The organism is Streptomyces rimosus subsp. rimosus (genome assembly GCF_000720725.1).
GTDB classification, from domain to species: domain Bacteria; phylum Actinomycetota; class Actinomycetes; order Streptomycetales; family Streptomycetaceae; genus Streptomyces; species Streptomyces rimosus_A.
Genome location: NZ_JOCQ01000039.1, coordinates 1 through 56656 on the forward strand (window position 1 = coordinate 1; position 56656 = coordinate 56656).

Sequence of the window (56656 nt, forward strand, 5' to 3'; positions counted from 1 at the left end):
GCGGAGGGCCGGCCACCCCGTACGGCACCGCGAGCCCCACCCCGTCCCGCGCCGCCTCGACCACGAGCCGTACGCCGATCGAGGCGAGCACCGCCCGCGCGTGCGCCCGCAGCCGGGCCGGTTCGGCCATCCGCTCGCCGTCCCGCAGGGCGCGGCCCGCGGCGTGCGCGAAGGCGGCGCAGCGGCGGGCGGTCTCCGTGAACGGGACCCGCGGCGCGGCGTGCGCGGCGCAGCGCGGGGTGCACTCGGACCGTACCTCCCAGGTGCTCACGACCGGCTCCCGGCCACCGGGCCGCGCCGGTCCCCCGCGTCCGGCCCGGCCACCGGCCCCCGCCCCTCCGCCTGCTCCCCCAGGAAGAACCGCCGGTACCGGTCGTTGAGCCGCTCCATGTCCAGCAGCACGAAGAAGTCCGCCACATCGAACTCCGGGTCGTGAGCGGGCGGTCCGCACACCCATGCGCCGATCCGCAGGTAGCCGCGGAGCAGGGGCGGCAGCAGCGACGGGTTCGGGCGGGCTTCCGGTCCCGGCCCGGCGGGCTGCCACGGGTGGTGCGGTGTGACGCCCAGGCCGGGCGGTGCGGCGTGCCGGGTGCGGCCCAGCTCCCACGCGGCGGCCGCCGCCACGCCCCCGTCCCCCAGCGGTACGGAGGCGCAGCCCGCCAGGTAGCGGTGCCCGGAGAGCAGGGTGTAGCGGGCCAGCGCGGCCCACATGAGGTTGATGACGGCGCCGCTGCGGTGCTCGGCGTGCACGCAGGAGCGCCCCGCCTCGATGAGCGAGGGGCGCAGCGCGGCGAGCGCCGAGAGGTCGAACTCGCCGTCCGAGTAGAGCCGCTCGGCGCGGCCGGGCGGCAGCAGCCGGTAGGTGCCGACCACGTCGCCGGTAGCGGTCTCGGTGACGATCAGGTGGTCCGCGAGGGCGTCGACGGGGTCGATGTCGTGGCCCGCCACGGGCGAGTGCAGGGTGGCGCCCATCTCCTCGGCGAAGACCCGGTGGCGCAGGCGCTGGGCGGCGCGTATCCGGTCCGGCGCGTCGGCGATCGAGGTCTCGTACGGGGCGGCGGTGGCGGGCGGGGTGGCGGCGGACACGGTCGCTGGCACGGTCGCGGGGACGCTCATGGGGCTCTCCGTCCGGAGGTCGAGACGTGGTGAGGCCGGCAGGAAACGCGTACGGGAGAAGATGGCGGCCACCGGGCACGGGCGCCCCGGGGCGCTCCGGGGGTGGTGCTGGCTACACCCCCCGTTCCGGGGGTGCGGCCCAGTGGCCTGGGCTTCTCTTCCAGGCAGACTGTTCCCGCGCCCGACGTCCGGGCACGTGAAGGAGAGGGAGCGTACGGATGAGAGTCCGCCGAACACTGGTCGCCGGGGCACGAGGTCTCTGGCTCACCGGCCTGTCACTCGTGGGCTCGGCCGCCCTCTTCTCCCTCACCCTCGTCTCGCTCGCCCTGCTGCCGATCGGGCTGGGCTGGCTGACCACCCCGCCCCTCATAGCCCTGACCCGCCGCTACGCCGACCAGCGGCGGCGGTGGGCGCACGACTGGACCGGTCTCCGCATACCGGACGACCACCGCCCGCTCCCCCGCCCGCAGCCCGGTCTGTCCGGCCTCGTCCAGCACTGCGGCCGGCTGCTGCGCGACCCGGCCACCTGGCGGGAGCTGGTGTGGCTGTGGGTCGACATGGTGGCCGGAAGCCTCACGGCGCTGCTGCCGGGCGTGCTGATCGTGCTCGGCATCGAGGGGTTCGTCCTTCCGGTGCTGATCTGGAAGGGCGTGATCCACGACTACCAGTACGTGTTCCTGTACGCCTCGGACCCGACGCAGGTGGCCCTGATGCCGGTGCTGGGCGCGGCGGTGCTCGCCGCCGCCCTCGTCTTCAATCCGAAGCTGCTCAGGGCGCACTTCCGGATCGCGGCGGCGTTCCTCACCCCGCCCAAGGCCGAGCTGGCCGCCCGGGTGGCGCGGCTCACCGAGACCCGGCACGACGCGGTGGACGCCTCGGCCGCCGAACTGCGCCGGATCGAGCGGGACCTGCACGACGGCGCGCAGGCCCGGCTCGTCGCGATGGGCATGGACCTGGGCACGATCGAGGCGCTGATCGAACGCGACCCGGCCAAGGCCAAGGAGCTGGTCGGCCGCGCCCGTACGTCCTCGGCGGAGGCCCTGACCGAACTGCGCGACCTGGTGCGCGGCATCCACCCCCCGGTACTCGCCGAACGCGGCCTGGACGACGCCGTACGGGCGCTGGCCCTGCGGATGCCGCTGCCGGTGGAGGTGACCGGACGGCTGCCGGGCCGCCCGGAGGCGCCGGTGGAGTCGGCCGCGTACTTCTCCGTGAGCGAGCTGCTCACCAACGCCGTGAAGCACGCGGACGCGGCGCGCATGTGGGTGGACATGGAGCACGCCGAGGGGCGGCTGCGGATCAGCGTCGGCGACGACGGCCGCGGCGGCGTGATCCTGCCCGCGGACGGCACCGGCGCGTCCGGCGAGGGGGGTGTGCACTCCGGCCTGCGCGGACTCGAACGACGGCTCGGTACATTTGACGGCATTCTGGCCGTCAGCAGCCCTGTGGGCGGCCCCACCCTGGTCACGCTGGAGATCCCGTGCGCGTTGTGCTCGCCGAAGACCTCTTCCTCTTGAGGGACGGGCTGATACGGATGCTGGAGGCGTTCGACTTCGAGATCGCCGCCGCCGTCGACAACGGACCCGACCTGGCGCGGGCGCTGGAGGAGGAGCGGCCGGACGTGGCGGTGGTCGACGTACGGCTGCCGCCCACCCTCACGGACGAGGGCCTGCAGTGCGCGCTCGCCGCCCGCCGCGCCCGGCCCGGCCTGCCAGTCCTGGTCCTCTCCCAGCACGTGGAGCAGCTGTACGCGCGCGAACTCCTCGCCGACGGCACCGGCGGCGTCGGCTACCTGCTCAAGGACCGGGTCTTCGACGCCGACCAGTTCATCGACGCGGTACGGCGGGTGGCGGCGGGCGGGACGGCCATGGACCCGCAGGTCATCGCCCAGCTGCTGTCCCGCCGCTCCCGGGACCGTCCGCTGGCCCGGCTGACACCGCGCGAGACCGAGGTGCTGGAGCTGATGGCCGAGGGCCGCTCGAACACCGCCATCGCGAGCAAGCTGGTCGTCACCGAACGCGCCGTCGCGAAGCACACCTCCAACATCTTCGGAAAGCTCCAGCTGCCGCCGTCCGACGACGACAACCGCCGGGTGCTGGCGGTGCTGGCGTACCTGGACCGGGGCTAGCAGCGCTTCGTTACGTCGAGTGTTCCTGCCTGGTGCGATCCCGTCGACACGGTTCAGGCGGCGGTCCGCCAGATCTGTACCAGGCAGAACTGATCCTTCCCGTCCAGAGCGGCGTCATGGCCGGCGGGCGTGGGAAGCACGTCGGAACACCCTCGCAGAGGAGAGGTGAAAGGACCCGCGTCCGGGTTGAACACCCACTGCCACCGCATCCGGTACGTGCCCGGCGACGGCAGCACCAGCGGTATGTCCCACAGCCCGCCGTCGACGGTCTGCAGGCCGAGCTCGCCCTCGGGAAGGTCCACCTCGACCTCCTCACGCCCCGCCCATCTACCGGGCGGCAGCGCTGGTGCGGTGGTCCACGACTCCAGCCGTATCACCGCCGTGCCCACCTCCGAGGGCACCTGCAGATACACCAGGCCCGGCCCCGGCAGCAGCCACTTCGTCCTGTCCGCGTCATCATCAAACGTTTCCGACCCCATGGTCGTATCGACCAGCCCCAACAGCCGGTAGCTCACCGACACGGTCGCATCGCAGGAATCCAGCAACCTACCCATCAAGCACCTCGCGCATCAGGAGAAAAGTCGCTCGACGGCGACGCTCCCGCCGACCGTAAACGGAGGGAAGCAACGCGCGCGCCTGCATATCGCCGTCCGGCAGACGCGCGGCCATCGGCTGCGTCTCAGGCAATCCGGCTTGACCCTCACGCCGCGTGAGGCTGAAAGGTGGGCTGCATGAGCGACTACTACAACGCGTTCGAGATGAGCCCTGTACCCACCCCCGGCCCGGATGCGGTTCCGCCGGAGCCGTTCCGCGGCATCTACGGAATGCCCGCGTTCGTGACGATCCCGACGAGCGATCTGGCGGCGTCGGTGGACTTCTGGACCCGTGGTCTCGGATTCTTCGAGCTGTTCGGCATCCCCGGCACGCTGGTGCACCTGCGCCGGTGGGCGTTCCAGGACGTACTCCTCGTCACCACGGACAGCGTTCCGGAGCGGGCATCGGCGGTGAGCTTCAGTTTCGCGTGCGTGCTGAACCAGGTGGATCCCCTTGTCGAGGCCTGCCGTGCGCTGCGCCCTGACTCGGTCGACGGTCCGCGGGACACCCCCTGGAACACCCGCGACGTGGAGGTGATCACCCCCGAGAACGCCCGGATCGTCTTCACCGCGGCGAAGCCCTTCGATCCGGACAGCCAGGAAGCCCGGAACCTCGCGGCCATCGGGATCACCCCGCCGGACGCCGGACCCGGCGACAATGGGCAGCATGCCTGATACCACTGACGCCGATGGCCTGACCGTCGGTCAGGTCTCGGCGCGGGTGGGCGTGACGGTCCGCGCGCTGCACCACTGGGACGAGACCGGCCTGGCGCGGCCGTCACTGCGCACGGTCGCCGGATACCGCCTGTACACCGCCGTCGATCTGGAACGCCTGCACCGCATCGTCGTCTACCGTGAACTCGGTCTCGGCCTGGACAAGATCCGGGCCCTCCTGGACGACTCGACCGCGGACGTGCCCGGCGCGCTGCGCGCGCAGCGCGCCCAGGTCGCCGAACGGATCGAGCGCCTCCGGCAGCTCAGCACCGGGCTGGACCGGATGATCGACGCCCACGAGCGCGGCCTGCTGCTGACCGTCGAGCAGCAGTCCGCGATCTTCGGTCCCCGGTGGGACCCGGACTGGCCCGCCCAGGCCCGTCAGCGCTACGGCGACACGGCGCAATGGCGGCAGTACGCCGAACGCTCGGCCTCCCGGAGCCCGGAGGAATGGCAGGCCGTCGCCGACGCCATGGCCGGCTTCGAGCGTGCCCTCGGGAACGCGATGGACGCCGGCGTCACACCCGGCAGCCCGGAAGCGCGTCACCTCGTCGAGCGGCACCGCGAAGTCTTCGCTTCGTACTTCCCCCTCACCAGGCAGATGCAGGTCTGCCTCGGCCGCATGTATGAGACCGATCCGGGATTCGCCGCCCATTACGACGGCATCCGCACCGGCCTCGCCGCCTGGTTCCGTCAGATCATCGACGCCGACGCGCGTGCCCACGGCATCGACCCCGACTCCGCGGCCTGGCAATAGGAAGCGGGCCCGCGAGATCGCAGCACGCCAGGAGGGGTGCGTAGCACACCGCGAAGCACCGCTGGAAGCCGCTCCGGCCACCGCGTACGCTGACGATCCGTACGCAGAACCGTACGGACCGCGAGCGAGGAGTTCACCGTATGAGTGCCGCAGCTGAGAAGGAGTGGCTCTACGCCCTCGACATCTCCGACGCCACCTGGCAGCGCGCCCCCGGCGAGGCCGAGGAGGCGGTGGAGATCGCCTTCCTGGAGAAGGGCGCGGTGGCCATGCGGAATTCGAAGGAGCCGGACGTGGTGCTGCGGTACACCGAAGCGGAGTGGCGCGCGTTCGTCCTGGGCGCCCGGGACGGCGAGTTCGACCTCGACCGCCACCTGCCCGCGGAGTAGCCCGCGTTCCCGTACGGCGGCGGGCGGCGCCCGCCGTCGTACGGAGTACCTCGTTCGGGGACGGCGGACGAGGTGACCATCCCAGGATTCACTCGTTTCACCGAACGTGGAGCAGCAGCAGGCAACAGCCCCCCGCCCGGACCACCCCGGCGCCGGTGACGGCTCGGCCGTCTTCGTCGGCGTCGAGCAGGCCGAGGCCGCCCTCGTCGAGCACTACCCGCGGTTGACGCGCCTCGCCTATCTGGTGCTGCCGCCGGAGCTGGGGCGCAACCGCCGCGTCCTGACGGCGCATTCGATCGTCCAGCGCGCGCTGCCGCGCCAGGATTCCCGCACCCCGCTCCCCGTCCTGCCGTCCCAGCGCCGCTCCGGCCGCCCGGCCGCCGACCCGGGCTACGCGTTCGTACGGCTGCGGATGCTGCGCGCCGCCCTGGCCGCCGAACGGCCACGGAGGCGCCTGCCGTTGGCGCGCCGCGAGGTGTCCGTCCCGTCCCTTCCCCCGCTGCTGCCGCGGGTCTGGGGGCTGCGGCTGTTCCCGCGGGCCGGCGGCGCGGACGAACTCGCCCTCGACCGGGCCCTGTCGGCGCTCTCCGGTCCGGCCCGCGCGGCGTATGTGCTGCGCGCTCTGGAGGGGCTGGGCGACGCGGACGTGTGCGCGATCCTGGAGGAGGCCGGGGCGGAGGACGCGCCCGGCGCGCTCGCCGCGGCGGCGGGCACCCCGCCGCCCGCCGGCAGCCGGGACCGCTCGCTGCTGGAATCCGCCGAATTCGACCCCTGCTCGCTCCAGGCCCGGCCCACCGACCTCATGCGGCGCCGCCAGCACATCCGCGCGGTGCTGGCGGCCGGGGCGGCGGTGCTGGTGTGCGGTGCGCTGCTGGGTCTGCCGGGCGGCGGTTGGGGCCCCGATGGCGCCGCGGCTCCCCCGTACGCCCGGAACGCGGCGGCCCAGGCCGCCCTCGACCCCGCCAAGGTGACGCGGGCCCCCGCCGGGGCCTGGCAGAACGCCACACGGCGGGGTTTCGCGGCCTGGCCGGCGCGCGGAGACCGCACACGCGACCGGGCGCTGCTCAGGCGCGCCCTGGCCGTGTGGGCCAGGCCCGGCCCGGACGTGCAGGTCTCCGCCACCCCGGGCACCGCGAAGGGCCCCGCGGCCGGTCCGCCACAGCTGCTCTACGCGGGCGTGGTGGACCGGTCCGCGGTGGTGCTGCTGTACGACGGGCTGCGCGTGGTGCGCTATGCCGAGCCGGCGGACGGGGCGGGCGAGCGGAGCGAGGGCGGCCCCGGCGCGGCGCTGGACTTCGCCCGTACGGACGGCGCCGACGACGCCTCCGCCCCGGCCCTGGTCCTCAACCGCGCGGACAGCAACGTCCGCTATCTGACCGCGCCCTGGATCGACCACGCGGACCTGACCGACCTCCTGAAGCCCACCGGCGCTCCCCAGCCCCTGCACCTCGACGACGGCACGACCGGCCCCGTACCGTCCCCCGCCCAGGCCACCGCCTGCGGCGCCTGGCAGGCCCTGCACCTGGACGGCCGCCTCTTCACCGACCTGGGCGAACTGCTTCCGGCCCGGCTGACGTACGGCGCACCGGACCGGCCCGGTGACCCGTCCGGACCTCAGGCGCGCGCCGCCTGGGCGCGTACGGCATGCCATCTCGGCGGGCTGCGCGGCCAGGGCGTACGCGCCGTCAACTCCTGGGAGTTCGCCCGCGGCGCCCTGCCCGCCGGTGGCGGCACCGCCGCATGGCTGTGCACCCGCGCCGAGACCTGGCGCGGCCCCGGCACCCGTACCTTCGCCCAGATCCAGACACCCGCCAAGGCCGGCCGGCACTACGCGCCCGGCACGGTCGTGGCCCGTTCCGAAGGCGGCCCCGGCTGCGGCCCCCGCGAGCCGTGGGTTCTGGCCGGGGTGCTGTGGAAGGCGCAGGGCGGCCGGTGGTGGCTGGTGGCCGCGGGCAGCGGACAGCTCACGGAGATCACCGCGCGGGGCGGGGTGACGGGCCGCGCGGCCGGTTCGATGCTCGCCGTACCGGCCGCGGCGGGCGGCCAGGCCGAGCTGTCGGCCCGGCTGCCCAGCGGGGCACGGGTGTCCGGGCTGAAGTAGAGAGGTGGCGGCCTCAAGTGGTGAGGCGGCGGCTGCGGTAATTCCCCGCCCCAGCCCTGTTGCCCATCCCATACTCGCCAGTACATTGACGCCATGTCTAATACGGCCTCGCTGCGGCCCGGGTCGGTCGCGTCCGAGCACACCCCGTTGAAGGCCCGCAACGTCGCCTTCGACTGGGCGGACACCCCGTTGCACTGGATTCCCGGCGATCCGGACAGCACCCACACGATCAATGTCCTGCATCTGCTGCTGCCCGCCGGTGAACGGTGGTTCGTGCACGTCTACAAGCAGGTGCTGCCGCAGATCCGCGACGCGCGGCTGCGGGAGGACGTGCTCGGGTTCATCGGACAGGAGGCGATGCACTCGCAGGCGCACGACGACGTACTGCCGCACCTCAAGCGGCTCGGGCTGGACCCCACCCCGTACACCGCGCAGGTCGACTGGCTCTTCGAGAAGCTGCTCGGAGATCGCACCCTTCCGCCGGGTCGGGCACGTCAGTGGTGGCTGATGGAGCGGGTCGCGATCATCGCCGCGATCGAGCACTACACCGCCTTCCTCGGGGACTGGGTGCTCAACGCCGGGGCGCTGGACGCGCGGGGCGCCGACCCGACGATGCTGGACCTGCTGCGCTGGCACGGCGCGGAGGAGGTCGAGCACCGTTCGGTGGCCTTCGACCTGTTCATGCACGTGGACGGCGGTTACCGGCGGCGGGTGCGGACCTGGGCCACCGCCTTCGCCGCGCTCGTCTTCCTCTGGCAGCGCGGCACCCGCTTCTTCATGGCGAACGACCCGACACTGCCGGACGGGCGGGCCAGCTTCAGGGAGTTCGCGCGGGGCGGGCGGCAGGGCGTGCTGCCCACCCCGGGGGCGATGGCCCGTTCCATCCCGCAGTACCTGAGCCGCGCCTACCACCCGTCGCGGTACGGCAGCACCGCGCAGGCCGCCGCCTACCTCGCGCAATCCCCCGCCGCGACCGCCGCCGAGGCGCACCCGCCGCACCCCGCCCGCCCGACAGGAGCCGCCTGAGATGCCGTCCCTCCCCCGCATACCCACGGTCCTGATCGCCGCCGGGGCCGCGCTGGTCGTCCGGCGGGCGCTGCGGCGGCGCATCGGCCGGGCGCCGCTGTGGCCGATGCCCGCCCTGGAGAACCCGGTCTCCGGCCGGGGCCGTTCCGGTCCCCGGCAGCTGCTGGTCGTGGAGCGTGCCGAGGAGGCCGAGGGCGTCGTACGGCTGCGCCTGGAGGGCGCCGGCCTGCCGGGCTGGGAGCCGGGCGCGCACGTGGACCTGGTGCTGCCGTCCGGCGCCGTACGCCAGTACTCGCTGTGCGGCGACCCCGCCGACACCGGCTCGTACACGATCGCGACGCGGCTGATCGAGGACGGCCGGGGCGGCTCGCGGGAGGTGCACGAGCAGCTGCACGAGGGCACGGCCGTCGAGGTGCGCGGGCCGCGCAACCGCTTCCGGCTGGAGGAGTGCCACGCCTACCTGTTCATCGCGGGCGGCATCGGCATCACCCCGATCCTGCCGATGGTGCGGCAGGCCGAGTCCGAGGGCGTGCCGTGGCGGCTGGTGTACGGCGGGCGGACGCGCGCGTCGATGCCGTTCCTGGAGGAGATCGAGAAGCTGGCGGGCGCCGCGTCGGACCGGGTGACGGTGGTCGCCGAGGACGAGGACGGCCTGCCCGACCTGGCCGCCGCGCTCGCCGACGCGCCGCCGCACGCCGCCGTGTACTGCTGCGGCCCCGACCCGCTGATGGACGCCGTCGCCGCGCTGCTGCCGCAGGGGGCGCGCGGACTGACCCTGTACACGGAGCGGTTCGCGCCCGCGGCGGCCGTGCCGGGCGGGGAGGGTGCGCCGTCCAGGGAGGGTGCAGAGTTCGAGGTGGAGCTGCGGCGTACCGGCCGTACGGTCACGGTCCCCGCGGACCGCAGTGTCCTGCGCGCCATCCGCGACCAGGCGCTGCCCGACCTGCCGTACTCCTGCGAACAGGGCTTCTGCGGCACCTGCCAGCAGCGGGTGCTCGCCGGGGAGGTGGACCACCGCGACGAACTGCTCACCGACGCCGAACGCGACGACTCGCTGCTGATCTGCGTGTCGCGGGCGCGTGGGGAGCGGCTGGTGCTGGACCTGTGAAGGCCGGGGGAAGTGGCTGATGCTCGCCCTCCGACCGCTTTGCGGAGACCGCCGTCCGCACTCCGGTCGCTCGATTCCGCGGTGCCGCCCCGGTCGTTAGGGTGTTCGTATGACCAACGGGGCGCGCCGCAGGATGGGTGTCGAGGAACGACGCGAGCAGCTGATCGCGGTGGCGCTCGGCCTGTTCAGCCACCGGGCCCCCGAAGAGGTCTCGATCGACGAGATCGCGGAGGCGGCCGGTATCTCCCGGCCGCTGGTCTACCACTATTTCCCGGGCAAGCAGAGCCTGTACGAGGCGGCGCTGCGCCGGGCGGCCGACGAGCTGGCCGCCCGGTTCGTCGAGCCGCACGAGGGGCCGCTCGGCGCCCGGCTGCTGCGCGTCATGGAGCGCTTCTTCGACTTCGTCGAGGAGCACGGGCCCGGTTTCTCCGCGCTGATGCGGGGCGGGCCGTCGATCGGCGCGATGGAGGCGGCGGGTTCGGGGCGGGCGCGCGCGATGATCGACGGGGTGCGCCAGGCCGCGTACGAGCAGATCCTCGCCCACCTCGGGGTGACGGGCCCGGCGCCGCGCATGGAGCTGGTGGTCCGCTCCTGGATATCCCTCGCCGAGACCACCGCGCTGATCTGGCTCGACAGCCGCGCCATCCCGCGCGGCGAGCTGGAGCGGCAGCTGGTGCACGACTTCGCGGCGCTGGCGGCGGTGAGCGCCGCGTACGACGAGGAGATGGCCGGGATCCTGGGCCGCGTCCTCGCCGAGGAGCCGTCCGACGGCCCGTTCGGGGACCTGCTGACGCGGCTGGTGGCGCTGGCGCCGCAGCCGACGTAGGGCGGGCACCGACGCGGACGGCGCCGCCACCGGCGCGGGACGGGCACTCCGCAAGACGGCGAGCGCGCCAGAATTCGTTGGCCATGGGTGATGGCCGATGGCCGGGCCGGGCCCCGCTCCCCGACGTAACAACCGGAACAGCGCCCCCTCCCACGCGGGCAGCCCCTGCCGCAACGTCCCGCAGACCGCGAACGGCCGCACCTTCGTCTTCCGCACCGGCAGGAACAGAGCGATTCAGTCGGCGTCTTTGCCCCTGAGGTTCCACGGCCCGCAGCACTACCTTGGCTGACGGCCCGGGGAACGGCCCCGGGCCGTAGCGAGGGGGCAGACATGGCGAACGCGGACTTCCAGCCCAGGACGTTCATCCGCCGCAATCAGGCGTGGACGTCCGGTAACGGCGAAACCCTGCTGCGCCTCCAGGAGGACGGCAACTTCGTCGCGTACCGCGACGGCAAGGCGTCCTGGCAGGCGGACGGCGTCTACCCGAACGGCGAGACGGCCGCCTTCGAGATGGACGGCGACCTCGTCGTCTACGACTCCTCCGGCCGGCAGATCTGGCACTCCGACACCGGCGGCAACCACGGCGCGAAGCTCTCCGTGCAGGACGACGGCAACATCGTCATCTACAACGCCAGTGACAAGCCGATCTGGGCGACCAACACGGCCTGAGCCACGGGGCGGGCGCCGGTCGGCGAAGCGACTGCTTTCCGGCCCTGCCCCATCCGCGAGCTCCCGGCCGTGACTCGCGCGAGTCCCGCCTGCGGCACAATTCGCGCATGGACATGATCAGTTATCGCCTCGCCGAGGACACCGACGCCGACGTGACCGCCCTCGTCGCCCTTTATGACGGCGCCGCCCGCTGGATGCAGGGCCGCGGCGTCGACCAGTGGACGCCGGGCGAGCGGGACGCCGCCCACTTCCGGCTGCACATCAAGCAGGACGAGGTGTGGTTCGCCGAGTTGCACGGGGAGATCGTCGGCGCGTGGGAGCTGTGGTGGGAGGACCTGCCCGCCTGGGGCCCGCAGCCGCCCGTGGCAGGCTATCTGCACCGTCTGATGGTCGACCGCGACCGGGCCCCGGCGGGCACCGGCCGCGCGATGCTGGCCCGCGCGGAGCAGCGGATCGCCGCGGCGGGCCGTCCGCTGAGCCGCCTCGACTGCAAGTCGAGCAACCCGCGTCTGCGCCCGTACTACGAGAGCGCGGGCTACCGCGTCGTCGGCGAGCAGCCGTCGAAGGTCGGCTCGGACGGCAGCAGGTACACCGTCACGCTGCTGGAGAAGCGGCTGCTCGGGCCGGACGCGGAGCAGACCACGGAGCAGGCCACGGAGCCGGGCGCATAGGGGTCTCGTAGGGGGCGCACGCAGGGCGCACAGCACCGGCGCGCGATGACCCGCCGCACCACCGGATCGGGTTGTCCAGGCCTTTGTCCGGTGCGGACAGCCCTTTCGGACAATCCCCTGAGCCGACAGAGTGGATGTCACCGGGGCCTGCGGGTCAGGGGATCACGGGGGCCCATGGAGTCCGCTCCGGCGGATGTATGGGGGAACCATGGGATGGATCCCACGGGGGAAACCAGGCCCCGGAGCCGCCTACGCGGCGGATGGGCCGTTCATGGGCAGGGCGGCCCATGAACGGCCCCACCAAGAGCCCCGCCAAGAGCCGCGCCAGGAGCCCCGCCAAGAGCCACGGACACGGCCACGGATACAGCCACGGTTCGCCACTACCGCGCCGCGAACACCGCCACCGTCCGCCCCGGCACCGCGAACGTCCCCGTCCGCTTCTCGTACGACGCCGCCTTCACCACCGGGTCGGCGCCGCGCGCCTGCACGCGGTGCAGCCCGTACCGCTGTCCCGCCAGCGCCGAGACACGCTGGACCTGCCGCTGCGCCGTCGCGTTGAACACCACGACCAGCTTGCCGAGCCGCATGGTCACCACGCCCGGCGTCTCGGCCGTCCCCGACAGCGGGAAGGACAGCGCGTCCTGTACGGCAGCGGCACTGTCCAGGCCGAATTCCGACTCGGCGGCATGGATACGGAGAAGATCCCGATAGGCGGCGGACGCTGCGGTGATTTCCGCGCAGCCGGGGCGCAGGGCCGGGTCGGCCAGCAGCGGCCGGGCGTAGGGCCACTTGTCCTTGTTGTCGGTGGCGGGCGGCAGGCCGCGTCCGAAGCCGTTGCCGTCCCGGCAGTTCCAGTGCAGCGCGTTGAACCAGTCGCCGCTGTCGTGGGAGTTGCGGTCCAGGGATTTGGACCGCAGCAGATCGCTGCCCGCCTGCGAGAGGGCGGGCCCCTGCGAGAGCGCCGCGACGCCCATGGCCACGACCTGCATCCGGGCCCGGTCGGCGGCGGAGGTGCCCTGCGGGAGCTTGTAGGCGAGGGCGTCGTACAGCGTCTCGTTGTCGTGGGCGTCGGCATACGCGAGGGCGTCGCCGGGGGCCGCGGCGTACCCGGCGGGCGCGCCGTTGTAGTCGACCTGCGAGCCCTTGACCGTACGGCCGGAGGTGTCCGTGAAGGTGTAGCCGGCGAGGTTGCCGGTCAGCCCGACCTTGATCAGGTCCTGGTAGTGCAGCAGGCGGGCGCGCTGGTCGGACGGGGTGCCGTTGGCGGGCGAGGAGTTGGGGGCCGTGTAGAGGCCGGAGGCGAAGCCCTGGACGCGCGGGTCCTCGTCGAAGGGCCCGCCGCCGCGCACGGCGTCGCGCGAGCGGTCGTTGAAGGTGGCGATGCCGGTGCCCGCCATGTTGCGCTGGGTGGCCTGGACGAAGCGCGCGTCGTTCGCGACCTCGCCGAAGTTCCAGCCCTCCCCGTAGAGGACGATCGCTTTGCCGTCCACGCCGTCCTTGGCGACGGTCAGCGCGTCCAGGGCCTTGCGCACGGCCAGGATGTTGGCCTTCGGGTGGTGCCCCATGAGGTCGAACCGGAACCCGTCGACCTTGTACTGCCGAGCCCAGGTGACCATCGAGTCCACCACGAGCCGGCCCATCATCAGGTGCTCGGGCGCGGTGTTCGCGCAGCAGGTGGAGGTGGCCACGGAGCCGTCGTCGAGCAGCCGGTGGTAGTAACCGGGCACGATCCGGTCGAGTACGGACAGCGCGTCCTGTCCGCTGGCGGCAGTGTGGTTGTAGACCACGTCCATGACCGTACGCAGCCCGGCCCCGTTCAGCCCCTGCACCATGCGCCGGAATTCCACGGTCCGCGCGCGCGGTGAATCCGGGTCGGAGGCGTACGAGCCCTCCGGCACGGTGTAGTGGAACGGGTCGTACCCCCAGTTGTACGCGTCGCGCGCGGCGGTCTTGCCCACGCACTCCTGCTGCCGCTCGGAGTCGGCGGGCAGCGCCGCCAGGTCGCAGTCGGGGCGGGCCTGGTCGGCACGCCGCTCCGGAATGGTCGCGATGTCGAAGGCGGGCAGCAGATGGACGTACGAGGTCCCCGCGTCCGCAAGTGCCTTGAGATGACGCATTCCGTCCGAGCGGCGATCGGTGAAGGCAAGGTACTGACCGGGGTGGTGCGAGGTGCGGTCCGCGATCGAGAAGTCCCGGATATGCAGCTCCTGTATACGGGCCCGGTTCAGCGGCACCGCGGCGGGTTTCCGCAGCCTCGCCCACCCCTTCGGCGCGAGGCGCGGGTCGGCGAGGTCCAGGACGACGCTGCGCTGCGAATCGGCGGTCAGGGCGGTCGCGTACGGATCGGTGACCTTGTTCGTCACGAAACGGCCGACGCTCGGCGCCCAGACGGTCACGACGTACCGGTACGGCTTCCCCGCCCAGCCCCGCCCGCCCCGCACCTGCCACACCCCACTGGCGTCGTCCCGCCGCATCGGCACCACCCGCCCGTCGAGCTCCAGCGCGACGGTGCGGGCGGTCGGTGCCCAGACGGCGAGCGTGGGACGGCCGCGCCGGAAGACCGGCCCGAGCGGCACCTCGGCGGCGGCCGTCCCGTACAGATCGTCCAGTACGCCGGGGATCTGCACGCCGGTGCTGACGCGCCGCCCGTCCGCGTCCCGCTGCACGGCGACGAGCCGTTCCCGCAGCGCGGCGGGCGCGAGCCGCTGATCACGCGGATCGACGGTGAAGGCCGGGAAGTCCTTCAAGTGCGGGTACGCGGCCCGCTCGGCGGGGGTGAGGGCGGCAGGCGTCAGACGTATCCGTCCCTGCCGCTGTCCCTGTCTCTCCCCCTCCCCCTCCCCCACCGCCCCGAACTCCAGCTCGGCCGCCGCGTGCCGGGCGCCCTTCCACACCACGGTGTCGCGGCCGATCCACTGTGCTGCCGCCTGGGCGGGAGCCGGTGGCGGTGCGGCGTTCGCGGGGAGCGGGGCGGGCAGGACCGCCGCGCACAGGGCCATGGCCACGGCTGCGACGGTACGGCGGAGGGTGCGCCTCACGTAAGGACTCCTTCAGGACGTTCGGGGAAGCCGGCCGTTCCGGGCGGTCAGCCGCAGCTGCGCGCGCCGACGTGCAGCGCCAGCGCGGTGTTCGGGGCGAGCGTGGCGGTGAAGCGCCCGTCGGCGCCCACGGTCACCGGCTTGCGGCTCTGCACGTCGCAGTACGTCCCGGCGGGCAGGGACGTCTGGAACGCACGGGTCAGCGAGCTGCCCTCGTGGTTGACGACGGCGTACCCCTTGTCGCCCCGCCCGAAGGCGATCGCGTCATTGCCGTTGTCCCACCAGTCGGTGACGGCCGTACCACGCGTCGCATTGCGGAACCCGACCATCGCGCGGATCTCGGGCCAGTTGTGCTGGCATTTCCAGCCTCCCTGCCAACAGGCGCGCACCGCACCCCCATTGGGCGGTCCGGCCTCGTGATCGGAGAACTCGTACCCGGAGTGAACGTCCGGCGCCCCGTACGGCCACGCCAGCATGAAGACATTGGCGAGAGTGTAGTCCGCGCCGTTCTTGTAGCTGAGCGTGGAGCCGTTGCGCTCGGTGTCCCAGTTGTCGACGAAAACGCCGGACTGCCCGGAGGGCATATAGGCCCAGCCCTCCCCGAAGTTCTTCAGATACGCCAGCTTCTCGTTCTGGAACACGCGCTTGAGGTCCCGCCCGTAACGGAATTCCTGTGCGTCCCCGTTCCCCAGGTATTCCGTGGGCGATACGGCCTCGCCTTCCCCATAAATCGTTTCCTGCTTCCAGTACACGGACGGGTTCTTCAACTGCCGCTTGATCGCGGCCAGGTCCTCCGCCGGCATGTGCTTGGCCGCGTCGATCCGGAAGCCGTCCACGCCGAGCGACAGCAGGTCGTCGAGGTGCGCGGCGATCCGCGACCGGACGTACGGCTCGCCGGTGTCCAGGTCCGCCAGATCGACCAGTTCGCAGTGCTGGATGTTCCACCGGTCGCGGTAATTGCTGACCCGCTCGGTGCAGTCGTCCATGTCCTGGCGCTGGTAGATGCCCGGGTAGTCGTACTTCGTATACGAGGATCCGCCCGTCCCCGTACCCGACCCGGCCGACATGTGGTTGATCACCGCGTCCGCGACGACCTTGACCCCCGCCGCGTGGCAGGCGTCCACCATGTGCTTGAAGGCGGCCCGGTCGCCGAGCCGTCCGGCGATCCGGTAGCTGACCGGCTGGTACGAGGTCCACCACTGGCCGCCCTGGATGTGCTCGGTGGCCGGGGAGACCTCCACGTAGCCGTAACCGGCGGGCCCGAGCGTGTTCTTGCACTCCTTGGCGACCGAGTCGTAGCTCCACTGGAAGAGTTCGGCGGTCACGTCCTTCGCGCCGGGCGGCGCGGCCTGCGCCGGCTGCGGCGGCGGGGCGAGGACGGCAGCCGCCGCGCCGGAGAGGAGGGCGAGGGCGGCGGCCGTGGATCTGCGGGCGGACGGGCGTCGGCGAGTGGGGGCCATGGTTCCTCCTGAGGGGGTGGGAGGTGTTCAGCCGCTGTTGTATCCGCCGTGGTTGATTGTTGCAAGAGTTTGCGCAAGAGATTGCAGCAGCGTTACGGCGGTCCCCACCACCAAAGCGCCGCGCCCGGCGGGGTGTACAGCCCCGAAGGCCGTACACCCCGCCGGGCGCGGGACGTTCACGCGCTTACGCACGGGCTCACTTCGACCAGCCGGTCCAGCTACCGGTGTCCAGGCGGTGGCGGTACCAGCGCACGCCGTCGCTGCCGACCACGGAAATGGTCGGGTTCCAGGTGCCGTTCCCGTCGATGCGCACACCGCTGCGGGCCACACCGCCCATCGACTCCCAGTTGCTCCAGTCGCCGCCTTCGAAGCCGTAGCGGGTCCAGACGGAGAAGTCGGTGCCGACGACGAACACCTGCTTGCCGCCGTTCGGGAAGGTCTGCCAGGCGATGCCGTACTCACAGATGTAGCTGCCGCCGTGACCGGGCACCTGGCAGGCGGCCGCCGTGGCCTGCGACGGAGTCGCGGCCTGGGCCGGGGCCGCGGTCGCCAGGCCGGCCAGCGTCGCGCCGGCCAGTGCGAGGGTGCTGACCGCGAGGGCGGGCTTGCGGAAGAAGGAAGCGGACATGGGAACTCCTCGACGATTCGATGCGGGTTGCCGTGTCGTACCGTTCGTGCCGGGTCGAATCGCTCGCCCGGCGCTTCCGTGTGTGGAACGGAGGCGCCGGGCGAGCGGTCACCGACACGGCATGAGACTGCCGGGCGTCGAGAACGTTCATCTAATGCTGATCTAACGGGATTTCGTTAGCCCGCAGGACACGCCCCCACGATCACGCGTCCCAAGCCACCGGAAGGCTCTTCACCCCGTAGATGTCCGCGGACTCCGGGCGCAGTTCGACCTCTTCGGCCGGTACGGCCAGGCGCAGCGTGGGGAAGCGGCGGAACAGCGCGGCGAACGCCACCCTCAGCTCGACGCGGGCCAGTTGTTGCCCCAGGCACTGGTGGACGCCGTGGCCGAAGGACAGGTGCCCGCCGGCCTGCCGCCGCAGATCGAGCACATCGGGGTCGGCGAAGCGCTCGGGGTCGCGGTTGGCCGTACTGAGCGACAGGGCGACCGTCGTGCCGGCCTTGACGGTCTGACCGCCCAGCTCGACATCCTCCAGCGCCGTCCTCCAGAACTGCTTGCCGACGCTGAGATACCGCAGCAGTTCCTCCACGGCCCCGTCGACAAGCCCGGAATCGGTGCGCAGCGCGGCCAGTTGCTCCGGGTGCTGCAACAGCGCGAAAGTGCCCAGTGCCAGCACGTTCGTGGTGGTGTCGAGCCCGGCCGTCAGCAGGACCAGGCTGATGCCCTTCAGCTCCTCGTCGGTCAGATCGGTGTCGGTGAGGTCGCTGAGCACGTCGTCGGTGGGGTTCGCGCGCTTGGCGGACACCAGGTCCGCGAGATAGTTCTGAACCTCGGTGTAGGCGGCTATCAGGTCCTCGTCGCTCGTCTCGCCGTTCATGAACGAGTCGACCCGCCCCTGGAAGAAGTCCCGGTCCTCGTACGGAACGCCCAGCAGCTCGCAGATGACGACGGCGGGAATGGGCCGGGCGAACGCGGCCACCAGGTCCACCGGCGGGCCCGCCTTCTCCATGGCGTCCAGGCACTCGGCGGCGACCTGCTCGACGCGCTCGGTGAGCAGCCGCATCCGCCGTACGGTGAACTTCCCCATCAGCGGCTTGCGGTAGCGCCGGTGCTGCGGGTCGTCCATGAGGACGAACTCACCGGGTGGCGGCGGCGGTATCTCGAAGTCGACCACGTTCATCAGCTCCTTGCGCGAGCTGAACCGCGGGTCGGCGAGAACGGACCGCACCATGTCGTACCCGGTGATCATCCAGCCGGGCTTGCCGCCGGGGTGGGTGTAATGGCCGATCGGACCCTGCCCGCGGGCGTCGAGCAGCTCCTTGGGCGGGGAGAAGGGACAGCCGACGCGAGGCCCGGTGGGCAGCGGCGGGACCGTGTGGACGGTGTGCACGGGCTCAGTCATGGCCATTCCTCATCTCGCGATAGTACGCGTTTTGCGTATCGCGAAAGCTACGTTGCATTCACGCGGTCGTCAATCGCCGAAGCGCTGTTCCCGCAGCTCAGCAGCGCATAATTGATGCAATGACGCTGAGATTGAACGCAACGAGGCGTTGCAATGGCTGGCGTCGAAGGCAATACTGACGGCATGCCAGGAGGACGGTTGACCCAGCAGGAGCGTCAGCGCATCGCGGACGGCCTCGCCGACGGACTCTCCTACGCGGAGATCGCCAGGCGGCTCGACCGGCCCACCTCGACCATCAGCCGGGAGGTCGGACGCAACGGCGGCCCCGGCGCCTACCGGCCCCAGCAGGCGCACCGGGCGACGGTCCAGCGCGCGCGGCGCAGCACACCGGCACCGCCACGCGCGGCCGAACCGTCGGGCGGCGCGCTGGAGGAGGAGATCATCGAGATGGCGGTCAGGTCGGGGATGCCGAGGATGACGGCGCGCGTGCACGTCGACCTGGCGATGTCCGAGGACGGCAGGCGCACCGCGGCCGAGCTGACCCGCCGGCTGAAGGTCAGCCCGGCCTCCGTCTCCGTGGCCGTGAACTTCCTCGTCCAGCACGGGTACGTCCGGCGCGAGCGCGACCCGCGGCGGCGTCGCGACATCTATGTGATCGACGACGACGCCTGGTACAACTCGGTCGCGATCAGCGCGCAGCAGACGCTCGCGACGGTGCGCGCCACGATGGCGATGGCGGAGAGGGCCGGGCTCGACACACCCGTCGGGCAACGGACGGTCAAGGCGGCGACGTTCCTGGAGCGGGTCATCCAGGACATGCAGGACTCGGCGGACCGCTGGCGGCACCTCCTGGAGTGAGGTCCAGCTCCGCGCGTACGGTCTTGCCGACCGGCAGCCGGTCGAGGACCGTCCACCGGGTGGCGAGCGCGGCCACGACGAGCAGGCCGCGCCCGGCGTCCGCGTCGGCCGGCGCGGAGGCGAGGCCGTCGGGGGGCGGTGGGCGCCGCTCGGTCCGCGTGTCGGTCACGTCGATCCGCAGCGTTCCCGTACGGGCGAGCCCGCCGACGATCGCGAGCCGCAACTCGAAGTCCCGCCCGGGGACGCGGCCGTGGGTGACGGCGTTGGCGGTCAGCTCCCCCACGACGGCCCCGACATCGTCGGAGAACGGCGTGCCGTACGGAAACCCCCACGCGTCGAGCCGATGCACGGCGAGATGACGCGCGAGGCGCGCCCCCAGCCGCGTACTGCTGAAGCGTTGGGTGAACACACGTACGGTGACGGGGGGCTTGGGTGGACGGGTGATGAGTCGAGCTGGCATACGGCCACGGTTGCCTGTTCGCGGCCGTCGTGGCCAGGCCCCCGACCCGTACGCAGTCGCAGCGTACGAGTCGGCGCCGTAGACGTACGGGTAACGGGCCGTGACCATTTGCGTGCTGAGCGGATTAGCCAACCGAGCACTGGAGGTGGCCTAAATGGCAAGCAGCGTGTACGGCAACGAGCCGGAGTCGATCAACAGCCTCAAGACGTTCGGGGCCGTGGCGAAGGTATTTCGGGAACGAGCGGGTCTGACCCAGGAAGAGCTGGCTCCGCTGGTGCAGTTCTCCGCACAGACCGTCGCCTCGATCGAGCAAGGACGGCGCCTTCCGGACCCGGATTTCATCCTGCGCGCAGAGGAGGTACTCGATGCGTTCGGTGCGCTCAAGGCAGCGGCAGAGCACCTGTCACGCCGCGCGGGGCTGGCGGTCTGGTTCCGGCAGTGGGCTGCGCTGGAGGCGCGTGCCGTTTCCCTTTGCGCCTACGAGTGTCGGGTCATTCCGGGCCTGTTGCAGACGGAGGCGTACGCACGCGCCGTGACCTTGAGCGTTCCTCCACCACCGGACGAACAGGAGGCCGAGGAGCGGGTCGCCACGCGTCTCGCACGGCAGAAACTACTCCACCGGAAGCCGCCGATCGCGTTCAGTTTCATCCTTGAGCAAGCGCTGTTCGAGCGCGGTACGGGTGGCACGGGAGTCACCCGGAACCTCATCGACCATGTGCTCGGCTGCGCAGAATTGTGGAACGTGGAGCTTCAGCTCATGCCGCGTTGGCAACCGCATCATGCCGGGCTGGACGGCCCCATGAGGTTGCTGGAGACTCCGCAGAACAAGTGGCTCGGATACAGCGAGGGCCAGCAGTGCGGGAACTTGATCGCGGGGCCCAAGGACGTCAGCGTGCTGTGCCAGCGCTATGCCAAGATGCGCTCGCAGGCTCTTTCGCCGGAGGAATCCGCAAGCCTGCTCAAACAGATCCGAGGAGCGCTATGAGCACCACAGAGCCGGCCTGGTTCAAGAGCAGCTACAGCGGCTCGCAGGGCGACGACTGCGTAGAGATCGCCACCACCTCCACCACCACCCACATCCGCGACTCCAAGAACATACTCGGCCCCCACCTCACCGTCCCGGCGCACGCCTGGACCGCCTTCCTCACCTACGCGACCGACCTCCCAACCTGACGCGCATCGTCGTTGGCAGTGGACCCTGCTCAAACAGATCCGAGGAGCACTGTGAGCGCCACTGAACTCTCCTGGTACAAGTCCACCTACAGCACTGGTCAAGGCGACGACTGCGTAGAAATCGCCCCCACCCCCACCACCATCCACATCCGCGACTCCAAGAACATATTCGGCCCCCACCTCAGCATCACCCCAGCCGCCTGGACCGCCTTCCTCGCCGTCGTTGACCGCGGCTCCCAACCGCAGTTCCATGGAACGCGGCCCTGACCGACGCGCTCCAGAAGGACGGTGGGTTCCATGGCGGCGGCGTACGACACCCTCGACCAGAAGTTCAGCATCCTCTTCGACTGGTTCGACTGGACCGAGGACGGCTGGCTGACCCGCGAGGACTTCGAGCAGATGGCCGGGAAGTTCACGGCGCTGGCCCGGCCGGGGGACGTCGAGAACCGGACCGCGTTGCGGGACGCCTTCCTGCGGTGGTGGGACGTGCTGCGGGACGCGGACGGCGTGGACAGCGAAGGGCGGGTCGCGCGGCGGACGTTCATCGATCTGATGCGCTCGCACGTCACCAACCCGAAGACCTTCGAGCACGTCGTGCTGGCCATCGTGGACGCGCTGATGAGCGCTCTCGACACGGACGGCAGCGGGCAGCTCACCGCCGATGAGTACGTACGCATGTACGACGCGCTGGGCGTCGACCCGGCGACCTCGCAGCCCGCCTTCCGGCGGCTGGACCGGGACGGCAGCGGGGCGATCAGCCACGCGGAGTTCCGTACCGCCATCGAGGAGTTCTACCTGAGCCCGGACCCGGAGGCCCCGGGCAACTGGCTGCTCGGATCGCCGCTCGCGGCGGGTTAGCGGCGCGCGGTGCGCAGCCAGTTCGACGCGCTGGCCCGGCTGTACGAGGACATGGCCGAGCTGCCGTGGCGGCGGGACCTGGAGTCGTACACGGTGCGGGAGCTGCTGGGCGATCTCGGCGGCCGGTCCGTGCTGGACATCGGCTGCGGCACCGGGCAGTACTGCCGGATGCTCAGGCGGGCCGGCGCCGGGCGGGTGGTCGGGTACGACGTATCCGCGGGCATGATCGCCCACGCGGCGGACCGCGAGGCCTGGGAACCGCTCGGCATCCGGTACACGACCGAGCCGCCGTCGGACGGTACGTTCGACATCGCGCTCGGCGTGTACGTGCTGCCGTACGCGACGACGTACGAGGAACTGGTCGAGCTGTGCGCGGTGGCGGCCCGGGCACTGGCCCCGGGCGGCCTGTTCGTGGCCCTGCCCGTCAATCCCGACTACGACGGCGACCCCGCCTACTACGAGCGGTACGGCATCCGGCTGCACGAGGACGAGCCCCGCGCGGACGCCTCACGGATCACCCTGGAGCTGTGCTTCGACGCGTACCAGGTCGATGTCGCGGCACGCCACTGGACCCGGGCCTCCCTGCAACGGGCCCTGCTCGACGCCGGGTTCACGGGAATCGACTGGCACCCCTTCCGGGTATCCCCCGCCGCCCTCCGCTCGTACGGCGCCGACTTCTGGTCCCCGTACCTGCGCTGCCCGCACGCCGCGCTCATCACCTGCCGCCGGGAACAGCACCCGGCCGGCGGGAGTCAGACGGCGGAGCCGGCGTCCAGGAACCGGTGAAGAGAGGCCGTCATGGCGGTGACGTCGATGCGCGGCTGGACCAGGATGCCGTCGTGAGCGAGGTCGTCCAGCTCCTCCCGGGACACGAAGGTCAGGCCGATGGAGTCCCTTCCGGCGACTGGGCAGCGGCGAGCAGTTCGACCGCGCGCCGCCGCCCGTCCTCGGCCCGCGTCAGGACTTCTCCCGCTCATGCACCGTGACGAACACTCCCCGCACCTTCTCTCCCGCCGCATCCGTCCACGTAGCGCTGAGGTGGCCGAGCGCCGCACCGGCCGTCTCCCCCGCCGTCGGCGCCCGGTGTACGCGCAGGACCAGCGGGCGGGACGACCGGATGTGGATGTCGGTCGCGGACTTGGTCTGCGTTACCGCGTCCGGGCCCGTGGCCCCCTCGTGGCCGGGTTCCGTGAAGTGCGGGAGGACGGTGGGGTCGAGGGCGTCGGTCTCGCTCTGGGCCTGGGGGGCCGCCTTCCCGATGAGGCAGGCGAAGAGCTGGGCCGCCAGGACCGGGTCGTGGGTGCCGTCGTAGACCCAGCGCTTGCCCAGGACGCCGTGTTCCAGCGTGCCGACCAGCGCGTGGTCGGCGCCTTCCAGAGGTGCGCCCCGGTACGTGAACGGGACGTGGTACGCGACCGGTTCGGGCCCGGCGGTGTCGGTGGCCACCATGAATTCCATGCCGACCTCCCCCTCGGGGTCGTCGAGCCGGAAGCCGCCCGTCCTGGTCAGCTCCGGCGCGCGGCCGTCACCCGCGTACCAGGGCTGGGTGAGGAGCCAGGGGGCGAGCAGTTCCAGCTTGGTGGGCGAGAGGGTGGTGTGGTGGATGATGGCCATGGTTCGTCCGGCACCTTTCCCGTGGTGGCTGCGGCGGCACAGCTGAAAGCCGTCGCGGACGGTCATCCTGTCACCTGCGCTGATCGCTGCGAAGCCTTACCGCACGTACGCCGAGGCGGGCGTGGACGTATACGGACGCGAAAACCGAACGCCCCCGGTTTCGGAGCCCGGAGAACGGGTAACCACCAGAACGCACCGTGAGGCTGTCCGGGCTGCGTGGAACCGGCCGCCGCGGCAGCTTCGGACGGGCCGGCCAGGAATGAGAGGCGAACAGCGAAGTCCTCGTCAGCGGGCACGGCAAGGCCTGAGAGAAGGGCCGACATTCCCCGCCGCCGGACGCAGCCTTGACCCCGCCGCCGTCATGGGACGGGTGCCAGCCGATGGGCGGGCGCCGCATGACCACCACCAACCGCGAATTACTGATCGCCCAAGGTGTTCTCGACCTCGCAGACCGCCCCGCGGGCTTCGACCCGCTGGAGCTGCTGCACGACCTGACCGCCCAGGCGGTCGCCCTGCTGCCGGTGCGGAGCGCCGGTATCACCGTCCTGGAGCCGGACGGCAACACCGTCGTGTACGTCACCGCCTCCGACGAACTGTGCCTGGCCCTGGAGGAGGACCAGAGCGAGCTGAACGAAGGCCCGTGCCTCGACAGTGCCCGCGCCCACCGCGCGCTGCCGGTGCTCTCGCTGTCCGAGCCGCCGGGCAGCATCCGGTGGCCGCGCTTCGCGCCCCGGGCCCGCCGGGCCGGGATCACGGCGGTGGCCGCGGTGAACCTGCATCTGCCGCAACTGTCCCTGGGCGCCCTGAACCTGCTCATGGCCGAACAGCCCTACCTCGGCGGCCAGGACCTCCGGCTGGCGCAGACGCTCGCCGACGCCGCCGGTACCGCCCTGGCCTTCCGGCAGCAGCTGGCCGACAAGGACCAGGTGCTCGAACAGTTGCAGACCGCGTTGGACAGCCGTCTGGTCATCGAACAGGCCAAGGGCGTGCTCTCCGCCCGCCTGAGCGTCGACATGGACGACGCGTTCCAGCGGCTGCGCGCCTACGCCCGTTCCCGACAGCAGAAACTCACCGATCTGTCGGCTCGGGTCACCCGGGGTGACGTGCCGGCCGACCTGCTCACCCCCGTCCGGTGACCGGGAACCCGTCACCGCCGGTCGTCCACTTGCCCCCCAGCCCGGTCCGGGGGGGGATGAGTGATGGTCCGCGGTGAGTTCACCGATCTGCTGGACAGCCTGCACCGGGCCGCCGGCACCGGCAGCGACCTGTCCGCCGCCCCGGCGGACGAGGCTGCCCGTCTCCTGCGCCTCGACGCCCTGACCCTCGCCCTGCGCTCCCGGCGCGGCGCGCTGGAACTGCTGTGGGCCGATCCCGCCGACCCGTTCGGCCCGGAACTGGAGGACATGCAGTACACCCTCGGCGAAGGCCCCACCCTGGACGCCGCGAGGACCCGGCGTACCGTCATCGAAACCGACCTGGGCGCGGCCCCCGGCAGCCGCTGGCCGCTGTTCGCCCCCGCCGCGTGCCGCACACCGGCCCGCGCCGTCATCGCCGTGCCCCTCCTGCTGGGTGCCGCCACCGCCGGTGTCCTGACCGGCTACCGCACCGCTCCCGGTCCCTTCCCCGAGCGCCAGTACCAGGATTTCGCCCGGTTCGCCCGGGTGGCCCTGGAACTGCTGCTGCACACCCCGACACACGCCCTGGCCGACGGAACCCAGGGCCCGGACCTGCACCGCGCGGCGGTCCATCAGGCCGCCGGCATGCTCACCGCCCAGCTCGACGTGAGCATCGACGAAGCCCTGGTACGCCTGCGCGCCCACGCCTGGCGCCACGACCTCCCCCTGCTGCACGTCGCCCGCGCCATCGTGTCCCGGCGCCTCCGCCTCAGCCCGGACCGCTGACCCGCCCCGGTGCGGCCGGTCCCGTGCCCCCGTACCACCAGCTCCGACTGGACGACGAACTCCGTGTGGCGGGCAGGGCCGGTGGTGCTGTCGGAGTGCGGGCCGGCGAGGGAGGTGATGCCGGTGACGCCGCGGCGGCGGTCACCGCCCTGACCGGCGGTCACCGTCCCGACCGAATCCGCAGAAACAGGGAGCAGGGCTTTCGTTCAGTACCCGGTGCGCGTACGAGACGATTCCGGCCTGCAGGCGAGACTCCACGCGAAGTTTTTCGAGAATCTGGGCGACATGTGCCTTGACCGTCCGTTCCGTCACGTTCAACCGCAGAGAAATGGCACGGTTCGAGTGACCGTCCCCGAGCAGCCGGAAGACCTGCTCCTCACGATCGGAGAGCAGACACACCCTCTCCAATTCCACGGCCCAGTCGCCTTGACGTAACCCCCGGACAGTAGCCACTTCGCACCGACGGGCCTCCTCCACGTCATGTTCCCCCTTCTACCGCAGCTCGGGCGGGCGCAAGCTGATCAGACGCGGCAAGGCAACCATAGACGGTGTTTCGATCTTGAGCAGATGCACGACCCCGGTGCACCCGAAACCAGCTGAGAGCGCGTTTCTTTTCGGGCATACTCCCGGAGAAAGGACTGCCCGGCATTCGGGCGTGAAAACCGTGAGTGACGCCACTTCGCGCCGGCGGGGGCACCTTCCCCGCCCTCACCTGCAGAGACGGTGAAACCCATGGCCACACCCGGACCCAAACATCCCGAAGGTGCTCGCATCGCTGAGAATGCTGAGCAACAAAGATGAAACGGGCGAGCGAGGGCGCATGGGCGTGACGGGCCGGTCACCCGGTGTCCTGAGCCCCGGCCCGGACGAAGAGCGATTCATCCGCAAGGTCGGCAAGTTCGAAGCTTTTCCGGCGCACCGGCCCGGCGCTTTCCGTGGACCGGGCCGACCCCGTCCCGCGCGATTTTCCCGCGGTGACCGCCGACTGCCCCCTTCCTCCAGCGCTGCTCACCCGATTCTCCTGTCAATTGACCTTTAGGACATGGACGGTTGCAGCGGCCCGCCCTAGAGTCGACCGGCGAAAGATTCGCCTCACCGGGCCCGCCCGGCAGAGGAATACTGCACGCTGCCCCCGGAATTCTCACGAGAAGGTCACAGCACAGTGAGCAGGCCGACCGACATTTTCGATCCAGACCACTACGCGGCGACCCGTCTGCCACGTGAACAGGCCGAAATGCTGCCCCCTTGGGTGTATTCGGACGAGGCGTGGTTCCAGCGGGAGATGGAAACCTTGTTCCGTCCCGCGTGGCACTTCGCCGGACTGGCGTCCTCGGTCGCCAAGCCCGGCGACTTCTTCACCCTGCGGCTGCTGGACGAGCCGTTACTGATCGTCCGCGGTGACGACGGGGAGATCAGGGCATTCCGCAACTCGTGCCGGCACCGCGGCGCTCCGGTGGCCGAGGAGGGTTCCGGGTCGTGCCGGGGCCTGCGCTGTCCTTATCACTCGTGGACGTACAGCCTCGAAGGGGTGCTCAAGCACGCACCCGGCCTGACGGGGTACAGCCGGGAAGAGCTGGCGGGCATGGGGCGAAACCTCCTGCAGGTTCCCTGCGGCGTCCGCGAGGGCCTGGTCTTCGTCCACCTGGGCGACCCGGCGTCCTCCCCCACTCTGGACACCTATCTCGGCAACTACCTTTCCACCGTTGCCGCGCCGCACCGGACCGGGCAGATGGTCGCCGTACAGGAGCGGGAGTACGTGCTGGACTCCAACTGGAAGCTCTATGTCGAGGTCGACATGGAGACGCTGCACACCAAGCACATCCACCGCGGGTCGATCGGTGAGCAGCCCGTCACGATGGCGGATTCCGTGGGCAACTGGATCGGCGTCCACCACGAATCGCCGCACACCCCCGCGCTGCATCCTGGTGAGCGGGACAGCGGATTCCCCCACACACCCGGCCTGACGGGCAAAGCGGCCAACGGCGCGCACTTCTCGATCCTGCTGCCGGGCTTCTTCCTCGTCACCGCGCAGGACGTCATGTGGTGGATTCACAAGATCCCCGACTCGGCCGTCCGCACCCGTGTCCGCGTCGGATACTCCTTCCCCGCGTCGACCCTGGAGCGCGACGACTTCGACGAGGTCTCCAAGCGTTACTTCAAGCGCCTGGACCAGGTGATCGACGAGGACGACTGGATCACCGAGTACCAGCAGAAGGGCCTGACCGCCGCTGCCCCCGGCTGCTACGTCCCCGAAGAGCACGTCGTCCACCACCTGGACAACTGGATCCTCGACCAGGTGCTCCGTGCCGGCTGACCGCCGCTTCCGGTTCCTGCGCTGGAGCGGGTACACGGTCCTCGTCGCGTGCTTCCTGTCCGGCTTCTTCTACCGGTTCGCCCCGGCCACGTTCGCCCAGTCGGTGAGCGCCGCGCTCGGCGCGTCCGCCGCCCAGCTCGGCGTGCTCGCCGCCTGGCACTTCTGGGTGTACACCGCCGCGCAGATCCCCGCCGGCCTGCTGGTGGACCGCTGGGGAACGCGGCTGTGCGTCACAGCGGGATCGCTGGTGACCGCGCTGGGAGCCGGCGCGCAGGCGACGGCCCACAGCCTCTTCCAGGCATCGGCGGGTCCGGTACTGACCGGCCTGGGGCTCTCGGTGGTCTTCGTCGGCGTGATGAAGAACAACGCCGTGTGGTTCTCCGCCCGGCACTACGGCGCCGTCACCGGCCTCACCATGCTGCTCGCCAACGCGGGCAGCGTCCTCGCCGGCAGCCCTTCGGCACTGCTGCTCCACCACATGTCGTGGCGGACCGTCTACGGTTCTGCCGCCGCCATCTCGTTCCTGCTGGCGATGTCGGTCCTGCTGTTCGTCCGCAACGGGCCCGGACCGCAGGCCGAACTGGCGCGGGCCGGGGCCGGCCGTACGGAAAGTGCCTGGCACGGTGTCCGGGACACCCTGCGGAACCGGAAGCTGTGGCCCGTCTTCTGGTGCACCATCGGCACCAACGGGACCTTCTACGCCTTCTCCGGCCTGTGGGGAGTGCCGGTGCTGACCGACGGCTTCCACCTGTCCAACGCGCAGGCCACCGTGTACACCACGCTCGCCCTGGCCTGCTACGGAATCGGCTCCTTCGTGATCGGCTTGGTGTCCGACCGGCTCGGCCGGCGCAAACCCCTGCTGGTGGTCTCGTCGTTCGCGGCCCTGGCCGGCTGGCTCCTGCTCGCGCTCGCGCCCTGGCGGCCCGGCTGGAGCGGCCTCGCGCTCTACCTGCTCGTCGGCCTCGCCGCCTCACAGGTCACCGTGTCCTTCGCCACGCTCAAGGAACTGGTCCCCGGCAAGGTGGCCGCCACCGCACTGGCCGTGGCCAACACCGGTGTGTTCGGCGCGTCGGCGGTCATCCAGCCGCTCTTCGGGTGGATCGTCGACCTCACGCACCATGGGCCGGGGCCGGCCGGCCTGCACAGTTACCGCATAGCCCTGCTCCTGCCCGTGGTCTTCGGCGCGGTGGGGCTCATCGGGGCGCTGCGCGCGACCGAGACCTGGTGCCGCAACACCGAACCGGACCGCGCGCCATCACGGGCGGGCGAACCCGCCGACCCGCTCAAGAGCTGACGCCGGCGGCCGGCCCCGTCGACCCCCGTACCACCAGCTCCGGCTGGAAGACGAACTCCGTGTGGCGGTCCGGCGACCGGTCGCCGTCGGCCCGCGCGCGGATCTCCTCGATCAGCGCGTCCACGGCCGCCGTGGCCATCGCCCGCACCGGCTGGCGGACGGTCGTCAGCGGCGGGTCGGTGAAGGCGATGAGTTCGGAGTCGTCGAAGCCGATGACCGAGACCTCGCCCGGTACGTCCAGGCCGCGCTGCCGTGCCGCGCGGACGACGCCGAGCGCCATCAGGTCGCTGCCGCAGACGATCGCCGTACAGCCCGCGTCCAGCAGGGACGCGGCTGCGGCGTGTCCGCCTTCGACGCCGAACAGGGTGTGGCGGATGAGGCGTTCGGCCGCTCCGCGGTGCAGGCCGAAGGAGTCGCTCAGCGCCGCCGTGAACCCTTCGGCCTTGCGGCGCGACGGTACGTAGCGGGCCGGGCCGACGGCCAGGCCGATGTTCCGGTGGCCGAGTTCGGCGAGGTGGCGTACGGCCATGCGGGCGGCCACCCGGTCGTCCGGGGAGACGAAGGGCGCGGCGATGTCCTCGTGGTAGCCGTTGATGAGGACGTACGGGACGCCGCGGTCGGTGAGGCGGGTGTAGCGGGTGGGGTCGGTGGTGCTGTCGGAGTGCAGGCCGGAGAGGAAGATGATGCCGGTGACGCCGCGGGCTTCCAGCTGCTCGACGAGTTCGTCTTCCGTGGCGCCGCCGGGGAGCTGGGTGCACAGGACCGGGGTGTAGCCGTGGCCGGCCAGGGCCTGTTCGATGAGCTGGGCGAAGGCCGGGAAGATCGGGTTGGTCAGTTCGGGGACGATCAGGCCGACCAGCCCGGCGCTGGTGCGCCGCAGCCGTACGGGGCGCTCGCCGCCGAGCAGGTCGAGGGCCGCCAGCACCCGCTGCCGGGTGCCCCGGGCCACGCCCGCCTTCCCGTTGAGCACCCGGCTGACCGTCGCCTCGCTGACCTGGGCCTGCGCGGCGATGTGCGCCAGCCGGGGGCCGTTGCCCCCGGCCGGCGGCACGTCGGGGTGGTCCGTCACGCTTCCCACCACACGGCGGTGTCCGCCGGGATCATCAGCTCGTCGTCCACGGTGAGGAGGTCGGACGACGCCAGCAGCAGGCGCCAGGACGGCTCGGCGGGGGCGCGGACCGGTCCGGCGCTCGTGTTCACGGCGCAGACGAAGCCGCCGGGGCGGCGGAAGGCCAGCACGCCTTCGGGGGCAGCCAGCCACTCGACCGCGTCGCCCGCGCCCAGGCCGGGGTGATCGCGGCGCAGCTTGAGCGCCGTACGGTACAGCTCCAGCATGGAGGCCGGGTCGCCGGTCTGGGCGGCGACGCTCAGCCGCGCCCACTCGGCAGGCTGCGGCAGCCAGCTGCCGCCCGTACCGAAGCCGTACGGGGCGGTGTCGCCGGACCACGGGATCGGCACGCGGCAGCCGTCGCGCAGGCCGTCCTGACCGTTGGCGCGGAAGAAGGACGGGTCCTGGCGCACCTCGTCGGGCAGGTCGGTGACCTCGGGGAGGCCCAGTTCCTCGCCCTGGTAGACGTACGCGGAGCCGGGGAGCGCGAGCATGAGCAGGGCCGCGGCGCGGGCGCGGCGGGCGTCGCCGCCGAGGCGGGTGGCGTGCCGGACCACGTCGTGGTTGGAGAGAACCCAGGTGGTGGGGGCGCCGACCGGACGCATGGCGTCCAGGGACGCGTCGATGACGGTCCGCAGTGCGGGCGCGTCCCAGCCCGTGTTCAGGTAGTGGAAGTTGAACGCCTGGTGCAGCTCGTCGGGGCGGAGGTAGAGGGCGGTGCGGTCGGTGCTCGGGGTCCAGGCCTCCGCTACGCCGATGCGCTCGCCCGCGTACTCGTCCAGGACCTTGCGCCACGAACGGTAGATCTCGTGCACACCGTCCTGGTCGAAGAACGGCAGCACCTGGTTGCCGAGCAGTTTGAGCTGGTCGGCGCGGCCCATGTCCGGCAGGCCAGGGGCCTTGACCAGGCCGTGGGCCACGTCGATACGGAAGCCGTCCACGCCGAGGTCGAGCCAGAAGCGCAGGATGGAGCGGAACTCGTCCTGGACGGCCGGGCTGTCCCAGTTGAAGTCGGGCTGTTCGGGGGCGAACAGGTGGAGGTACCACTCGCCGTCGGGGACGCGGGTCCAGGCGGGGCCGCCGAAGACGGACTCCCAGTCGTTCGGCGGGAGTTCGCCGTTCTCACCGCGGCCCTTGCGGAAGTGGAAGCGGTCGCGCAGCGTCGAGCCGGGGCCCTCCTCCAGCGCCTGCCGGAACCAGACGTGCTGGTCGGAGCAGTGGTTCGGCACGACGTCCACGATGACGCGCAGGCCCAGGTCGTGCGCGTCGCGGATGACGGCCTCGGCGTCGGCGAGGGTGCCGAAGGCCGGGTCGATGACGCGGTAGTCGGCCACGTCGTAACCCGCGTCGGCCTGCGGCGAGGAGTAGAAGGGGCTGAGCCAGACGGCGTCGACGCCCAGGTCCTTCAGGTACGGCAGGCGCGTGCGGATGCCCGGGAGGTCGCCCATGCCGTCGCCGTTGCCGTCGGCGAAGCTGCGCGGGTAGACCTGGTAGATCACCGCGTCGCGCCACCACTGGGTTTCGGCGGGTGTTCCGGTGGCGTCGGTGTGCTGGGTGGTCATGTCATCCCTTGGTGGTGCCGGCGGTCAGTCCGGCGACGAGGTGGCGCTGGGCGAAGGCGAAGACCAGGGCCGCGGGCACCGCGATGATCACGGCGGCGGCGGTCATCGAGCCCCAGTCGTTGACGTACTGGTTGACGAAGGTCTGCAGGCCACCGGCGAGGGTCAGGTTCTCCTCGCCGGTCATGAAGGCGGAGGCGTACGCGACCTCGGCCCAGGCCGTCACGAAGGTGTAGAAGCCGGTGACGGCCAGGCCGGGGCGGGCCAGCGGCAGGACCAGGCGCCAGAAGGTGCCGAAGGGGTTGAGGCCGTCCACCCGCCCGGCTTCGTCGATCTCCACCGGGATGGTGTCGAAGAAGCCTTTCATCATCCAGGCGCAGAAGGGTACGGCGATGGTCAGATATGTGATGACCAGGCCGGCCGGCTGGTTGAGCAGGCCCAGGCTCGCCATCAGGTTGTACAGCGGCACGATCAGCACCGCGACCGGGAACATCTGCGTGATCAGCAGCAGCCACATCAGCGGGCGCATGCCGGGGAAGCGGAAGCGGCTGACGGCGTAGCCGGTGGTGGCGGCGACGAAGACGCCGACGACGGTGGTGACGCCGACGACGAGCACCGAGTTGCCGAACCAGGTCAGGAACTGGGTGTCGGCGACCACATGCCGGTAGTTGGCGAACGTGAAGTTGCTGACCAGGCTGGTGGTGAAGGCGTCGTTCTTCGGCTTGAAGGAGGTGACCAGCAGCCACAGCGGCGGGAAGACCGCGACGACGGCGGCGATCAGGAGGGTCACGTGCAGGCCGACGGAGGCCAGCGGGCTGCGGCTGTTGCGCGAGAGCTTCGCCATCACCACACCTCTCCCTGCTTGCGGAGCGAGCGGCGGTAGACCACCGCGATCATGGACAGCAGGAGCAGGATCAGCACGCCCCAGGCGGCCGAGCCGGCGAAGTCCCGCGGACTGTCGACAAAGGAGAGCCGGTAGGCGTACGTCACCAGGATCTCCGTGGCGTCGCCGGGGCCGCCCCGGGTGAGCAGGTAGATCACCGGGAACATGTTGAACGTCCAGATGGTGGAGAGCAGGATCACGGTGCTGCTCACCCCGCGCAGGCCGGGCAGGGTGATGTTGCGGAACCGCTGCCAGGCGTTCGCGCCGTCCATCTCCGCGGCCTCGTACAGCTCGCCCGGGATCGACTGGAGGCCGCCGAGCAGCGCGACGAGCATGAACGGTACGCCCAGCCAGACGTTGACGGCGATGACCGACAGCTTGGCCCAGGTCGGGTCGTTCAGCCACGGCACCGCGTCGATGCCGCCGCCCGCGAGGAGCTTGTTGAGCAGGCCGTTCTTCTCGTTGTAGAGCAGCCGCCAGGTGAAGACGGAGACGAAGGCGGGGATGGCCCAGGGCAGGATCAGCGCCAGCCGGTAGAAGGTGCGGCCGCGCAGCTTGCGGTTGAGCAGGTTGGCCAGGGTCAGGCCGATGGCGAAGGTGAGGCCGACGCAGGCCACCGTCCACGCCACGGTCCAGCCGAGCCGGCTCCAGAAGACGCCGTCGCCCAGGATCTGGGTGTACTTGTCCAGGCCGGTGAACGTGTAGGTGGCCGGGATGTGGTTCATCCCGATGTTGCGCTCGACGTTGGCCTCGTTGGCGTCGGTCAGCGACAGGTACACGCCGCGGACCAGCGGGTAGCCGATGATGACGCCGATGACGAGCACCACCGGGGCGACCATGGTCCAGGCGTACCAGTGGGTGCCCAGGGCTCTGCGTACCCGGCCCGGCGCGCCGGCGGAAGCGGCCGCCTTCCGCCGGGACCGGGACATCCGTACCGCGTCCGTCACTTGTAGTCCTTGAGGATCTTGCGGTAGCTGTCGCCGACGGCCTTGGCGGCCTGCTCGGGGGTGGCGGCGCCGGTGAGGACCTTGTTCATCTGGACCTTGACCGGCTCGAAGAGGGAGTTGCCCTGGGCGATCCACGGGCGCTGGACGGCCTTGTCGACGGCGGGCTTGAAGAAGCCGACCATCTCGTTGTTCTTGACGGACGGGAGCTCGTAGACCGACTTCCGGGTGGGCAGCAGGCTCAGCTTCTCGGTGGTCTGCTGCTGCACCTTCGCCGAGCTCATGTACTTCGCGAAGGCGTAGGAGGCCTGGAGGTTCTTCGAGCCGGCGTAGACGGAGAGGTTCCAGCCGCCCTGCGGGGAGCCCTGGGAGGCGCTGCCGCCGGGCACGGGCGCGACGCCCAGGTTCTTCTTGTCCTTGAACTCCTTGCCCGCGCGGACGCCTTCGATGTCCCACGGGCCGCTGATCGCCATCGCGACACTGCCGTCCTTGAGGGCCTTGAGCTGGTTCTCCTGGCCGTCGGTGGCGTCGGTGACGGCGGCCTTGGAGTCGACCAGGTCCTTGATGGCCTTGAACGCCTTCACACCGGCGTCGTCGTCGATCGTGACGATCTTGTCGCGGGCGTCGACCATGTCGCCGCCCTCGCCGTACAGGTACGGCAGGAACCAGTACGGGTCGTCGCCGCGCAGGTAGAGCGCGGTGGCGCCGGTCTTGTCCTTGATCTGCTTGGCGGCGGCGGACAGCTCGGCAAAGGTCTTGGGGACCCCGACGCCGGCCTCCTTGAGGAGCCGCTTGTTGTAGAAGAGGCCGAGGGTGTCGGTGACCTGCGGGACCGCATAGGTCTTGTCCTTGAACTTCGTGCTGCCGAGCGCCTGCGGGAGGTAGTCCCCCGCGTTGTCCAGGGCCGGGGTGTCGTCCAGCGGCGCGAGGTAGCCGAGGTTGGCGAAGTCGGCGACCCAGGCGACCTCGGTGCGCATCACGTCGGGGGCTCCGGCGCCGGCGCCCGCCGCGTTCTTGAACTTGGCGTTGGCCTCGCCGAACGCCACGCTGACGTACTTGACGTCGACCTTGGGGTGCTCCTTCTCGAAGTCCTCGGCCAGCTTCTTGTACGTCGCCTTCTCGGCGTCGTTGGAGGTGTCCCAGAAGGTCACGGTGCCCGACAGCTCGCCCCCGCCCTGCTGACCGCCTCCTCCGCCGCCGCCTCCGCAGGCCGTCGCCGCCATTGCCAGACCCGCGACCAACGCGGTGGTCACCATGCCACGCCGCATGTGAACTCCTTAAGGGAACGCCCGAGATGGCGCCGGAACGCCTCGCTCGGCCGTTCGGAACGCCTGTGATGGCGGACAGGAACGTAACAGCGCGGAAATGAATTCGAAAGACCTTGCGGCAACTTTCTGCAAAGCCGCTGGAACGGTTTGCCGGGGGCGGCGCCCGCGCGCACCGCGCCCCGCGCACCCCGGCAAGCCGCTCACCAGGGGCTTGTGCGCCCACCGGCCCGTCACCCCGTCGCGCCCCGCGCGTTGATCCCGTACACGACCGTCCGCCGATCGACGCCTGGACCCTGCAAGACGATGCATGGACGCTCTGCCCCGAAACGCCCCACTCTCGACAGGGATGCCGGATGACCCAGGACCTGACTTCGACCGACCCCGCCCGCGCGGTCCACACCCCCGGCAGCCGTACGGGCTGGTGGCGCGACGCCGTCATCTACCAGGTGTACGTGCGGTCCTTCGCGGACTGCGACGGCGACGGGATCGGCGACCTGCGCGGTGCCCGGGAGCGCCTGCCCTACCTGCGGGACCTGGGCGTGGACGCCGTCTGGCTCACCCCGTTCTACGCCTCGCCGCAGACCGACGGCGGGTACGACGTCGCCGACCACCGCTCGGTGGACCCGCTGTTCGGCTGCCTCCAGGACGCCGACGACCTCGTACGGGCCGCGCACGCGCTGGGCCTGCGGGTGATCGTCGACATCGTGCCCAACCACACCTCCGACCAGCACCCCTGGTTCCAGGACCCGGAACTGGCCCGGCAGCGCTACATCTTCCGCCCCGGCAAGGGCGCGGACGGCGAGCTGCCGCCCAACGACTGGGAGTCGGTCTTCGGCGGGCCCGCCTGGACCCGTACCGGACGCGGCGACTGGTATCTGCACCTGTTCGCCCCGCAGCAGCCCGATCTGGACTGGGAGAACCCGGACGTGCACACCGAGTTCGAGGCCATCCTGCGCTTCTGGCTCGACCTCGGCGTGGACGGCTTCCGCATCGATGTGGCGCACGGCATGATCAAGGCGGCGGGGCTGCCGGACATCGGCCACAAGGAGCAGGCCAAGCTCATCGGCAGCCAGGTGCTGCCCTTCTTCGACCAGGACGGCGTCCACGAGATCCACCGGACCTGGCGGCGGCTGCTGGACTCCTACCCCGGCGAGCGCATCGGCGTCGCCGAGGCCTGGGCGCCCTCCCCCGAGCGGCTGGCCCTGTACGTACGCCCCGACGAGCTGCACCAGGCGTTCAACTTCCAGTTCCTGACCGCCGGCTGGTCCGCCGCCGCGCTGCGCGCGATCGTCGACGCCTCGCTCGCCGCGACCGCCTCGGTCGGCGCCACCACCTCCTGGGTGCTGTCCAACCACGACGTGGTGCGGCACACCACCCGGCTCGGCGGCCTGCGGCGGGCCCGCGCCGCCACGCTCATGATGCTCGCGCTGCCCGGTTCGGCCTACCTCTACCAGGGCGAGGAACTGGGCCTGCCCGAGGTCACCGACCTGCCCGACGAGGTGCGCCAGGACCCGGCGTTCTTCCGCGGCGACGGGCAGGACGGGCACCGCGACGGTTGCCGGGTGCCGCTGCCGTGGTGCAGCGAGTCGGCCGCGTACGGCTTCGGGCCCGGCGGCAGCTGGCTGCCGCAGCCGCGTGCCTGGAAGGACCTGTCCGTACGGGCCCAGACCGGCGACCCGGCCTCCACCCTGGAGCTGTACCGCGCGGCGCTCGCCCTGCGCCGCGCGCACACCAGCCTCGGCGACGGAAGCCTGGCCTGGACCGAGGCGCCGGACGGGGTACTGGCCTTCACCCGTACCGGCCGATCCGGCCACACCGACCTGCTGTGCACCCTGAACACCCTGGACCGCGCCGTCGAACTCCCCCGCCCCGGACGGGTGCTGCTCTCCTCCACGACGCTCGCGGCCGAAGGGGACACCGCCCTGCTGCCGGGCGACTCCTGCACCTGGTGGGGGCTCTGAGGGACGGCCTCGGCGGGCGGTCCCGCGGCGCCGCCCGCCGCCGGAAGCGCGGGCAACGTGGGCAATCCGGGAGGCGACCGGTACAGTCCCACCCATGACCGCCCGGCTGGCCGATATCGCAGCGCAGGCGGGTGTCAGCGAGGCCACCGTCAGCCGGGTGCTCAACGGAAAACCCGGTGTCTCCGCGACCACCCGCCAGTCCGTGCTGGCCGCGCTCGACGTGCTCGGGTACGAGCGTCCGGTACGGCTGCGGCAGCGCAGCGCCGGGCTGGTCGGCCTGATAACGCCGGAGCTGGAGAACCCGATCTTCCCGGCGTTCGCGCAGGTCATCGGCCAGGCGCTGACCCGCCAGGGCTACACCCCGGTACTGGCCACCCAGACGCCGGGCGGCTCCACCGAGGACGAGCTGACCGAGATGCTGGTGGACCGCGGCGTCGCCGGGATCATCTTCGTCTCCGGGCTGCACGCCGACACCTCCGCCGACATGCAGCGCTATGAGCAGCTGCGCGGCCAGGGGGTGCCCTTCGTCCTGATCAACGGCTTCTCCGACAAGGTGCAGGCGCCGTTCGTCTCGCCCGACGACCGGGCCGCGATCCGCCTCGCCGTCACCCATCTGGCGGCACTGGGCCATGAACGGATCGGGCTGGCGCTCGGCCCGAAGCGCTTCGTGCCGGTCCAGCGCAAGATCGAGGGCTTCCTGGACAGCATGGGCGAGCAGCTGGGCCTGGACCGGGCCGCCGCCCAGGAGCTGGTCCAGCACTCCCTCTACACCCTGGAGGGCGGGCAGGCCGCGGCCGCCGCGCTGATCACCCGCGGCTGCACGGCGGTGGTGTGCGCGAGCGACATGATGGCGCTGGGCGCGATCCGGGCCGCGCGGCAGCAGGGCCTGGACGTGCCCCGGGACGTCTCGGTCGTCGGCTTCGACGACTCCCCGCTGATCGCTTTCACGGACCCGCCGCTGACCACGATCCGGCAGCCGGTCACCGCGATGGGCCAGGCGGCCGTGCGCGCGCTGCTGGAGGAGGTCGGCGGCACCCCGGCGCCGCACAGCGAGTTCGTCTTCCACCCGGAGCTGGTGGTTCGCGGTTCAACCGCTTCCGCTCCGAAGACCGCCCGGGTTCCCGGTCCGGCGGTCTCCTCCGATACGGATGAAAGCCGTACGTAAGGGTTCCCCCTCCCCCTGAAGTGCTACGCGGGGCCTTCCGGGACCCGACCAGAGGGTGATCGGCCGCGGACCCCTTTCTGGCAGACTGTCTGCCTATGGGTGAAGCGCATGTGAAGACTCTTGACGGCCGTGCGGCCGTACCGCCGCCCACCGAGGACGACGCGCCGAGCGTGTCCTCCGGTGGCCGGCTGGCCCGCCTGCGCTCCCCCCGTACCCCGCGGCTGTGGTTCGAGATCCTGCTGATCGCGGTCAGCTACTGGATCTACTCCATGATCCGCAACGCCGTGCCCGAGCAGAAGGCCCAGGCGCTGAAGAACGCGGACTGGATCTGGCGGGCCGAGCACACCCTCGGCATAGCGGTGGAGAAGACCGTCAACCACGCCGTCGACTCGGTGACCTGGCTCATCGTCTCGATGAACTACTACTACGCCACACTGCACTTCATACTGACCATCGGGGTGCTGGTATGGCTCTACCGCTGGCACCCCGGCCGGTACGCCGCCGCCCGCCTCGCGCTCTTCGCGACCACCGGCGTGGCCCTGCTCGGCTACTACCTCTACCCGCTGGCCCCGCCCCGCCTGATGAACGGCGGCGGCTTCATCGACACCGTCATCGTCCACCACACCTGGGGCTCGATGGCCTCCGGCAACCTCGCCTCGATGTCCAACCAGTACGCGGCGATGCCCTCGATGCACATCGGCTGGTCGCTGTGGTGCGGCGTGATGATCGCGCTGATCGCCAAGCCCGTGTGGGCCAAGGTGCTGGGCCTGCTCTACCCGGCCACCACCCTCGTGGTGATCGTCTCCACCGCCAACCACTTCTGGCTGGACGCGGTGGGCGGCATCCTGTGCCTGGCCTTCGGGATCGGCCTGGCCTTCGCCTGGTACGCGGCGCTGCCGCACCGGCTGCCGCGCCGGGTCGCCGCAGTCTGAGACCGCCGCGCCCCCGGCGCATCTCCCCGGGTCAGGACGCCCCGTAGAAGATCGTCTCCACCACCGCACGGGCCCGGCGCGTCGTGCGCCGGTAGTCGTCCAGCATCTCCCCGACGTGCCCCTCCTCGTAGCCGAGGTAGCGGCCGACCGCCGCCAGCTCCCGCGCGTCGGCCGGGAACGTGTCGCCGGAGCGGCCCCGTACGAGCATCACCGCGTTGCGCACCCGCGACGCGAGCACCCACGCCTCGTCCAGGATCTGCGCGTCCTCCGTGGCCAGCAGCCCGGCGTCGCGGGCCGCGGCCAGCGCCGTCCGCGTACGGGTCGTGCGCAGGCCCGGCTCCGCCCAGGCGTGCTGCATCTGGATCAGCTGCACGGTCCACTCCACGTCGCTCAGGCCGCCGCGGCCGAGCTTGGTGTGGGTGGTCGGGTCGGCGCCGCGCGGCAGCCGTTCGGTCTCCATCCGGGCCTTGAGCCGGCGGATCTCCCGTACGGCGTCCTCGCCCAGCCCCTCCACCGGGTAGCGCAGCGGGTCGACCAGCTCGATGAACCGCTCCCCCAGCTCCGCGTCGCCCGCGACCGGCTCGGCGCGCAGCAGGGCCTGCGCCTCCCAGACAAGCGACCAGCGCCGGTAGTAGGCGGCGTAGGAGGAGAGGGTGCGCACCAGCGGGCCGGTCTTGCCCTCCGGGCGCAGGTCGGCGTCGATCGGGAGCGGCGGGTCGGAGGACGGCAGCTGGAGCAGGCGGCGCATCTCGTTGGCGACGGCGTGCGCGGCCTTGGCGGCCTCCTGCTCGTCGGCGCCTTCGCGCGGCTCGTGCACGAACAGCACGTCGGCGTCGGAGCCGTACCCCAGCTCGTGGCCGCCGAAGCGGCCCATGCCGATGACGGTGAAGCGGGTGGGCAGGGTGTCGCCCCACCGGTCGCGTACGGCGGCGCGCAGCGCGCCCGCGATGGTGGCGGCGGTCAGGTCGGAGACGGCGCCGCCGACCACGTCGGCGGCGTGCCCGCGGTCCTGCTCGGCGGGGCGGCCGTCGGTGCCGTACGCGCCGATCAGGTCCGCCGCCGCCGTACGGAACAGCTCGCGGCGCCGTACTCCGCGAGCCGCCGCGACGGCCTGTTCGGCGCCCTCCGCGCGGCCGACCGCGGCCAGCACCTCCTGCTCCAGCGCGGCCCGGCCGCGCGGCTGCAGCCCGTCCTTGGCGCCGAGCAGCGCGACCGCCTCGGGCGCACGCAGCAGCAGGTCGGGGGCGAAGCGGCCGGCCGACAGGACGCGGGCCAGGTTCTCGGCCGCGGCGCCCTCGTCGCGCAGCAGGCGCAGGTACCAGGGCGTCTTGCCGAGCGCGTCGGAGACCTTGCGGAAGTTGAGCAGTCCGGCGTCCGGGTCGGCGGAGTCGGCGAACCAGGCCAGCAGGACGGGCAGCAGGGTGCGCTGGATGGCGGCCTTGCGGGTGACGCCGGAGGCCAGCGCTTCGAGGTGGCGCAGCGCGGCGACCGGGTCGGCGTAGCCGAGGGCTTCGAGGCGCTGGCCGGCGGCCTTGGCGGAGAGCCGGGTCCCGCCCTCCTCCAGGTGCGCCACGGCGTCCAGCAGCGGCCGGTAGAACAGCTTCTCGTGCAGCCGCCGCACCTCGCGGGCGTGCCACTTCCACTCCTTGCGCAGCGTCTCCACCGGCTCGGTGCGCATCCCCATCGAGCGGGCCAGGCGCCGCAGGTCGGGCTCGTCCTCGGGCATCAGGTGGGTGCGGCGCAGCTTGTGGAGCTGGATGCGGTGTTCGAGCGTGCGCAGGAAGCAGTACGCGGCGTCCAGGGCCTTGGCGTCCTCACGGCCCACGTAGCCGCCCGCGGCCAGCGCCGAGAGGGCATCGAGGGTGCTCGGACTGTGCAGCGTCGCGTCGCCGCGGCCGTGCACCAACTGGAGCAGCTGGACGGCGAATTCGACGTCGCGCAGCCCGCCGGGCCCCAGCTTCAGTTCGCGGTCGACCTGGGCGGCGGGGATGTTCTCCACGACGCGGCGGCGCATCTGCCGTACGTCGGTCACGAAGTTCTCGCGCTCGGAGACCTGCCAGACCAGCGGGGTGACCGCGGCCACGTACTCCTTGCCCAGCTCCGCGTCGCCCGCCATCGGCCGGGCCTTCAGCAGGGCCTGGAACTCCCAGGTCTTGGCCCAGCGTTCGTAATAGGCGAGGTGGCTGTTGAGGGTGCGGACGAGCGGCCCGTTGCGGCCCTCGGGGCGCAGGTTGGCGTCCACCGGCCAGATCGTTCCCTCGGCGGTGACGTCGGAGCACACCCGCATCATCCGGCCCGCCAGCCGGGTCGCTGCCTGGAGGGCCTTGGGCTCCTCCTCGCCGTCCCGCGCCTCGGCGACGAAGATGACGTCCACGTCCGAGACGTAGTTCAGCTCCCGGCCGCCGCACTTGCCCATCGCGATGACCGCCAGGCGGCAGGCGGCGGCGTCGGTGGGCTGCTCCTCGGTGGCGATCTCCAGGGCGGCGCGCACCGTCGCGGTCGCCAGGTCGGCCAGCTCGGCGGCGGTCTCGGCCAGGTCGGTGGTACCGCACACGTCGCGCGCGGCGATGCCGAGCAGGCAGCGGCGGTACGCGGCGCGCAGCGCGTCCGGGCGCGGCCGCTCCCGGCCCGGCTCGCCCCAGACGCCCTCGGCGAGCGCCGCCTCGAACTCGGGCGTGGCCGGGTGCAGGTCGGCCGCCTCGTACGTGACCAGCGAGTGCCAGTCCCGCGGATGCCGTACGAGGTGGTCGCCGAGCGCCTCGGACGCGCCGAGCACGCCCAGCAGCCGGTCGCGCAGCGGCTTCGCGGTGATCAGCGTGGACAGCAGCGTCTGCCGCTCGTCGTCGTCCTGCGCCTCGGCCAGCCGGACCAGCGCGGTCAGCGCCAGGTCGGGGTCGGCGGTGGCGCCCAGCGCCTCCAGGAGCACCGAGTCGTCCCGTACGGCGGCCAGTTCGGGCGCTTCGAGAAGCCGCCCGGCCGCCGACGGGTCGGTGAAGCCGTACCGCAGCAGCCGGGAGAAGGCGCTGCTGCGCCGCCCCTGGTTCTGCGGAGCGGGGTGCGCGGTCACAGGACCGGCAGCATCTTGCGCAGCTCGAAGGCGGTCACCTCGGAGCGGTATTCCTCCCATTCCTGCTTCTTGTTGCGCAGGAAGAAGTCGAAGACGTGCTCGCCGAGGGTCTCCGCGACCAGTTCGCTGCGCTCCATCAGGTCGATGGCCTCGCCGAGGTTCTGCGGCAGCGGCTCGATGCCCATGGCGCGGCGCTCGGAGTCCGACAGCGCCCACACGTCGTCGTCGGCGCCGGCCGGCAGCTCGTAGCCCTCCTCGATGCCCTTGAGACCGGCCGCGAGCAGCACCGCGTAGGTCAGGTAGGGGTTGGCGCCGGAGTCGATGGAGCGGACCTCGACCCGGGTGGAGCCCATCTTGCCCGGCTTGTACATGGGGACGCGGATGAGCGCGGAGCGGTTGTTGTGGCCCCAGCAGATGTACGAGGGGGCCTCGCCGCCGGCGCCCGCGGTGCGGTTGGCGCCGCCCCAGATGCGCTTGTAGGAGTTGACCCACTGGTTGGTGACGGCGGAGATCTCGCCCGCGTGCCGCAGCAGGCCGGCGATGAAGGAGCGGCCCACCTTGGAGAGCTGGTATTCGGCGCCCGACTCGTGGAAGGCGTTGCGGTCGCCCTCGAAGAGCGAGAGGTGGGTGTGCATGCCCGAACCCGGGTATTCGGAGAACGGCTTGGGCATGAACGTGGCCTGTACGCCCTGCTCCAGCGCGACCTGCTTCATCACCAGGCGGAACGTCATGATGTTGTCGGCCGTGGACAGCGCGTCGGCGTAGCGCAGGTCGATCTCCTGCTGGCCGGGGGCGCCCTCGTGGTGGCTGAACTCGACCGAGATGCCCATCGATTCGAGCATGGTGATCGCCTGGCGGCGGAAGTCCATGCCGACGTTCTGCGGGGTGTGGTCGAAGTAGCCGGAGGAGTCCGCGGGGCTGGGCCGGGTGCCGTCCACCGGCTTGTCCTTGAGCAGGAAGAACTCGATCTCGGGGTGGGTGTAGAAGGTGAAGCCGAGGTCGGAGGTCTTGGCGAGGATGCGCTTGAGGACGTAGCGCGGGTCGGCGTAGGACGGGGAGCCGTCCGGCATCAGGATGTCGCAGAACATCCGGGCGGTGCCGGGGGCCTCGGCGCGCCACGGCAGGATCTGGAAGGTGCCCGGGTCCGGCTTGGCGATCATGTCGGACTCGTATACGCGCGCGAAGCCCTCGATCGCGGAGCCGTCGAAGCCGATGCCCTCGTCGAACGCCTGCTCAAGCTCGGCGGGCGCCACCGCGACGGACTTCAGGAACCCCAGCACGTCGGTGAACCACAGTCGTACGAAGCGGATGTCGCGCTCCTCCAGCGTACGGAGCACAAACTCCTGCTGCTTGTCCATGGCTCACCAATCCTCGCAGGTCAATCGGCCTGTCCACCCCCGCCGGTCAACGAGGTGTGGCACACCAGTATCACGTGAGGGGGTTACCGTCACATTACGCACCCTCGGCCGGGAACAGAACCGCCGGGCCGCACGGCGGCACCGGCACGTTTGCCCGGGAGCGGCGGACGGTACCCCGGAGAAGGGCGGACCTGTTCATCCCGCTTTGTTCCGCGGACGCCCGGGACCGCACCGCCGCGCCGGACCAGCCCTGATCCGCGCGCCCTGCCCCGAGTGCCCGCCGACGGCCGAGGAGAACCCGTGAGCAAGCACTTCGACGTCACGGCCGTGACGTTCTACTTCGACTCCGCCTGCCCCTGGACCTGGCGCACCGCGCGCTGGCTGACGGACGCCACCGAGCGCCGGGGCATCCCGCTGTCCTACCGCGCCTTCGACCTGACCGACGGCGCGCCGCTGGACGAGCTGCCCGACAAGCGCCGCCCGGTCGCCGCCGGGAGCCGCTGCCTGCTGCGCCTGGCCGAGGCCGCGCACACCGACGGCCGGGACACGCTGACCGGCAAGGTCTATGCCGCGTACGGCGCCGCCGTGCACGACGACGGCGCGGACCCGTCGCCGGAGCTGGCCGAACGGTGCCTGACGGAGGCGGGCGCCGCGGCGTACGCCTACGTACTGCACGACGCCGCGCTGGACCGGCAGGTGGCCCGGGCCCGCGAACAGGCGCAGGAGTTCTCCGGCAAGGACGCGGGCTCACCCGTCACGGTCCTCACCACGCCCCGCGGCGAACGCGGTTTCTTCGGGCCCGTGGTGGCGCCCACGCCCACCGGCGCGGAGGCCGACCGGCTGTGGGACGCGTTCGTCGGCGCGGCGTCCGTACCGCGGTTCTTCGAGCTGCGGGCGCGGCGGACCGCGAAGCCGTGAAGGCTCGCAGGTTCAGCGTCCGCGCGGCGGTCCTTCCAGGTCCGGGTCGGCGGTGAGGGACAGGACGGCGGTGGCCACCGCGTCCGGCGCGTCGGCCATAACCAGGTGCCCGGCCGGGGCGGCGACCGCGAAGGTGCCGCCGAGCTGGGTGGCCAGCGACCGCTGGCGCTCCAGCCAGCGCAGTTCGCGCGGCGTCTCGCTGCCGTCGTACGCGGCCAGGACCGTCACCGGCACGCCGCGCAGCGGGTGTTCCGGGCGCAGCGCGGCGACCTCGGCGGCCTGGTAGGCGTACGTCGCGTTCTCCAGGGCGCAGGCGCGCAGCACCCGGCTGGTGCGATAGACGCCGGCCTCGTGCGGGCCGCGCGGGTGGTTGCGCACGGTCGAGGCGCGCACGGTGAGGCGGCGCGCGGTGGGGCCGAGGGCGCGCGGCAGCCCGGCCGCCGACAGGACGGACGCGAGGCCGCCCGCCCAGGCCGTACGGACCGTACGCGGCAGCCGCGGGCGCGGGTCCTCCTCCACACTGCCGTCGACGAGCACGAGACCGGCGACGCGCTCCGGGTGGAGCCGGGCGAACGCCTCGGCGTGGAAGGCGGCCAGGCTGTGGCCGACGACGGCGCACGGTCCGGGCAGGCCGAGCGCGTCCAGGACGTGCGCGATCCGGGCGGCCTCGCCCGCCGCGGTGGGCGGACCGGCGGCGGGCGCGCTCAGCCCGAGGCCGGGCCGGTCGAAGCGGACCACCGTACGGTGCCGGGCCAGCCGGGCCACGACCGGATCCCAGTCGAACCAGCTCATGCCCAGCCCGCCGCTCAGCACGCACACCGGCCCGTCGCCCTCGCGCAGGACATGCAGCACCGTGCCGTCCACGCGCAGCATGCGGCCGGGGGCCGTGCCTTTGTGCTTGTCGCCGTCCCCGCTCATGCTGTTCCCCCTTCCCTCCCCGTAGTGGTTCCCGCTCGCCCGACACACCACGCGAGCAGGCCCACGTACAGGGCGACCAGCAGGACCTGGAGGCGCTGGCCGACGCCGAGCGCCCAGGTGCCGTGCCCCTCGGTGAAGGCGGCGATGGAGCTGAGCGTCCAGACGGTGGCGGCCAGTTCGGCGGCGGTCACCCCGGGCGCGACCCGGCCGAGCGGCGCCCCCCAGCCGTACCGGCGGGCGGCGACGGCCAGCAGGACGAGACCGGCCAGCGCGCCGACCATGGCCAGCGAGCTGCTGATCGCGTGCGCGGTGTGGGTGGCGGGCACCAGGCCCGCGGTCTCGCGGGCCGCGCACTCCGGGTCGCTGGTCGGCGCGCAGCTCAGCGGCAGCCGGGAGTCGACGGCGGTGGCGGCGCCGAAGAGCGCGAGCGCGGCCCAGCCCGCCGTGGCCCAGGGCCGCCGCTCCAGCGTGAGCAGCGCGGCCACCGCGCCGGCCAGCACCAGTACCCCGGCGGCCAGGTCCGTGGCGCGGAAGAGGCCGCCGAGCGGCTGGTCGGCGGCGGCCAGTTCGCTGACGTACGTCCGTACCGGATCGAGCCCGGTGGACAGCACCACCTCCAGCACCCAGGCGGTGTAGGCCACCGCTCCGAGCAGGAGGAGGACGGGGGCGGCGCGGCGGCTGTTGCTCGTCTGCTCGGACATCAAGGTCAAGGATAAGCAAAGTCGAGGGCCGGGAAGGGCCCGGGCGGCCCTGGGGCGGCATACCCCGCAGGGGTAGGGTACTGGGCAAGGGTTCCGGAAGGCGGTGCGGAGATGCCGTACGAGACGCGTGGACGCGGGCAGGGGAAGGCCGCCGCGTGGTGCGGCCGCCTGCTGCTGTTCGCCGCGCTGATCGTCGGCATCGTCGGGATGCACACGCTGGGGCATCCGGTGGGCGGGCACGGGACGGGGGCGATGCCCTCGGCGCACCAGGAACATGCGCAGCCGATGCCGGGCCCGCACCAGGACCACGCGGCCCAGGAACTCACGGTCCGGGCCTCCTCCCCCATCGCCGACGACCACCACGCCATGAACCCCGGCGCGGTCTGTCTGGCCGTGCTCTCCCTGTGGGTGCTCGTCCTGGTCCGTACGGGACGGCTGCTCGGGCGGCGCGCCGCCGACCTGCTCGCCGCCGTACGGGCCCGGCTGCTGCGCGTCCTGAAGCCCTTTCCACCCCCGGTCCCCCGGCACAAACACCTCGCCCGGCTCTCGGTCCTGCGCGTGTAGATGCGCGGCCGGCCGCCGACGCCTGCGCGCGTCCGCGGTCCGGCCCCCGCGCGCTCACCGCTTACCGACAAACCGACTTCACCACGAGGTGTTTCTTCCGCATGCGTACGCACACCCGCCGCGCCGTGCTCGGCGCGGGCATCGCGGCCGCCGGCGGCGGCCTGCTCGCCGCCTGTTCGACCGCCGACCAGAAGGGCAGCGCGGGCCACTCCGGCCACGGCGCCGCCGACAACCCGGCTCAGGCGCCGGGCGACTACGTCTCCCCCGACGGCCCGGAGGTGGCCGCCGCCGAGGCCAAGCGCGGCTCCGGCCCCGTACGGAAGGTCGCGCTGACCGCCACCGCCGCCAAGCTCGACCTGGGCGGCCGTACGGTCGGCAGCTGGGCCTACGGGGACGAGCTGCCCGGCAAGGAGGTACGGGTCACCGCGGGCGACACCCTGGAGCTGACGCTCGCCAACCACCTGCCCGAGGCCACCTCCCTGCACTGGCACGGTCTGGCCCTGCGCAACGACATGGACGGCGTACCGGACGTGACCCAGCGGCCGGTCAAGGCGGGCGGCTCGTTCACGTACCGCTTCGCGGTCGCCCACCCCGGCACGTACTGGTTCCACCCGCACTCGGGCGTGCAGCAGGACCGCGGCCTGTACGCGCCCCTGATCGTCGAGGACCCGAAGGAGCCGCTGAAGTACGACAAGGAGTGGGTCGTCGTCCTGGACGACTGGGTCGACGGGGTGGACGGCAGCACTCCGGACGCGGTGCTGGCCGAACTCTCCAAGGGCATGGGCGGCATGGACCACGGCTCCGGCTCTGGGGGCATGGACATGGGCGGCCACGGCGGCATGGACCACGGGGGCATGGACCACGGCGCGCACTCCATGGGCGGCACGGACAAGCCGTCCCCCGGCGGCCCCTCCCGCATGCTGATGGGCGCCACCAGCAAGCTGCTCGGCGGCGACGCGGGCGACGTGGACTACCCGTACCACCTGGTCAACGGCCGTACCCCGGAGGACCCGCAGACCTTCCGCGCCAAGCCGGGCGACCGGGTCCGCATCCGTTTCATCAACGCGGGCGGGGACACCGCCTACCGCGTCGCGCTCGGCGGCCACACCATGACGGTGACGCACACCGACGGCTACCCCGTCGCCCACGCCACCACGGACGCCCTGCTGCTGGGCATGGGTGAGCGCTACGACGTGGTGGTGACGGCCGAGGACGGCGTCTTCCCGCTGACCGCGCTCGCCGAGGGCAAGAAGCGCACCGGGCTGGCCCTGCTGCGCACCGGCGGCGGCGCGGCGCCCGACGCGTCCGTACGGCCGAAGGAGCTGGACGGGCGGCTGCTGACGGCCGACCGGCTCAAGGCCGACGGGCAGGTCCGCCTGGCGTCGCGCACGCCGGACCGCACGATCCGGTTCGACCTCACCGGCTCCATGGCGAAGTACGACTGGGCGATCAACGGCAAGAAGTACGCGCCGTCGCAGCGCTATCCGGTGCGCGCCGGGGAGCGGGTACGGCTGTCGTTCCGCAACAGCACCACGATGTGGCACCCGATGCACCTGCACGGGCACACCTTCGAGCTGCCGGACGGCGGGCCGCGCAAGGACACCGCGATCGTGCTGCCGGGCCGCAGCCTGGACGTCGACCTGGACGCCGACAACCCGGGGCTGTGGATGCTGCACTGCCACAACGTCTACCACGCGGAGTCCGGGATGATGACGGTCCTCGGGTACCGGAAGAAGTAGGCGGGTACGGGGCTGCCGGAACAGGCGGTACGGGGCTGCCGGGGCCGATGCGTCTGCTCCGCCTCCGGCAGCCTGCTCCGTCTCCGGCAGCCTCCGTCTTCCGTCGGCGGACGCGGTGTCACCTGCGCGGTGTCACCTGTGCCGGCGGCGGATCGGCGGCGCGGAGGCCGGGCGGTGGGGGTGGTGGCGCGCGGCCAGGACAGCGATGGCGCAGGCACACGCGGCCAGTGCCGCTTTGCGGTGATCCGACATGGGGGTCAGCGCCGGCCGGCGCCCGTGCCGGCCGGTCCAGGTCGTCAGGTGCCGTCCGAGCACCCACTCGCGGAACAGCCACCAGGCGGTCATGGGTCCGGTGAGGCACTGCACCGCCAGCCAGCCGGGCAGGCAGCGCAGCGTCGTCCGCCACCCGACCTGCCGTACGGCCACGCCGACCGACGCGGCGCCGATGGCCACCCAGAGCGGACTCCACCAGGTGCACAGGCCACGTACCGGGCCCCGGCGCGCGAGGTGGAACGGCAGGCCGAAGATGGCCACACCCCCGATGAAGGCGTCGACGACCTGCGAACCCACCACGATGAACGACGCGCTGTCCAGCATGGGGGCACGGTGCTTGACCATCGTCTGGGCGAATCCGGCTGTCCAGCGGTGCATTTGGGATACGAGTTCGGCCCAGGAGGTGGGCTCCTGGGTGTAGACGAAGGCCCCCGGGGTGAACCTGACCTGCTGGGCGCTTCGGTGGAGCATCCAGGTCAGGTTGAAGTCCTCGGTGATGGTGTGGTCGGGGAAACCGCCCGCCTCGCGGAGCACGTCCATGCGGTGGCAGTTGGCCATGCCGCTGAGGACCAGTTGCCGCTGGAGCACGTCCTGCATGGGGCGCGCCCAGCCGTTGGAGATCGCGTGGTAAAGCGTGCGGTACTGGCTGTAGATGGTGCGCGTGTCCTTGGGACGCGCCGACGTGCAGGTGCCGGCGCAGCCGCTGCGCAGCGTGCCCATCATCAGCTCCACCGCCCGTGGGCTCAAGGTGGCGTCCCCGTCCAGGGCGACGAGGGCGTCGCTCGTGATGCGCGGCAGGGCGAGATTCTGCGCGAGCGCTTTGGATCCGCCCTGTCCTTCGATGACCACGACCCCCATGCGGCGAGCGATTTCAGCGGTCTTGTCCGAACAATTGTCCGCGACCACGATGATCTGGTCGATGGGGTATGTCTGGGCACGGCAGGAACGTATGGTTTCGGCTATCGAAGTTTCTTCGTTGTGCGCGGGTATCACCAGAGAGACGCTTTGCGGAACTTTTTCTTCCGATGTGTTCGCAATAGTGCCGGCCTGCTGCACGGCATGGCGGCTCCGGTACGGTTCGCGGCTTCCAGGGGTCGGCTTCCGGCCGCCGCGAGAACGTTCCCGCAAGGCAAGGCTGACCGCCGCGGATGCCGTCAACAGCGTGGCGCCGATTCCAGTGCCGGTCAACATGGACACGGACATGTTTTTCCCCTCCCGGTACTCCGGCGGATCTTCGGTCGGCTGATTCGCGTCCTCTTGCGCCCGGACCGCGTCTGATAGGCCCGGCGCCGCCGACCGTTCCTGCGCATGGCGCGAATCGGCCGGGCGTCACATACGCTCCGGGACTGCCCCCCCGAAGAACATTATCCGGGGCCCGGCTCGCGCAAGGGGGCCGCACACGCATTCAGCCAGGCGATGAGGGCAGGACGCCGGACGCGGAAGTTGCGGTTTCATGGAACAGCGCCTCCCCACTGGCGCGAACTCTCCTAGACAGCACGCCTGAACGGGGGCTTAGCCTCAAGGCGGACCAGGGAACCGGACGAGGGGAAGTCGACCATGCCCGCCATCGGGATATCGCCGTTGAGCATCGACCTCGTAACCAGCCTGGATTTGGGGCCGGCGCACAGCGAAACCGTACAGGTGAACCTGTCCGAGAAAGGGGTGCTGCCCAAAATCGACGTCTACTTTCTCGCCGATACCACCGGCAGCATGCAGTCCGTCATCGACCAGGTGAGCCACGGCGCGGAAAACATCATGCGTCAGCTGACGCAGGCCGCGGAGAAAGTAGGCGCGGACGTCTTCTTCGGCGTCGGCAATTACCGTGACCTCAACGATCCGCAGGACCAGTGGTTCGACCACCAGGTGTCGTTGACCAGCGAGCCGGATCGGGCCAGGGAAGCCATCAGCCGCTGGTCCGCCAATGGTGGCGGGACGGATATCGCAGAGGGGCAGTTCTACGCCCTGGACATCCTCGCCCAGCCGCCCGGCGGGTCGGTCGGCTGGCGTCCCGACTCCAAGCGCATCATCGTGTGGATCGGTGACGCGCCCGGTCACGACCCGATCTGCACCGCCATACCGGGAGTGGACCACGAGATCACCCAGGAGTCGGTCACCGCGAAATTGCAGCAGCAGGGCATTTTCGTGCTGGCCATCAGCACGCCGTCGGGATACGCGCCGGGACTGAACGCGGATCCCAAGCCGCTGTCGAAGAGCGACGCGTACAAGAACTGCCGGATCGGCGGCGAGGAAGGGCAGGCCACGAAGATGGCCGGGGCCACCGGCGGGACGTTCGACGACGGGATCAAACCCGAGCAGGTCGTCCAGACGATCATCGATCGCAGCACGGACCGGATTCGCAAGATCGGCGCCATCAAGCTGGTGCCGGACCAGCGGATCGCTCCGTTCGTCCGGGTGCAGCCGCCGACCCGCGGGCCGATCGAAGGCGGTACGGCACAGCCCGTCCTGTTCACGCTCTCGTTCCCCGCCGCCGCGCCGTCGAAGGCTCCCGCGCCTTCTTCGGGAGCCGCGCCCGTCACCGTCGAGGGCAGGATCGATGTGAAGATCGACGGGGTGACCACCGGGTCGATCCCCGTGAAGATCGCCGTGCCGGACCTGAGCGGGCACTACACGATCCAGTGCACGAAGAGCGGCCTGAACCTCCAGCTGGAAACACCGAGCTGGAAGGGTGACGGCGCCAACGTCGTCCAGAACATCTCCACCGGAATTCCGGCGGAACAGTGGGACGTGAAGCCGGTCGAAAGGGGCGGCTACCGCATCAAGAACCGGGACACCGCCCTGGACCGCTATCTGGAGGTGGCGAACCAGTCGGACGCGGACAACGCGGAGATCCTGACGCGGAAGAACCCGGACGGGGAGCACAAGGAGTGGCTGCTCGTTCCGGTCGGCGCCTCGGACACCTTCGGCCCCGTGTTCCGCATCCAGAACCGGAAGACCGGCAAAGTACTCGACGTTCTCGGCCAGAGCAAAGAACCCCGTGTCCGGGTGGTCCAGTACCGCTACTGGGGCGACTACCCGACGTATCAGCAGGAGCACAATCAGCACTGGTACCTCCGGCACGTCGACTGAACCGGGGAAGGCTCCGGGTAAATGAATGTCCCGCACGACGCGCAGCTGGTACTGATCAGTGCGAGCAGCGGCAAGGCAATCACCGCCCACGGCTGTCGAATCCGTCAGTCGTGGGCGGGCTCGCGCGACGACTTCTCGCAGCGGTGGCGACTGCGCCCGGTCACCGGGGCCCGGCACACCTTTCGCATCGAGAACGTGCGCAGTGGCTTGCTGCTGACGGTGGCCGATACCGCCGCCGGCCAGGGAGCGGACATCGCGCTCGAACCAGGACGCGGCAGCCGGCAACAGTGCTGGCGTCTCGCCCCGCTGCACTTCGACCAATACGCATTGGTGAACCTGGCCAGCGGGAACTGCCTGGATCTCTGGGACGCCCGGCCCGACGACGACGCGGAATTCGGCCAGTCCCCTTTCTGGGACGGGCCCCAGCAGCGATGGCGGCTGCGGGAGGTAGAGCCCGTCCGGAAGACTCGCGCGCTGGTGACACTCGTCCGCGACGAGCCCGAATTCTTTCCCATCTGGCTGGGCTACTATTCCCGCTTCTTCGCGCCGCAGGACATCTACGTACTCGAACACCAGCCCCGGCCGGGCCTTCCCGCCGACGACCGGTTCGTCCATATACCGGTACACAACGAAGTGTTCAGCAGCGACTGGCAGCGCGATGTCGTCCAGCGGTACCAGCACGATCTGGTGGACCGCTATGACACCGTGCTCTGTACCGATGTCGACGAGATCGTCGCCCCGGATCCCGGCCTCGGCGATCTCGGTGCGTACATCGACCGGTTCAGCAGCGACCATGTCAGCTGCAACGGTTACGAGGTCCTGCATCTCAAGGACAGTGAACCGGCCTTCGATCCCGTTCAGAACGTGCTGCGCCAGCGGTCGACGTGGTTCCCCAACCCGCTGTATTCCAAGCCGCTGCTCGCCCGTGTGCCCATGATGTGGCGCAGCGGCTTCCACGAGCGGTTCGACGGCCGCGCCGACCACGACCCCGACCTCTACCTCATCCACCTGCACCGTATGGACTACGAGATATGCCTCCGCCGCCATGAACGCCGCAGTGGCCATCTGCGCACCCGGGACGATATCGACAACAACCGCGGATACCAGAACCGGATCGTCGATCCGGACGCGTTCCACCACTGGTTCTACCGGGACCGGGTCAATGGCGACCCCCTGTACCCCGAGCCCATTCCCGAACGCTGGCAGGGCGTGGTGTGAGCCGCTCCGGACGGCCCTGCGGGCGGCCGCCTCCGATTCGGCGCCCGACCTGCCGGAACCAAACACCCGGCACCGGACCGAACGCTCAGTAAGCTCGGCCGCGTGCCTCGCCTGCGGATCGCCCTGAACCAGACCGACGCCTGCGTCGGTGACCTCACCGGCAACACCGAAACGATCGTGCGCCGGACCCGGGAGGCCGCCCGGCGGGGCGCGCACCTGATCGCGTTCCCCGAGATGGTGCTGACCGGCTATCCCGTCGAGGACCTGGCGCTGCGGTCGTCGTTCGTGGAGGCGAGCCGCACCGCGCTGCGCGCGCTCGCCGCCCGGCTCGCCGACGAGGGCTTCGGGGACATCCCGGTCGTCGTCGGCTACCTGGACCGCTGCGAGCAGGCGCAGCCGCGGTACGGGCAGCCCGCGGGCGCCCCGCAGAACGCCGCCGCCGTGCTCCACCACGGCGCGGTCGCGCTCTCCTTCGCCAAGCACCACCTGCCCAACTACGGCGTCTTCGACGAGTTCCGGTACTTCGTGCCGGGCGAGACGCTGCCCGTGGTCCGGGTGCACGGCGTGGACGTGGCGCTGGCGATCTGCGAGGACCTGTGGCAGGACGGCGGCCGGGTGCCCGCGGCCCGGTCGGCCGGGGCGGGGCTGCTGGTCTCCGTCAACGCCTCGCCGTACGAGCGGGACAAGGACGACACCCGGCTGGAGCTGGTCCGCCGGCGCGCCCGGGAGGCCGGCTGCACGATCGCGTACCTGGCGATGTCCGGCGCGCAGGACGACCTCGTCTTCGACGGCGACTCGATCGTGGTGGACCGGGACGGCGCGGTGCTCGCGCGGGCGCCGCAGTTCGAGGAGTGCTGCGTGGTGCTGGACCTGGACCTGCCCGCAGCCGCGCCCCGGGCGCCGTCCGGGGTGGTGGACGACGGGCTGCGTATCGAGCACGTCGTCCTGACGCCGGACCCGCTGCCCGATGACGCGCCGCGGGAGACCGGCGGGCAGGCCGCGCGCCTGGAGGACACCGAGGAGATCTACGGCGCGCTGGTCGCCGGGCTGCGCGGCTACGTCACCAAGAACGGCTTCCGCAGCGTGCTGCTCGGGCTGTCCGGCGGGATCGATTCCGCGCTGGTCGCGGCCATCGCGTGCGACGCGCTCGGCGCCGGGAACGTGTTCGGCGTCTCGATGCCCTCCCGCTACTCCTCCGAACACTCCAAGGAGGACGCGGCCGAGCTGGCCCGGCGTACCGGACTGCGGCTGCGTACGGTGCCGATCGCCCCGATGTTCGACGCGTACATGGCATCACTGGAGCTGACCGGGGTCGCCGAGGAGAACCTCCAGGCCCGGCTGCGCGGCACGACGCTGATGGCGCTCTCCAACCAGGAGGGCCACCTCGTCCTCGCGCCGGGCAACAAGTCCGAGCTGGCGTGCGGCTACTCGACGCTGTACGGCGACGCGGTGGGCGGCTTCGGGCCGATCAAGGACGTGTACAAGAGCGACGTCTTCCGGCTCGCGCGCTGGCGCAACCGGTCGGCCGCCGATCACGGACGTACACCGCCGATCCCGGAGAACTCGATCACCAAGCCGCCGAGCGCCGAGCTGCGCCCCGGACAGGTGGACACCGACTCACTGCCCGACTACGAGATCCTCGACGCGATCCTGGAGCTGTACGTCGACCGCGACCAGGGGCGCGAGCAGATCGTCGGGCGCGGGTACGAGGACGAGCTGGTGGTGCGGGTGCTGCGGATGGTGGACGCGGCCGAGTACAAGCGGCGGCAGTACCCGCCGGGCACGAAGATCTCCGCCAAGGGCTTCGGGAAGGACCGGCGGCTGCCGGTCACGAATCACTGGCGGGAGTCGGTCTGAGTGGTGGAAGCCGGTGCCGCCCGGCAGGACGGCGGCCCGGCCCCGGTGCCGCCGCACCGGGACCGGGCCGCCACGGACGCGCTCAGGCCCGGAGGAAGTCGTAGGACTTGACCTTGCCGTTGTGGTCCACGTTGACGGTTGCCGACGACATCGCCGCGTCCATCGTGTACGTGGTCCGGCCCTGGTCACCGAAGTCGCTGGTGATCGGTCCGGGGTGGTTGGCGGAAAGCACGCCGACCGTCTCGCCGTCCGGGTCCTGGATGGTGGCGGTGCCCTTCTTGGCGTTCCACGTGAGGGTGTAGTGGTTGGCGATCTTCACCTTTTTGTCGTGGCCCTGGGCGGAGGCCGCCGCCGCGGGCTTGGCGGGGGCCGCGGAGTGCGCCGGGGCGGCGACCGCGGCCACGGCCGGTACGGCGACGGCGGCACTGGCCGCCGCGGCGACGACCGCGGTGCGCAGGCCCGCGCGCTTGCCGGTGCGGGCGGCGGACACGGACGCGTCGCCTGTGCGATGGGCTGCGAAGAACATGCTGCTCCTTGTGCTCGTCGTGCTGTGCGATGTGCTGTGCGTTGCGCTGTACGTCGTGCTGCGTCCGGGCCGGGCCCGGACCTGGCGTGAGCCGCCCTCGCGGGCCCACACCGAAAACGCTAGGAAGCCCCTGTTGCCGCTTCCCGGCAGCCGTGTAACAGCCGCCACGCGGTCCCGCCAAAGGCCCGTTGCACACAGCGGACGCACAGGTCACACATATCCCGCGCTTACGCACGCGAAGGGGCCGCGCCGTACGGTCGTACGACGCGGCCCCAGGAGGCAGTGCCGGGGTTGCTTCAGCTGTGCGGCTCAGCCCACCCGGTCCGGCAGTTCCGCCGGCACCTCGTCCTCGCTGCTCGCGACGACGCGGGAGGAGGCGGCGCCGCGGTCCAGGAGTCCCGCGGTGACCGCGATCCCCAGGCCGACGACGGCCAGGACCGCGCCGACCAGCGCCGGGGAGGTCCAGCCCCAGCCCGCCGCGATGGCCACCCCGCCGACCCAGGCGCCGCCCGCGTTGGCCAGGTTGAACGCCGAGTGGTTGGAGGCGGAGGCCAGGGTCGGCGCGTGCCGGGCCTTCTGCATGACCAGCATCTGCAGCGGCGTGGTGGTCATGAAGCCGACCGCGCCCAGGATGACGACGCAGATCAGGGCCGCCCACTTCACGTGCACCGCGAAGGTGAAGACGACGAGGGTCGCGGCGAGGGCCGCGAGCGCCCCGTACAGCGTGGGCCGCAGCGCGCGGTCCGTCAGCGGGCCCGCGGCCAGCGCGCCCAGCGTCATGCCGGCGCCGAAGAGCGCCAGGACGAGCGGGACGGAGCCTTCGGCGAAGCCGGAGACCTCGGTCATCATCGAGGCGAGGTAGCTGTAGACGGCGAACACGCCGGCGAAGCCGAAGACCGCGGTGACCAGGCCGAGGACGACCTGCCGGTTGCCCATGGCGCGCAGCTCGTGGGCCACGCCGCCGTGCTCCTCGTGCGGCATCTCCGGGACGAGCCGGGCCAGCGAGGCCATCGCGACCAGCCCGATGGCGGCCACCACCAGGAAGGTCGCGCGCCAGCCGAGGTGCTGGCCGAGCAGCGTCGCGGCGGGCACGCCGACGATGTTGGCGACGGTCAGTCCGAGGAACATGGTGGCCACGGCGCGGGCCTGCCGGCCTTCCTTGACCAGCCGGGCGGCGACGACCGCGCCGACGCCGAAGAACGCGCCGTGCGGCAGCCCGGCGAGCAGCCGGCCGGCGATCAGCAGGCCGAAGTTGGGCGCCAGGGCCGAGGCCAGGTTGCCGACCGTGAAGACGGCCATGAGCAGCAGGAGCATCCGCTTGCGTGGGACGCGCGCGCCGAGCGCGGTCAGCAGCGGGGCGCCGATGACGACGCCGAGGGCGTAGGCGGAGACGAGATAGCCGGCCGTGGGCACGGACGTACCCAGGTCGCCCGCGACATTGGGCAGCAGGCCCATCATCACGAACTCGGTGGTGCCGATGCCGAAGGCGGAGACGGCCAGCGCGAGCAGCGCCAG

51 protein-coding genes and 1 pseudogene (1 of these 52 cut by a window edge) are annotated in these 56656 nt (G+C 71.5%); 30 read left to right on the forward strand and 22 right to left on the reverse strand.

The genetic code is table 11. The annotated features are described in order from the left end of the window. Both IH45_RS0120545 and IH45_RS0120550 read right to left on the reverse strand, forming a co-directional pair. Window positions 1-271 (reverse strand): annotated as a pseudogene (locus IH45_RS0120545) (hypothetical protein); the annotation flags it as partial. After that, entirely contained in the window at window positions 268-1116 is an 849-nt protein-coding gene (locus IH45_RS0120550) for a GNAT family N-acetyltransferase (protein WP_078897686.1), read from the reverse strand. The pseudogene IH45_RS0120545 and the gene IH45_RS0120550, both read right to left, overlap by 4 nt. A 218-nt stretch (window positions 1117-1334) precedes the next feature. On the opposite strand from IH45_RS0120550, the gene IH45_RS0120555 reads away from it, so the two are divergent. After that, window positions 1335-2633, forward strand: a complete 1299-nt coding sequence (locus IH45_RS0120555; RefSeq protein ID WP_030670163.1) for a sensor histidine kinase — start codon at window positions 1335-1337, stop codon at window positions 2631-2633. Further along, window positions 2597-3244, forward strand: coding sequence for a LuxR C-terminal-related transcriptional regulator (locus tag IH45_RS0120560; protein ID WP_030670166.1), 648 nt, complete (start codon window positions 2597-2599; stop codon window positions 3242-3244). Before IH45_RS0120555 ends, IH45_RS0120560 begins: the two co-directional genes overlap by 37 nt. A gap of 53 nt (window positions 3245-3297) precedes the next feature. Here IH45_RS0120560 and IH45_RS0120565 read toward each other — a convergent pair whose 3' ends face one another. Next, a complete protein-coding gene (locus IH45_RS0120565; RefSeq protein WP_234440611.1) occupies window positions 3298-3765 on the reverse strand; it encodes a hypothetical protein in 468 nt (155 codons plus the stop codon). A gap of 210 nt (window positions 3766-3975) precedes the next feature. On the opposite strand from IH45_RS0120565, the gene IH45_RS0120570 reads away from it, so the two are divergent. The 9 genes from IH45_RS0120570 (at window position 3976) to IH45_RS0120610 (ending at window position 12095) form a co-directional block, all read left to right on the forward strand. Continuing rightward, a complete protein-coding gene (locus tag IH45_RS0120570; RefSeq protein ID WP_030670173.1) occupies window positions 3976-4512 on the forward strand; it encodes a VOC family protein in 537 nt (178 codons plus the stop codon). Next, a complete protein-coding gene (locus IH45_RS0120575; protein ID WP_030670176.1) occupies window positions 4505-5308 on the forward strand; it encodes a MerR family transcriptional regulator in 804 nt (267 codons plus the stop codon). The genes IH45_RS0120570 and IH45_RS0120575 overlap by 8 nt, the downstream gene beginning before the upstream one ends. Before the next feature lie 140 nt (window positions 5309-5448). Next, on the forward strand, window positions 5449-5694 hold the full coding sequence (locus IH45_RS0120580) for a DUF397 domain-containing protein (RefSeq protein ID WP_030670179.1): 246 nt from the start codon (window positions 5449-5451) through the stop codon (window positions 5692-5694). Between the two features lie 106 nt (window positions 5695-5800). Further along, window positions 5801-7795: a hypothetical protein gene (locus IH45_RS0120585; protein WP_030670194.1), complete on the forward strand. Its 1995-nt coding sequence runs from the start codon at window positions 5801-5803 to the stop codon at window positions 7793-7795. A gap of 93 nt (window positions 7796-7888) precedes the next feature. Next, window positions 7889-8821, forward strand: coding sequence for a metal-dependent hydrolase (locus IH45_RS0120590; RefSeq protein WP_050515019.1), 933 nt, complete (start codon window positions 7889-7891; stop codon window positions 8819-8821). Window position 8822: 1 nt separating this feature from the next. After that, entirely contained in the window at window positions 8823-9929 is a 1107-nt protein-coding gene (locus IH45_RS0120595) for a PDR/VanB family oxidoreductase (RefSeq protein WP_030670200.1), read from the forward strand. 109 nt (window positions 9930-10038) lie between these two features. Further along, the gene (locus IH45_RS0120600) at window positions 10039-10755 is read left to right on the forward strand and encodes a TetR/AcrR family transcriptional regulator (protein ID WP_030670203.1); all 717 of its coding nucleotides are present in this window, start codon (window positions 10039-10041) and stop codon (window positions 10753-10755) included. A gap of 330 nt (window positions 10756-11085) precedes the next feature. Further along, entirely contained in the window at window positions 11086-11424 is a 339-nt protein-coding gene (locus tag IH45_RS0120605) for a hypothetical protein (protein WP_030670208.1), read from the forward strand. Window positions 11425-11531: 107 nt separating this feature from the next. Beyond that, on the forward strand, window positions 11532-12095 hold the full coding sequence (locus IH45_RS0120610) for a GNAT family N-acetyltransferase (protein ID WP_050515020.1): 564 nt from the start codon (window positions 11532-11534) through the stop codon (window positions 12093-12095). A gap of 380 nt (window positions 12096-12475) precedes the next feature. Here IH45_RS0120610 and pulA read toward each other — a convergent pair whose 3' ends face one another. The 4 genes from pulA to IH45_RS0120630 all read right to left on the reverse strand — a co-directional run bounded on the left by pulA (window position 12476) and on the right by IH45_RS0120630 (window position 18629). Next, window positions 12476-15133 (reverse strand): pullulanase-type alpha-1,6-glucosidase, encoded by a 2658-nt coding sequence (gene pulA / locus IH45_RS0120615; protein WP_234440612.1) that lies wholly within the window; start codon window positions 15131-15133, stop codon window positions 12476-12478. 47 nt (window positions 15134-15180) lie between these two features. After that, window positions 15181-16593 (reverse strand): alpha-amylase, encoded by a 1413-nt coding sequence (locus tag IH45_RS0120620; protein ID WP_030670225.1) that lies wholly within the window; start codon window positions 16591-16593, stop codon window positions 15181-15183. Window positions 16594-16789: 196 nt separating this feature from the next. Further along, the gene (locus IH45_RS0120625; RefSeq protein ID WP_030670227.1) at window positions 16790-17221 is read right to left on the reverse strand and encodes a PLL family lectin; all 432 of its coding nucleotides are present in this window, start codon (window positions 17219-17221) and stop codon (window positions 16790-16792) included. Window positions 17222-17423: 202 nt separating this feature from the next. After that, on the reverse strand, window positions 17424-18629 hold the full coding sequence (locus IH45_RS0120630; RefSeq protein ID WP_394298691.1) for a cytochrome P450: 1206 nt from the start codon (window positions 18627-18629) through the stop codon (window positions 17424-17426). 177 nt (window positions 18630-18806) lie between these two features. On the opposite strand from IH45_RS0120630, the gene IH45_RS1000000151060 reads away from it, so the two are divergent. Continuing rightward, entirely contained in the window at window positions 18807-19481 is a 675-nt protein-coding gene (locus tag IH45_RS1000000151060) for a MarR family transcriptional regulator (RefSeq protein WP_030670230.1), read from the forward strand. Here the strand turns inward: IH45_RS1000000151060 and IH45_RS0120640 are convergent. After that, a complete protein-coding gene (locus IH45_RS0120640) occupies window positions 19429-19941 on the reverse strand; it encodes an ATP-binding protein (RefSeq protein WP_030670232.1) in 513 nt (170 codons plus the stop codon). The two genes, IH45_RS1000000151060 and IH45_RS0120640, sit on opposite strands and share 53 nt — an antisense overlap. A gap of 154 nt (window positions 19942-20095) precedes the next feature. On the opposite strand from IH45_RS0120640, the gene IH45_RS0120645 reads away from it, so the two are divergent. From IH45_RS0120645 to IH45_RS0120665, 5 genes are read left to right on the forward strand one after another with little or no spacing between them, the layout of a single operon-like run. Beyond that, window positions 20096-20926, forward strand: a complete 831-nt coding sequence (locus tag IH45_RS0120645) for a helix-turn-helix domain-containing protein (protein ID WP_030670234.1) — start codon at window positions 20096-20098, stop codon at window positions 20924-20926. Further along, the gene (locus tag IH45_RS0120650; protein ID WP_030670237.1) at window positions 20923-21114 is read left to right on the forward strand and encodes a DUF397 domain-containing protein; all 192 of its coding nucleotides are present in this window, start codon (window positions 20923-20925) and stop codon (window positions 21112-21114) included. Before IH45_RS0120645 ends, IH45_RS0120650 begins: the two co-directional genes overlap by 4 nt. Window positions 21115-21165: 51 nt before the next feature. Beyond that, entirely contained in the window at window positions 21166-21381 is a 216-nt protein-coding gene (locus IH45_RS0120655) for a DUF397 domain-containing protein (protein ID WP_030670241.1), read from the forward strand. Between the two features lie 30 nt (window positions 21382-21411). Next, window positions 21412-21972 (forward strand): EF-hand domain-containing protein, encoded by a 561-nt coding sequence (locus tag IH45_RS0120660; protein WP_030670244.1) that lies wholly within the window; start codon window positions 21412-21414, stop codon window positions 21970-21972. A 9-nt stretch (window positions 21973-21981) separates the two neighbouring features. Continuing rightward, window positions 21982-22758 carry a class I SAM-dependent methyltransferase gene (locus tag IH45_RS0120665; protein ID WP_050515021.1) on the forward strand — a complete coding sequence of 259 codons (777 nt, stop codon included), beginning with the start codon at window positions 21982-21984 and terminating at the stop codon, window positions 22756-22758. A 171-nt stretch (window positions 22759-22929) separates the two neighbouring features. Here IH45_RS0120665 and IH45_RS0120675 read toward each other — a convergent pair whose 3' ends face one another. Then, window positions 22930-23586 (reverse strand): maltokinase N-terminal cap-like domain-containing protein, encoded by a 657-nt coding sequence (locus IH45_RS0120675; RefSeq protein ID WP_030670250.1) that lies wholly within the window; start codon window positions 23584-23586, stop codon window positions 22930-22932. Between the two features lie 395 nt (window positions 23587-23981). On the opposite strand from IH45_RS0120675, the gene IH45_RS0120680 reads away from it, so the two are divergent. Both IH45_RS0120680 and IH45_RS0120685 read left to right on the forward strand, forming a co-directional pair. Further along, complete coding sequence (locus IH45_RS0120680) at window positions 23982-24722, forward strand: GAF and ANTAR domain-containing protein (RefSeq protein WP_030670252.1); 741 nt, start codon at window positions 23982-23984, stop codon at window positions 24720-24722. 63 nt (window positions 24723-24785) lie between these two features. Continuing rightward, window positions 24786-25487, forward strand: coding sequence for a GAF and ANTAR domain-containing protein (locus IH45_RS0120685; protein ID WP_050515022.1), 702 nt, complete (start codon window positions 24786-24788; stop codon window positions 25485-25487). A gap of 141 nt (window positions 25488-25628) precedes the next feature. Here the strand turns inward: IH45_RS0120685 and IH45_RS1000000151065 are convergent, their stop codons facing one another. Beyond that, window positions 25629-25964, reverse strand: coding sequence for a response regulator transcription factor (locus IH45_RS1000000151065; RefSeq protein WP_078897689.1), 336 nt, complete (start codon window positions 25962-25964; stop codon window positions 25629-25631). 685 nt (window positions 25965-26649) lie between these two features. Between IH45_RS1000000151065 and IH45_RS0120690 the strand changes: the two genes are divergently transcribed. Beyond that, on the forward strand, window positions 26650-27801 hold the full coding sequence (locus IH45_RS0120690) for an aromatic ring-hydroxylating oxygenase subunit alpha (protein ID WP_158813180.1): 1152 nt from the start codon (window positions 26650-26652) through the stop codon (window positions 27799-27801). After that, on the forward strand, window positions 27791-29095 hold the full coding sequence (locus IH45_RS0120695) for an MFS transporter (protein WP_050515023.1): 1305 nt from the start codon (window positions 27791-27793) through the stop codon (window positions 29093-29095). Before IH45_RS0120690 ends, IH45_RS0120695 begins: the two co-directional genes overlap by 11 nt. On the opposite strand, the gene IH45_RS0120700 is transcribed toward IH45_RS0120695, so the two are convergent. The 5 genes from IH45_RS0120700 to IH45_RS0120720 are packed head-to-tail and all read right to left on the reverse strand — an operon-like array spanning window position 29085 to window position 34857. Next, window positions 29085-30164, reverse strand: coding sequence for a LacI family DNA-binding transcriptional regulator (locus IH45_RS0120700; protein ID WP_050515024.1), 1080 nt, complete (start codon window positions 30162-30164; stop codon window positions 29085-29087). The two genes, IH45_RS0120695 and IH45_RS0120700, sit on opposite strands and share 11 nt — an antisense overlap. Next, a complete protein-coding gene (locus IH45_RS0120705; RefSeq protein WP_030670269.1) occupies window positions 30161-31765 on the reverse strand; it encodes a glycoside hydrolase family 13 protein in 1605 nt (534 codons plus the stop codon). The genes IH45_RS0120700 and IH45_RS0120705 overlap by 4 nt, the downstream gene beginning before the upstream one ends. 1 nt (window position 31766) lies before the next feature. Next, the gene (locus IH45_RS0120710) at window positions 31767-32606 is read right to left on the reverse strand and encodes a sugar ABC transporter permease (protein ID WP_030670272.1); all 840 of its coding nucleotides are present in this window, start codon (window positions 32604-32606) and stop codon (window positions 31767-31769) included. Beyond that, window positions 32606-33574, reverse strand: a complete 969-nt coding sequence (locus tag IH45_RS0120715) for a carbohydrate ABC transporter permease (RefSeq protein WP_050515027.1) — start codon at window positions 33572-33574, stop codon at window positions 32606-32608. Before IH45_RS0120715 ends, IH45_RS0120710 begins: the two co-directional genes overlap by 1 nt. A gap of 14 nt (window positions 33575-33588) precedes the next feature. Next, window positions 33589-34857 carry an extracellular solute-binding protein gene (locus IH45_RS0120720; RefSeq protein WP_030670278.1) on the reverse strand — a complete coding sequence of 423 codons (1269 nt, stop codon included), beginning with the start codon at window positions 34855-34857 and terminating at the stop codon, window positions 33589-33591. A 353-nt stretch (window positions 34858-35210) separates the two neighbouring features. Between IH45_RS0120720 and IH45_RS0120725 the strand changes: the two genes are divergently transcribed. The 3 genes from IH45_RS0120725 (at window position 35211) to IH45_RS0120735 (ending at window position 38915) form a co-directional block, all read left to right on the forward strand. After that, on the forward strand, window positions 35211-36818 hold the full coding sequence (locus IH45_RS0120725) for a glycoside hydrolase family 13 protein (protein WP_030670279.1): 1608 nt from the start codon (window positions 35211-35213) through the stop codon (window positions 36816-36818). Window positions 36819-36912: 94 nt separating this feature from the next. Continuing rightward, the gene (locus tag IH45_RS0120730; RefSeq protein WP_030670282.1) at window positions 36913-37983 is read left to right on the forward strand and encodes a LacI family DNA-binding transcriptional regulator; all 1071 of its coding nucleotides are present in this window, start codon (window positions 36913-36915) and stop codon (window positions 37981-37983) included. A 95-nt stretch (window positions 37984-38078) separates the two neighbouring features. Next, complete coding sequence (locus tag IH45_RS0120735) at window positions 38079-38915, forward strand: phosphatase PAP2 family protein (RefSeq protein ID WP_030670285.1); 837 nt, start codon at window positions 38079-38081, stop codon at window positions 38913-38915. A gap of 31 nt (window positions 38916-38946) precedes the next feature. On the opposite strand, the gene IH45_RS0120740 is transcribed toward IH45_RS0120735, so the two are convergent. Together IH45_RS0120740 and IH45_RS0120745 are read right to left on the reverse strand one after the other, a co-directional pair. Continuing rightward, window positions 38947-41982 carry a bifunctional [glutamine synthetase] adenylyltransferase/[glutamine synthetase]-adenylyl-L-tyrosine phosphorylase gene (locus tag IH45_RS0120740; RefSeq protein WP_030670288.1) on the reverse strand — a complete coding sequence of 1012 codons (3036 nt, stop codon included), beginning with the start codon at window positions 41980-41982 and terminating at the stop codon, window positions 38947-38949. Continuing rightward, complete coding sequence (locus IH45_RS0120745; protein ID WP_030670291.1) at window positions 41979-43340, reverse strand: glutamine synthetase family protein; 1362 nt, start codon at window positions 43338-43340, stop codon at window positions 41979-41981. Before IH45_RS0120745 ends, IH45_RS0120740 begins: the two co-directional genes overlap by 4 nt. Before the next feature lie 300 nt (window positions 43341-43640). Between IH45_RS0120745 and IH45_RS0120750 the strand changes: the two genes are divergently transcribed. After that, window positions 43641-44258, forward strand: a complete 618-nt coding sequence (locus tag IH45_RS0120750) for a mycothiol-dependent nitroreductase Rv2466c family protein (RefSeq protein WP_050515025.1) — start codon at window positions 43641-43643, stop codon at window positions 44256-44258. 12 nt (window positions 44259-44270) lie between these two features. Here the strand turns inward: IH45_RS0120750 and IH45_RS0120755 are convergent, their stop codons facing one another. Continuing rightward, a complete protein-coding gene (locus IH45_RS0120755) occupies window positions 44271-45176 on the reverse strand; it encodes an alpha/beta fold hydrolase (RefSeq protein ID WP_030670297.1) in 906 nt (301 codons plus the stop codon). After that, window positions 45173-45877: a DUF998 domain-containing protein gene (locus tag IH45_RS0120760; RefSeq protein ID WP_030670300.1), complete on the reverse strand. Its 705-nt coding sequence runs from the start codon at window positions 45875-45877 to the stop codon at window positions 45173-45175. Before IH45_RS0120760 ends, IH45_RS0120755 begins: the two co-directional genes overlap by 4 nt. A gap of 111 nt (window positions 45878-45988) precedes the next feature. On the opposite strand from IH45_RS0120760, the gene IH45_RS0120765 reads away from it, so the two are divergent. Continuing rightward, complete coding sequence (locus IH45_RS0120765) at window positions 45989-46441, forward strand: DUF6153 family protein (protein ID WP_030670303.1); 453 nt, start codon at window positions 45989-45991, stop codon at window positions 46439-46441. A gap of 101 nt (window positions 46442-46542) precedes the next feature. Next, complete coding sequence (locus tag IH45_RS0120770; protein WP_030670306.1) at window positions 46543-48180, forward strand: multicopper oxidase family protein; 1638 nt, start codon at window positions 46543-46545, stop codon at window positions 48178-48180. Between the two features lie 132 nt (window positions 48181-48312). Here the strand turns inward: IH45_RS0120770 and IH45_RS0120775 are convergent, their stop codons facing one another. Continuing rightward, window positions 48313-49656 (reverse strand): glycosyltransferase family 2 protein, encoded by a 1344-nt coding sequence (locus IH45_RS0120775; RefSeq protein ID WP_078897691.1) that lies wholly within the window; start codon window positions 49654-49656, stop codon window positions 48313-48315. A 354-nt stretch (window positions 49657-50010) separates the two neighbouring features. Between IH45_RS0120775 and IH45_RS0120780 the strand changes: the two genes are divergently transcribed. The 3 genes from IH45_RS0120780 (at window position 50011) to IH45_RS0120790 (ending at window position 54615) form a co-directional block, all read left to right on the forward strand. Then, window positions 50011-51540, forward strand: coding sequence for an RICIN domain-containing protein (locus IH45_RS0120780; RefSeq protein ID WP_078897692.1), 1530 nt, complete (start codon window positions 50011-50013; stop codon window positions 51538-51540). A gap of 21 nt (window positions 51541-51561) precedes the next feature. Next, window positions 51562-52758, forward strand: a complete 1197-nt coding sequence (locus IH45_RS0120785) for an RICIN domain-containing protein (protein ID WP_030670313.1) — start codon at window positions 51562-51564, stop codon at window positions 52756-52758. 102 nt (window positions 52759-52860) lie between these two features. Further along, complete coding sequence (locus tag IH45_RS0120790) at window positions 52861-54615, forward strand: NAD+ synthase (protein WP_030670315.1); 1755 nt, start codon at window positions 52861-52863, stop codon at window positions 54613-54615. 82 nt (window positions 54616-54697) lie between these two features. Here IH45_RS0120790 and IH45_RS1000000149390 read toward each other — a convergent pair whose 3' ends face one another. Both IH45_RS1000000149390 and IH45_RS0120800 read right to left on the reverse strand, forming a co-directional pair. Further along, entirely contained in the window at window positions 54698-55141 is a 444-nt protein-coding gene (locus tag IH45_RS1000000149390) for a hypothetical protein (protein ID WP_032917956.1), read from the reverse strand. A gap of 309 nt (window positions 55142-55450) precedes the next feature. Next, window positions 55451-56656 carry the 3' portion of an MFS transporter gene (locus IH45_RS0120800; protein WP_030670318.1) on the reverse strand. 6 nt of this gene lie beyond the right edge of the window, so only the last 1206 of its 1212 coding nucleotides appear in the window; its start codon lies off the right edge, out of view; the stop codon is at window positions 55451-55453.

Coding starts and splice junctions, on each gene's coding strand:
- IH45_RS0120550 (WP_078897686.1), bottom strand. CDS start 1,116: ATGAGCGTCCCCGCGACCGTGCCAGCGACCGTGTCCGCCGCCACCCCG.
- IH45_RS0120755 (WP_030670297.1), bottom strand. CDS start 45,176: ATGAGCGGGGACGGCGACAAGCACAAAGGCACGGCCCCCGGCCGCATG.
- IH45_RS0120575 (WP_030670176.1), top strand. CDS start 4,505: ATGCCTGATACCACTGACGCCGATGGCCTGACCGTCGGTCAGGTCTCG.
- IH45_RS0120600 (WP_030670203.1), top strand. CDS start 10,039: ATGACCAACGGGGCGCGCCGCAGGATGGGTGTCGAGGAACGACGCGAG.
- IH45_RS0120765 (WP_030670303.1), top strand. CDS start 45,989: ATGCCGTACGAGACGCGTGGACGCGGGCAGGGGAAGGCCGCCGCGTGG.
- IH45_RS0120735 (WP_030670285.1), top strand. CDS start 38,079: ATGGGTGAAGCGCATGTGAAGACTCTTGACGGCCGTGCGGCCGTACCG.
- IH45_RS0120625 (WP_030670227.1), bottom strand. CDS start 17,221: ATGTCCGCTTCCTTCTTCCGCAAGCCCGCCCTCGCGGTCAGCACCCTC.
- IH45_RS0120775 (WP_078897691.1), bottom strand. CDS start 49,656: ATGTCCGTGTCCATGTTGACCGGCACTGGAATCGGCGCCACGCTGTTG.
- IH45_RS0120770 (WP_030670306.1), top strand. CDS start 46,543: ATGCGTACGCACACCCGCCGCGCCGTGCTCGGCGCGGGCATCGCGGCC.
- IH45_RS0120710 (WP_030670272.1), bottom strand. CDS start 32,606: ATGGCGAAGCTCTCGCGCAACAGCCGCAGCCCGCTGGCCTCCGTCGGC.
- IH45_RS0120580 (WP_030670179.1), top strand. CDS start 5,449: ATGAGTGCCGCAGCTGAGAAGGAGTGGCTCTACGCCCTCGACATCTCC.
- IH45_RS0120685 (WP_050515022.1), top strand. CDS start 24,786: ATGGTCCGCGGTGAGTTCACCGATCTGCTGGACAGCCTGCACCGGGCC.
- IH45_RS0120715 (WP_050515027.1), bottom strand. CDS start 33,574: ATGTCCCGGTCCCGGCGGAAGGCGGCCGCTTCCGCCGGCGCGCCGGGC.
- IH45_RS0120705 (WP_030670269.1), bottom strand. CDS start 31,765: ATGACCACCCAGCACACCGACGCCACCGGAACACCCGCCGAAACCCAG.
- IH45_RS0120675 (WP_030670250.1), bottom strand. CDS start 23,586: ATGGCCATCATCCACCACACCACCCTCTCGCCCACCAAGCTGGAACTG.
- IH45_RS0120605 (WP_030670208.1), top strand. CDS start 11,086: ATGGCGAACGCGGACTTCCAGCCCAGGACGTTCATCCGCCGCAATCAG.
- IH45_RS0120620 (WP_030670225.1), bottom strand. CDS start 16,593: ATGGCCCCCACTCGCCGACGCCCGTCCGCCCGCAGATCCACGGCCGCC.
- IH45_RS0120595 (WP_030670200.1), top strand. CDS start 8,823: ATGCCGTCCCTCCCCCGCATACCCACGGTCCTGATCGCCGCCGGGGCC.
- IH45_RS0120645 (WP_030670234.1), top strand. CDS start 20,096: ATGGCAAGCAGCGTGTACGGCAACGAGCCGGAGTCGATCAACAGCCTC.
- IH45_RS0120650 (WP_030670237.1), top strand. CDS start 20,923: ATGAGCACCACAGAGCCGGCCTGGTTCAAGAGCAGCTACAGCGGCTCG.
- IH45_RS0120720 (WP_030670278.1), bottom strand. CDS start 34,857: ATGCGGCGTGGCATGGTGACCACCGCGTTGGTCGCGGGTCTGGCAATG.
- IH45_RS0120630 (WP_394298691.1), bottom strand. CDS start 18,629: ATGGCCATGACTGAGCCCGTGCACACCGTCCACACGGTCCCGCCGCTG.
- IH45_RS1000000151060 (WP_030670230.1), top strand. CDS start 18,807: ATGCCAGGAGGACGGTTGACCCAGCAGGAGCGTCAGCGCATCGCGGAC.
- IH45_RS0120725 (WP_030670279.1), top strand. CDS start 35,211: ATGACCCAGGACCTGACTTCGACCGACCCCGCCCGCGCGGTCCACACC.
- IH45_RS0120660 (WP_030670244.1), top strand. CDS start 21,412: ATGGCGGCGGCGTACGACACCCTCGACCAGAAGTTCAGCATCCTCTTC.
- IH45_RS0120570 (WP_030670173.1), top strand. CDS start 3,976: ATGAGCGACTACTACAACGCGTTCGAGATGAGCCCTGTACCCACCCCC.
- IH45_RS0120760 (WP_030670300.1), bottom strand. CDS start 45,877: ATGTCCGAGCAGACGAGCAACAGCCGCCGCGCCGCCCCCGTCCTCCTC.
- IH45_RS0120680 (WP_030670252.1), top strand. CDS start 23,982: ATGACCACCACCAACCGCGAATTACTGATCGCCCAAGGTGTTCTCGAC.
- IH45_RS1000000149390 (WP_032917956.1), bottom strand. CDS start 55,141: ATGTTCTTCGCAGCCCATCGCACAGGCGACGCGTCCGTGTCCGCCGCC.
- IH45_RS0120590 (WP_050515019.1), top strand. CDS start 7,889: ATGTCTAATACGGCCTCGCTGCGGCCCGGGTCGGTCGCGTCCGAGCAC.
- IH45_RS0120730 (WP_030670282.1), top strand. CDS start 36,913: ATGACCGCCCGGCTGGCCGATATCGCAGCGCAGGCGGGTGTCAGCGAG.
- IH45_RS0120640 (WP_030670232.1), bottom strand. CDS start 19,941: ATGCCAGCTCGACTCATCACCCGTCCACCCAAGCCCCCCGTCACCGTA.
- IH45_RS0120610 (WP_050515020.1), top strand. CDS start 11,532: ATGGACATGATCAGTTATCGCCTCGCCGAGGACACCGACGCCGACGTG.
- IH45_RS0120780 (WP_078897692.1), top strand. CDS start 50,011: ATGCCCGCCATCGGGATATCGCCGTTGAGCATCGACCTCGTAACCAGC.
- IH45_RS0120745 (WP_030670291.1), bottom strand. CDS start 43,340: ATGGACAAGCAGCAGGAGTTTGTGCTCCGTACGCTGGAGGAGCGCGAC.
- IH45_RS0120785 (WP_030670313.1), top strand. CDS start 51,562: ATGAATGTCCCGCACGACGCGCAGCTGGTACTGATCAGTGCGAGCAGC.
- IH45_RS0120555 (WP_030670163.1), top strand. CDS start 1,335: ATGAGAGTCCGCCGAACACTGGTCGCCGGGGCACGAGGTCTCTGGCTC.